The 57671-nt window shown below is 71.3% G+C and carries 53 protein-coding genes and 1 pseudogene (2 of these 54 only partly in view); 16 read left to right on the top strand and 38 right to left on the bottom strand.

Annotated elements, in window-relative coordinates; all coding sequences use genetic code 11:
* The 18 genes from lspA to B0B15_RS08270 all read right to left on the bottom strand — a co-directional run.
* Window positions 1-325, bottom strand: partial view of a signal peptidase II gene (gene lspA, locus B0B15_RS08355; protein WP_076674909.1) — the 5' portion only. 260 nt of this gene lie to the left of the window's left edge; the window shows 325 of its 585 coding nt (coding positions 1-325); its start codon is at window positions 323-325; its stop codon lies off the left edge, out of view.
* A 13-nt stretch (window positions 326-338) separates the two neighbouring features.
* On the bottom strand, window positions 339-959 hold the full coding sequence (locus B0B15_RS08350) for a DivIVA domain-containing protein (protein ID WP_076674908.1): 621 nt from the start codon (window positions 957-959) through the stop codon (window positions 339-341).
* A gap of 132 nt (window positions 960-1091) precedes the next feature.
* Window positions 1092-1394 carry a YggT family protein gene (locus tag B0B15_RS08345; protein WP_076674906.1) on the bottom strand — a complete coding sequence of 101 codons (303 nt, stop codon included), beginning with the start codon at window positions 1392-1394 and terminating at the stop codon, window positions 1092-1094.
* A 6-nt stretch (window positions 1395-1400) separates the two neighbouring features.
* A complete protein-coding gene (locus B0B15_RS08340; protein WP_076674905.1) occupies window positions 1401-1874 on the bottom strand; it encodes a cell division protein SepF in 474 nt (157 codons plus the stop codon).
* A gap of 31 nt (window positions 1875-1905) precedes the next feature.
* A complete protein-coding gene (locus B0B15_RS08335) occupies window positions 1906-2589 on the bottom strand; it encodes a YggS family pyridoxal phosphate-dependent enzyme (protein WP_076674903.1) in 684 nt (227 codons plus the stop codon).
* Window positions 2590-2671: 82 nt separating this feature from the next.
* Window positions 2672-3859, bottom strand: a complete 1188-nt coding sequence (gene ftsZ, locus B0B15_RS08330; protein WP_076674902.1) for a cell division protein FtsZ — start codon at window positions 3857-3859, stop codon at window positions 2672-2674.
* A 151-nt stretch (window positions 3860-4010) separates the two neighbouring features.
* Window positions 4011-5042, bottom strand: coding sequence for an FtsQ-type POTRA domain-containing protein (locus tag B0B15_RS08325; RefSeq protein WP_256714470.1), 1032 nt, complete (start codon window positions 5040-5042; stop codon window positions 4011-4013).
* The gene (gene murC, locus B0B15_RS08320; protein ID WP_076674900.1) at window positions 5039-6451 is read right to left on the bottom strand and encodes a UDP-N-acetylmuramate--L-alanine ligase; all 1413 of its coding nucleotides are present in this window, start codon (window positions 6449-6451) and stop codon (window positions 5039-5041) included. The genes B0B15_RS08325 and murC overlap by 4 nt, the downstream gene beginning before the upstream one ends.
* 86 nt (window positions 6452-6537) lie before the next feature.
* Window positions 6538-7611 (bottom strand): UDP-N-acetylglucosamine--N-acetylmuramyl-(pentapeptide) pyrophosphoryl-undecaprenol N-acetylglucosamine transferase, encoded by a 1074-nt coding sequence (locus tag B0B15_RS08315; protein WP_076674899.1) that lies wholly within the window; start codon window positions 7609-7611, stop codon window positions 6538-6540.
* Between the two features lie 30 nt (window positions 7612-7641).
* Window positions 7642-8910: a putative lipid II flippase FtsW gene (gene ftsW / locus B0B15_RS08310; protein WP_076674897.1), complete on the bottom strand. Its 1269-nt coding sequence runs from the start codon at window positions 8908-8910 to the stop codon at window positions 7642-7644.
* Between the two features lie 11 nt (window positions 8911-8921).
* Window positions 8922-10442, bottom strand: coding sequence for a UDP-N-acetylmuramoyl-L-alanine--D-glutamate ligase (gene murD, locus B0B15_RS08305; protein ID WP_076674895.1), 1521 nt, complete (start codon window positions 10440-10442; stop codon window positions 8922-8924).
* The gene (gene mraY, locus B0B15_RS08300; RefSeq protein WP_076674894.1) at window positions 10439-11545 is read right to left on the bottom strand and encodes a phospho-N-acetylmuramoyl-pentapeptide-transferase; all 1107 of its coding nucleotides are present in this window, start codon (window positions 11543-11545) and stop codon (window positions 10439-10441) included. The genes murD and mraY overlap by 4 nt, the downstream gene beginning before the upstream one ends.
* Window positions 11542-12954 (bottom strand): UDP-N-acetylmuramoyl-tripeptide--D-alanyl-D-alanine ligase, encoded by a 1413-nt coding sequence (murF, locus tag B0B15_RS08295; RefSeq protein WP_076674892.1) that lies wholly within the window; start codon window positions 12952-12954, stop codon window positions 11542-11544. Before murF ends, mraY begins: the two co-directional genes overlap by 4 nt.
* A 64-nt stretch (window positions 12955-13018) precedes the next feature.
* The gene (locus tag B0B15_RS08290) at window positions 13019-14821 is read right to left on the bottom strand and encodes a peptidoglycan D,D-transpeptidase FtsI family protein (protein ID WP_076674891.1); all 1803 of its coding nucleotides are present in this window, start codon (window positions 14819-14821) and stop codon (window positions 13019-13021) included.
* Between the two features lie 5 nt (window positions 14822-14826).
* Window positions 14827-15444 carry a cell division protein FtsL gene (locus B0B15_RS08285; protein WP_076674889.1) on the bottom strand — a complete coding sequence of 206 codons (618 nt, stop codon included), beginning with the start codon at window positions 15442-15444 and terminating at the stop codon, window positions 14827-14829.
* The gene (gene rsmH / locus B0B15_RS08280) at window positions 15441-16394 is read right to left on the bottom strand and encodes a 16S rRNA (cytosine(1402)-N(4))-methyltransferase RsmH (protein WP_176776590.1); all 954 of its coding nucleotides are present in this window, start codon (window positions 16392-16394) and stop codon (window positions 15441-15443) included. Before rsmH ends, B0B15_RS08285 begins: the two co-directional genes overlap by 4 nt.
* 99 nt (window positions 16395-16493) lie before the next feature.
* Window positions 16494-16925 (bottom strand): division/cell wall cluster transcriptional repressor MraZ, encoded by a 432-nt coding sequence (gene mraZ / locus B0B15_RS08275; RefSeq protein ID WP_076674886.1) that lies wholly within the window; start codon window positions 16923-16925, stop codon window positions 16494-16496.
* A gap of 508 nt (window positions 16926-17433) precedes the next feature.
* Window positions 17434-17814, bottom strand: a complete 381-nt coding sequence (locus tag B0B15_RS08270) for a DUF3040 domain-containing protein (protein ID WP_076674884.1) — start codon at window positions 17812-17814, stop codon at window positions 17434-17436.
* Between the two features lie 64 nt (window positions 17815-17878).
* Between B0B15_RS08270 and B0B15_RS08265 the strand changes: the two genes are divergently transcribed.
* Entirely contained in the window at window positions 17879-18958 is a 1080-nt protein-coding gene (locus tag B0B15_RS08265) for a polyprenyl synthetase family protein (RefSeq protein WP_076674883.1), read from the top strand.
* Between the two features lie 120 nt (window positions 18959-19078).
* On the opposite strand, the gene B0B15_RS08260 is transcribed toward B0B15_RS08265, so the two are convergent.
* Window positions 19079-19423, bottom strand: coding sequence for an Rv2175c family DNA-binding protein (locus tag B0B15_RS08260; protein WP_076674881.1), 345 nt, complete (start codon window positions 19421-19423; stop codon window positions 19079-19081).
* A gap of 148 nt (window positions 19424-19571) precedes the next feature.
* Between B0B15_RS08260 and B0B15_RS16805 the strand changes: the two are divergent.
* From B0B15_RS16805 to pknB, 3 genes and pseudogenes are all read left to right on the top strand, one after another.
* Window positions 19572-20051 (top strand): annotated as a pseudogene (locus tag B0B15_RS16805) (LysM peptidoglycan-binding domain-containing protein); the annotation flags it as partial.
* Window positions 20052-20275: 224 nt separating this feature from the next.
* Window positions 20276-20569 (top strand): hypothetical protein, encoded by a 294-nt coding sequence (locus B0B15_RS16800; RefSeq protein WP_256334261.1) that lies wholly within the window; start codon window positions 20276-20278, stop codon window positions 20567-20569.
* A gap of 61 nt (window positions 20570-20630) precedes the next feature.
* Window positions 20631-22583, top strand: a complete 1953-nt coding sequence (gene pknB / locus B0B15_RS08250; RefSeq protein ID WP_076674878.1) for a Stk1 family PASTA domain-containing Ser/Thr kinase — start codon at window positions 20631-20633, stop codon at window positions 22581-22583.
* Window positions 22584-22854: 271 nt separating this feature from the next.
* On the opposite strand, the gene B0B15_RS08245 is transcribed toward pknB, so the two are convergent.
* From B0B15_RS08245 to B0B15_RS08235, 3 genes are read right to left on the bottom strand one after another with little or no spacing between them, the layout of a single operon-like run.
* Window positions 22855-24192, bottom strand: coding sequence for a class II 3-deoxy-7-phosphoheptulonate synthase (locus B0B15_RS08245; protein WP_076674876.1), 1338 nt, complete (start codon window positions 24190-24192; stop codon window positions 22855-22857).
* Between the two features lie 9 nt (window positions 24193-24201).
* Window positions 24202-24915, bottom strand: a complete 714-nt coding sequence (locus tag B0B15_RS08240; RefSeq protein ID WP_076674869.1) for a lysophospholipid acyltransferase family protein — start codon at window positions 24913-24915, stop codon at window positions 24202-24204.
* 2 nt (window positions 24916-24917) lie between these two features.
* Window positions 24918-25853 (bottom strand): ROK family glucokinase, encoded by a 936-nt coding sequence (locus B0B15_RS08235; RefSeq protein ID WP_076674868.1) that lies wholly within the window; start codon window positions 25851-25853, stop codon window positions 24918-24920.
* A gap of 151 nt (window positions 25854-26004) precedes the next feature.
* Here B0B15_RS08235 and B0B15_RS08230 point away from each other — a divergent pair, with 151 nt between their 5' ends.
* Window positions 26005-27831 (top strand): AMP-dependent synthetase/ligase, encoded by a 1827-nt coding sequence (locus tag B0B15_RS08230; RefSeq protein WP_076674866.1) that lies wholly within the window; start codon window positions 26005-26007, stop codon window positions 27829-27831.
* An 87-nt stretch (window positions 27832-27918) separates the two neighbouring features.
* Here B0B15_RS08230 and B0B15_RS08225 read toward each other — a convergent pair whose 3' ends face one another.
* From B0B15_RS08225 to B0B15_RS08215, 3 genes are read right to left on the bottom strand one after another with little or no spacing between them, the layout of a single operon-like run.
* Window positions 27919-28410: a peptide deformylase gene (locus B0B15_RS08225; RefSeq protein WP_076674865.1), complete on the bottom strand. Its 492-nt coding sequence runs from the start codon at window positions 28408-28410 to the stop codon at window positions 27919-27921.
* The gene (locus B0B15_RS15995) at window positions 28407-31124 is read right to left on the bottom strand and encodes a MinD/ParA family ATP-binding protein (protein WP_256334238.1); all 2718 of its coding nucleotides are present in this window, start codon (window positions 31122-31124) and stop codon (window positions 28407-28409) included. Before B0B15_RS15995 ends, B0B15_RS08225 begins: the two co-directional genes overlap by 4 nt.
* Before the next feature lie 46 nt (window positions 31125-31170).
* On the bottom strand, window positions 31171-34578 hold the full coding sequence (locus B0B15_RS08215; protein ID WP_076674863.1) for a pyruvate carboxylase: 3408 nt from the start codon (window positions 34576-34578) through the stop codon (window positions 31171-31173).
* Window positions 34579-34646: 68 nt separating this feature from the next.
* Between B0B15_RS08215 and B0B15_RS08210 the strand changes: the two genes are divergently transcribed.
* Entirely contained in the window at window positions 34647-35459 is an 813-nt protein-coding gene (locus B0B15_RS08210) for a ParA family protein (RefSeq protein ID WP_076674862.1), read from the top strand.
* A 188-nt stretch (window positions 35460-35647) separates the two neighbouring features.
* Here the strand turns inward: B0B15_RS08210 and B0B15_RS08205 are convergent, their stop codons facing one another.
* From B0B15_RS08205 to B0B15_RS08195, 3 genes are all read right to left on the bottom strand, one after another.
* On the bottom strand, window positions 35648-36193 hold the full coding sequence (locus tag B0B15_RS08205; protein ID WP_076674860.1) for a MerR family transcriptional regulator: 546 nt from the start codon (window positions 36191-36193) through the stop codon (window positions 35648-35650).
* Window positions 36194-36289: 96 nt separating this feature from the next.
* On the bottom strand, window positions 36290-36976 hold the full coding sequence (locus tag B0B15_RS08200; RefSeq protein ID WP_076674859.1) for a transcriptional regulator FtsR: 687 nt from the start codon (window positions 36974-36976) through the stop codon (window positions 36290-36292).
* Window positions 36976-37464, bottom strand: a complete 489-nt coding sequence (locus tag B0B15_RS08195) for an FHA domain-containing protein (RefSeq protein ID WP_076674857.1) — start codon at window positions 37462-37464, stop codon at window positions 36976-36978. Before B0B15_RS08195 ends, B0B15_RS08200 begins: the two co-directional genes overlap by 1 nt.
* 481 nt (window positions 37465-37945) lie before the next feature.
* On the opposite strand from B0B15_RS08195, the gene B0B15_RS08190 reads away from it, so the two are divergent.
* Window positions 37946-38587, top strand: a complete 642-nt coding sequence (locus tag B0B15_RS08190; protein ID WP_076674855.1) for a copper resistance CopC family protein — start codon at window positions 37946-37948, stop codon at window positions 38585-38587.
* A gap of 9 nt (window positions 38588-38596) precedes the next feature.
* Entirely contained in the window at window positions 38597-39994 is a 1398-nt protein-coding gene (gene lpdA / locus B0B15_RS08185) for a dihydrolipoyl dehydrogenase (protein WP_076674853.1), read from the top strand.
* Window positions 39995-40256: 262 nt separating this feature from the next.
* Here the strand turns inward: lpdA and B0B15_RS08180 are convergent, their stop codons facing one another.
* Together B0B15_RS08180 and B0B15_RS08175 are read right to left on the bottom strand one after the other, a co-directional pair.
* Window positions 40257-40901 carry a CYTH domain-containing protein gene (locus tag B0B15_RS08180; protein WP_076674851.1) on the bottom strand — a complete coding sequence of 215 codons (645 nt, stop codon included), beginning with the start codon at window positions 40899-40901 and terminating at the stop codon, window positions 40257-40259.
* Window positions 40898-41125 carry a response regulator gene (locus tag B0B15_RS08175; RefSeq protein WP_076674849.1) on the bottom strand — a complete coding sequence of 76 codons (228 nt, stop codon included), beginning with the start codon at window positions 41123-41125 and terminating at the stop codon, window positions 40898-40900. The genes B0B15_RS08180 and B0B15_RS08175 overlap by 4 nt, the downstream gene beginning before the upstream one ends.
* Before the next feature lie 122 nt (window positions 41126-41247).
* Here B0B15_RS08175 and B0B15_RS08170 point away from each other — a divergent pair, with 122 nt between their 5' ends.
* Window positions 41248-42003 (top strand): glutamine amidotransferase, encoded by a 756-nt coding sequence (locus tag B0B15_RS08170; protein ID WP_083708913.1) that lies wholly within the window; start codon window positions 41248-41250, stop codon window positions 42001-42003.
* On the opposite strand, the gene B0B15_RS08165 is transcribed toward B0B15_RS08170, so the two are convergent.
* From B0B15_RS08165 to B0B15_RS08140, 6 genes are all read right to left on the bottom strand, one after another.
* A complete protein-coding gene (locus B0B15_RS08165; protein ID WP_076674847.1) occupies window positions 41991-42770 on the bottom strand; it encodes an NAD(P)H-hydrate epimerase in 780 nt (259 codons plus the stop codon). The genes B0B15_RS08170 and B0B15_RS08165 overlap by 13 nt on opposite strands.
* Window positions 42763-43824 (bottom strand): YihY/virulence factor BrkB family protein, encoded by a 1062-nt coding sequence (locus B0B15_RS08160; RefSeq protein WP_076674845.1) that lies wholly within the window; start codon window positions 43822-43824, stop codon window positions 42763-42765. The genes B0B15_RS08165 and B0B15_RS08160 overlap by 8 nt, the downstream gene beginning before the upstream one ends.
* A gap of 77 nt (window positions 43825-43901) precedes the next feature.
* On the bottom strand, window positions 43902-44393 hold the full coding sequence (locus B0B15_RS08155) for a prepilin peptidase (protein ID WP_143016346.1): 492 nt from the start codon (window positions 44391-44393) through the stop codon (window positions 43902-43904).
* Between the two features lie 19 nt (window positions 44394-44412).
* Window positions 44413-44724 (bottom strand): DUF1905 domain-containing protein, encoded by a 312-nt coding sequence (locus tag B0B15_RS08150; RefSeq protein WP_306169547.1) that lies wholly within the window; start codon window positions 44722-44724, stop codon window positions 44413-44415.
* Window positions 44725-44903: 179 nt separating this feature from the next.
* The gene (locus B0B15_RS08145; RefSeq protein WP_076674841.1) at window positions 44904-45296 is read right to left on the bottom strand and encodes a DUF2809 domain-containing protein; all 393 of its coding nucleotides are present in this window, start codon (window positions 45294-45296) and stop codon (window positions 44904-44906) included.
* Window positions 45293-45859, bottom strand: coding sequence for a mismatch-specific DNA-glycosylase (locus B0B15_RS08140; protein ID WP_076674839.1), 567 nt, complete (start codon window positions 45857-45859; stop codon window positions 45293-45295). Before B0B15_RS08140 ends, B0B15_RS08145 begins: the two co-directional genes overlap by 4 nt.
* 57 nt (window positions 45860-45916) lie before the next feature.
* On the opposite strand from B0B15_RS08140, the gene B0B15_RS08135 reads away from it, so the two are divergent.
* Window positions 45917-46711 (top strand): alpha/beta fold hydrolase, encoded by a 795-nt coding sequence (locus B0B15_RS08135; RefSeq protein ID WP_076674838.1) that lies wholly within the window; start codon window positions 45917-45919, stop codon window positions 46709-46711.
* Between the two features lie 215 nt (window positions 46712-46926).
* Here the strand turns inward: B0B15_RS08135 and B0B15_RS16880 are convergent, their stop codons facing one another.
* Window positions 46927-48993 (bottom strand): glycosyltransferase family 39 protein, encoded by a 2067-nt coding sequence (locus tag B0B15_RS16880; protein WP_076674836.1) that lies wholly within the window; start codon window positions 48991-48993, stop codon window positions 46927-46929.
* A 162-nt stretch (window positions 48994-49155) separates the two neighbouring features.
* The gene (locus tag B0B15_RS08125; RefSeq protein WP_076674835.1) at window positions 49156-50865 is read right to left on the bottom strand and encodes a cellulase family glycosylhydrolase; all 1710 of its coding nucleotides are present in this window, start codon (window positions 50863-50865) and stop codon (window positions 49156-49158) included.
* Between the two features lie 179 nt (window positions 50866-51044).
* Between B0B15_RS08125 and B0B15_RS08120 the strand changes: the two genes are divergently transcribed.
* The 6 genes from B0B15_RS08120 to B0B15_RS08095 form a co-directional block, all read left to right on the top strand.
* On the top strand, window positions 51045-51515 hold the full coding sequence (locus B0B15_RS08120) for an Lrp/AsnC family transcriptional regulator (protein ID WP_076674833.1): 471 nt from the start codon (window positions 51045-51047) through the stop codon (window positions 51513-51515).
* Window positions 51512-52906 carry an aspartate aminotransferase family protein gene (locus B0B15_RS08115; protein ID WP_076674832.1) on the top strand — a complete coding sequence of 465 codons (1395 nt, stop codon included), beginning with the start codon at window positions 51512-51514 and terminating at the stop codon, window positions 52904-52906. The genes B0B15_RS08120 and B0B15_RS08115 overlap by 4 nt, the downstream gene beginning before the upstream one ends.
* 259 nt (window positions 52907-53165) lie before the next feature.
* Entirely contained in the window at window positions 53166-54527 is a 1362-nt protein-coding gene (locus B0B15_RS08110; protein WP_076674830.1) for an APC family permease, read from the top strand.
* Between the two features lie 216 nt (window positions 54528-54743).
* A complete protein-coding gene (locus B0B15_RS08105) occupies window positions 54744-56231 on the top strand; it encodes a DUF3375 domain-containing protein (protein WP_076674829.1) in 1488 nt (495 codons plus the stop codon).
* The gene (locus tag B0B15_RS08100) at window positions 56224-56961 is read left to right on the top strand and encodes a DUF4194 domain-containing protein (RefSeq protein ID WP_083708911.1); all 738 of its coding nucleotides are present in this window, start codon (window positions 56224-56226) and stop codon (window positions 56959-56961) included. Before B0B15_RS08105 ends, B0B15_RS08100 begins: the two co-directional genes overlap by 8 nt.
* Window positions 56958-57671: the 5' end (the start) of an ATP-binding protein gene (locus B0B15_RS08095; RefSeq protein WP_076674827.1), read on the top strand. Its footprint extends 2637 nt past the window's final position; 714 of the gene's 3351 nt are visible here — the first part of the coding sequence; the start codon lies at window positions 56958-56960; its stop codon lies off the right edge, out of view. The genes B0B15_RS08100 and B0B15_RS08095 overlap by 4 nt, the downstream gene beginning before the upstream one ends.

Genomic DNA, 57671 nt, shown 5'->3' with positions numbered 1-57671 from the left:
GCACACCGCCGAGCAGGAGGCCGAGCACGACGGCCCACAGGCGCGAGCGTACGCGGCGCACGGCCAGGTAGACGATCACGGCCGCGACGACCGCGAGGGCGATCGTGAACAGCCAGGTGACCCCTTCGCCGAGCGAGAACGCGGCGCCGGGGTTTCGGACGAGATAGAACTGCAGGGCGTCACCCAGCACGGGGACGACGCGCTCCGGGGGGAGGTTGTCGATCGCGACGGTCTTCGCCAACTGGTCGGCGGCCAGCACCACCATCGCGAGGATCGCGATGACGATGCCGGCCGCCGCCGGTCGCAGAGGAGTTCGACTGCGCAAAGAGTCTGTCGACTTACAGGCCGATCGCCGAGACGGGCGTGGAGCCCGACGACGACGCGGTGGTGTCGAGGTCGCGGAGCTGACCCTCGATGTAGGAACGCAGCTGCGAGCGGTAGTCGCGCTCGAAGTTGCGGAGCTCGGTGATCCGGCTCTCGAGCGTCACGCGCTCCTTCTCGAGACGCGCGCGCTCCTCGCGGCCCTTCTGCTCGGCCTCGGCGACGATGGACGCCGCCTGCGCCTGCGCCTCGCCGATGAGCTGGTCGCGCTGGGCCTTGCCCTCGGCGACGTGCTCGTCGTGCAGACGCTGCGCGAGCTCGATGATGCCGGCGCTCTGCGCGGCGGGCTCGACGTCGCTGGATGGCGCCGCGACGGGGGCCGGGGCGGGAGTCTCGACCGGAGCCGGCTCCTCGGCCTGGGGCTCCTCGGCGACGGGGGCCGCCACCGTGGCCGGAGCGGACTCACCGGACTCGAACGCGGCGAGCTTGGCCTTCAGCTCCTCGTTCTCGGCGATGGTCTTGCGCCACTCGACGACGATCTCGTCGAGGAAGTCGTCGACCTCGTCGGGGTCGAAGCCCTCCTTGAAGCGCACGTGCTGGAACTGCTTGGTGACGACGTCATCGGGGGTCAGTGCCATGGTGTTTCCTCTTTCGAGAGCTCTGATTCGGAACTGTTGGGGGTGTCGCACCGGGGCGTACCGCTTCGGAACAGCATAGCCGCCGCCCTCCGTCAGTGTCGAAGGGCACTGTCGAAGGACGGCGGCGGGAGGTCACGCGGCCGCGAGGGACCGCGTCACGCTCAGCAGCAGGAAGCAGACGAACATGACGATCGCGAATCCGAAATCGATCGCGATCCCCCCGATGCGCAGGGGTGGGATGATGCGGCGGACCAGCTTGATGGGCGGATCCGTCACGGTGTAGACGATCTCAGCCAACACGAGCGTGGCGCCACGCGGACGCCACTCCCGGTTGAACATCGGGATGTACTCGAGCACGAGGCGCGCGAGCAGGAACACGATGTAGATGAACAGCAGCGCGCTGAGGATGGAGCCGACCAGGCTCAGGACGGCCACGATCGCTTACTGGGGCGCGAACGGCGCAGCCTCGGGGTCGGCCTGCGCGATCGCACCGTCGCCGGACACGGCGATGTTCTCGGGCGAGAGCAGGAAGACCTTGCTCGTCACCCGCTCGATGCGGCCGTACAGCCCGAGCGAGAGTCCGCTCGCGAAGTCGATCAGGCGACGCGCGTCGGCGTCGCTCATCTGCGACAGGTTGATGATGACCGGGATGCCCTCGCGGAAGTTCTCCGCGATCGTCTGGGCGTCGCGGTACTGCTTGGGGTGCACCGTGAGGATCTCGCTCACCGGGCCGGCCGAGGGCTGGCGCACCACGGCGGGGCGGTGCAGGGGGGTCACCGGCGCGGCCTTCTCCACGGGAGCAGCGGCGGGCGCCGCCTGCTTGCGCGCGATGGGCTGCGGCGCCGTCTCCTCGTAGGCCTCTTCCTCGTCGGCGAGGCCCAGGTACACCATCGTCTTCTTCAGGGGGTTCGACATCGCATCCTCCGTTCGCTCGTCTGCTCTGAGGCTAGTCGCGCACGGGCCTCGGGCCCGTGATTGCGGAACCGATCCGCAGGTGTGTCGCGCCCATCGCGATCGCCTCAGGGAAATCCCCCGTCATGCCCGCGGAGATCCACCGCGCATCCGGCACCACGGAGCGCACCGTGTCCGCAGATCGGCGGAGCCGTTCGAAGGCTCGCGCGGGCTCCTCGTCGAGAGGTGCGACCGCCATGACCCCGCGCAGACGCAGGCTCGACAGTTCGGCGACGCGGGTCGCGAGAGCCTCCACGCCATCAGGGGCGACGCCTCCGCGACCGACGTCGTCGGTCAGGTTGACCTGCAGCAGCACGTCGAGCGGCGCGTCGCCGCCGGCCGCGTCGAGCGCGTCGGCGATGCGGTCCCGATCGACCGAGTGCACGGCATCCGCCGCCGCCCTCACCGCGCGCGCCTTGTTGGTCTGCGCCTGTCCGATGAAGTGCCAGGTCAGATCGGGGATGCCGACGAGCTCCGCGCGCTTGGCGGTGAGCTCCTGCTGCCGGTTCTCCCCCACGTCGCGCACGCCGAGGGCGTGCAGATCGGAGACGAGGGATGCCGGGTGGAACTTCGTCACCACGATGCGGGTGATGTCGGCGAGGTCGCGGCCCGCGGAGCGGGCGGCATCCTGGATGCGCGCGTCGACGGCGGCGAGCCGATCGGCGAGAGCGGTGTCCATGCTGCTCCTTCGACGACGAGAGCGGGCCCGGTGGAGACCGGACCCGCTTTCGTCGGAGAGTTCGTGCGTACTCGGCTGGTGCTTACTTCAAGAAGTCGGGCACGTCGAGGTCGTCGTCGGCGTAGCCGTTGTCGTACGAGGTCTCGGGCACGCGCGCGGTGACCGGCGCGGGCTCGGGACGACGCTCGGGGGCGCGCTCCGTGGCGGCCTTCTGCTCCTCGGCGGCGTCGAGGTCGCGCGCGACGTCGTCGGCGGGGATGACCGGGACGACGGGCGCCGAGGCCGGACGCTGGGCGCCCACCGCGTCGATGCGCAGCGAGGGCTCTCCCCCGTCGAATCCGGCCGCGATCACCGTCACGCGCACCTCGTCGCCGAGGGTGTCGTCGATGACCGTACCGAAGATGATGTTGGCCTCCGGGTGCGCGGCCTCCTTCACCAGCTGGGCGGCGTCGTTGATCTCGAAGATGCCGAGGTTCGAGCCACCCTGGATCGACAGCAGCACGCCGTGCGCACCCTCGATGGAGGCCTCGAGCAGCGGCGACTCGACCGCGAGCTCGGCCGCCTTGATGGCGCGATCGGCGCCGCGGGAGGAGCCGATGCCCATGAGGGCGGATCCGGCGCCCTGCATGACCGATTTGACGTCGGCGAAGTCGAGGTTGATCAGACCCGGGGTCGTGATGAGGTCGGTGATGCCCTGGACACCGGCGAGCAGCACCTGGTCGGCCGTGGCGAAGGCCTCGATCATCGAGATGCCGCGGTCGCTGATCTCCAGCAGACGGTCGTTGGGGACGACGATGAGGGTGTCGACCTCTTCCTTCAGACGTCCGACGCCGGCCTCGGCCTGGCTCTGTCGACGACGTCCCTCGAAGGAGAACGGCTTCGTGACGACACCGATGGTCAGGGCGCCGATCGACTTCGCGATCTTGGCGACGACCGGAGCACCACCCGTGCCGGTCCCGCCGCCCTCGCCCGCGGTGACGAAGACCATGTCGGCGCCGCGCAGCGCCTCCTCGATCTCCTCCGCGTGGTCTTCGGCAGCACGCCGCCCGACCTCGGGGTCGGCACCCGCGCCGAGTCCCCGCGTGAGCTCGCGGCCCACGTCGAGCTTGACGTCGGCGTCGCTCATGAGCAGCGCCTGCGCGTCGGTGTTGATCGCGATGAACTCCACGCCGCGCAGGCCGAGCTCGATCATGCGGTTGACGGCGTTGACGCCGCCCCCGCCCACACCGACGACCTTGATCACGGCGAGGTAGTTCTGGTTGTGGCTCATGCCGGCCTCCGTTTGTCCCCGAACCCGAAACTCTAAACCTCATGTTGAGGGTTAAAGAATTGCCCGGTATGCAATTCCTTAGCTCGAAGGTAGGTCGAGCCGGGGGCGCCGACGGGCCGACACGCGGCGTGTTCCGTTATCGCGTCGGATATCAGCGGACGACGCCCGCCTCAGGCGAGGTGACGTCGTACTCCTTGGCGCGGTCGGGCGGGCTCTGCGTCATCAGACGGTCCAGCACGATGGCCTTCTCGGCCGACCGGTCGGCGCTGCCCCACACCACGCGCGACCCCGTCGCACCGAGCGTCAGCGTGACGTCGTCGGGGGTGGATGCCGTGACGCCGGTCACCTGCGACCGCACGGCGTCGGGCAGCGCGCGCACGACGCGACCGGCAGCGTGGAAGGCCGCCGATCCCGTGCCGCCGGTGATCTCGAGGAGCGGCTGACCCGCCGGGGCCTCGGGGGTGGTCGCCAGCGCCACGCCCGCGGCATCCACCACCGTGAAGCCGGCCGGCGTCTGCAACGCGCCGATCGGGGTGCGCTCGACGACGTTGACGACCAGGTCGTGCGGAGGTCGGGCTTCGAGCGTGTACGACTCCACGAGCGGGAACCGCACGAGCGCGGCCTTGACCGCGCTGTCGTCGACCATCGCCAGCGGCGTGCCGACCTGGGAGCTCAGGGCGTCGGCGACAGCGGCGGCATCGAGCTGCGCCGTACCGACGACGTCGATCCGCTCCACCGCGAACAGCGGGCTGTAGGCCGCCCCGGCAGTGCCGAGCACCATGACGAGGAAGGCCGCGCCGACGCCGATCCACACGCGACGACGGCGCCGCTGGCGCGCGGTGAAGCGCTTGACCTCGGCCGACAGCGCCCGGCGCCGCGCGCGCGAGGCGCGCCACACGTCGCGCAGGCCCACCCCCTCGGCATCCGTCGTCGATCCCTCGCGAGCGGGCGTGTCTTTCGCGACCGGGGGGTCGACGGGGCGCACGAGAGGCAGGAGGGGAGCGGTCTCGGAATCGGGATGCCGCATCTCGGCGTCGCGCGCGTCACCGGCGGCCGCGGGCACGCGAAGGTCGCCGCGGGCCCCCTCGCGCGACTCCGTCACGGCCGCGCGGTCGACGCGGGCCTTCGCCGCGGCGCGGGACTCCGGGGGCGGAGGCAGGGGCGAGGGCCGACGCACGCTCACACCGCCGGCGCCGTCGTGGCCCCGCGCGACAGGGCGTCGAGCACCTGCGGGATGATCTGATACACGTTGCCGCAGCCGAGCGTGATGACGTAGTCGCCGGGCCGGGCGATCTCGGCGGTGTAGTCGGCGGCCGCCTGCCAGTCGGGCACGTAGTGCACGTGCGCAGGGTCGGCGAACGCGCCGCTGACGAGCTCCCCCGTCACCCCGGGCACCGGATCCTCTCGCGCTCCGTAGACGTCGAGCATGACCGTGTGATCGGCGTGCGACTCCAGCACCTCGGCGAACTCGCGGAACATCTCCTGCGTGCGCGAGTACGTGTGCGGCTGCTGGATGGCGATGAGGCGGCCCTCCCCCACGACCGTGCGCGCCGCCGACAGGGCGGCCGCCACCTCGGTCGGGTGGTGGGCGTAATCGTCATAGACGCTGACACCGCGTTCGACGCCGTGCAGCTCGAACCGGCGGACAGTCCCCCCGAAGCCCTCGACCGCACGCGCCGCGTCGGCGAGGGAGTGACCCAGCACGCGGAGCACGGCGACGGCGCCGGCCGCGTTCACGGCGTTGTGCGCACCGGGGACGCGCAGGCGCACGTCGACGCTCTCCCCGACGGCGGTGAGCGTGAAGGCGACCGGCCCGTCGGTGCGGATATCGCTGAGTCGCACATCCGCGCCGTCGTCCACGCCGAAGGTCACGACGTTCGCGTGCGTGATGCGCTCCCGGACGGCACGCGCCCCGGGGTCGTCGGCCGAGATGACCACGGCCTCGCTCGCGGCATCCGCGAACCGGGCGAACGCGGCGTCGAATGCATCGCGCGAGCCGTAGTGGTCGAGGTGGTCGGGGTCGACGTTGGTGATGAGGGCGACCGAGGTGTCGTAGAGCTCGAACGTGCCGTCGGACTCGTCGGCCTCGATCACGACGAGGTCGTCGGAGCCGGTGCCGCTGGAGGTGCCGAGGTCGGCGATCACGCCGCCGTTGACGAACGTCGGGTCGAGCTCCAGCGCGCGCAGGGCGGTGACGATCATGCCCGTCGAGGTGGTCTTGCCGTGGGCTCCGGCCACGGAGACCAGGCGACGGCCGCCGATGAGCCAGTGCAGGGCCTGCGACCGGTGGATCACGTGCAGACCGCGCTGCTTGGCGGTGACGAACTCGGGGTTCTCGGGCCAGATCGCCCCGGTGTGCACGACCGTGTCGGCGTCGCCCAGGTGCGCGTCGTCGTGTCCCACGTGGACGGTCGCACCGCGGGCGGCGAGGTCGCGCAGCGCGGCGCTGTCGGCACGGTCGGAGCCGGAGACCCGGATGCCGCGGTCGAGGAACATGCGGGCGAGGCCGGACATGCCCGATCCCCCCACGCCGATGAAGTGCGCGGAGGTGATGGTCTCGGGGATGGGGAGGCTCAGGTCGGGTCTGATCATGGCATCTGCGAGTTTACGTCGCCGACCCTGCGCGGACGCCCCGGCGCGCGGCATCCGGTGCGTCGGACCGCCCGCCCCGCCGGCCCTCAGCGGGCCAGGGCCTGGTCGATCATCGCGATGACGTTCTCCGTGCCGGTGCGGATGCCGGTGCGCGCGGCGGCGTCGCGCATGGCGGTGCGACGCTCGTCGTCGGCGAGCAGGGGGACGACGTCGGCGCGCACCCGGTCGGGGGTGAAGTCCGCGTCGGGGATGAGCAGCGCCGCCCCGGCACGCACGGACGCGGCGGCGTTCAACCTCTGCTCGCCGTTGCCGACGGCGTAGGGCACGTAGACGGCCGGGATGCCGAGCGCGTTGATCTCGCTCACCGTGGCCGCGCCGGAGCGGGAGACGACGAGGTCGGCGAGGGCGAAGGCGAGGTCCATCCGGTCGACGTACCGGACCACGACGTACCCCTCGACGCCCGGATCAGGGGTCTCGGAGTTCTGCCCCGTCACGTGGAGCAGCTGCCAGCCGGTGGCCAACACGTCGCGCCACGCGCCCTCGAAGGCGGTGTTCAGACGCAGCGCACCGAGGGAGCCGCCGAAGACGAGGAGCGTCGGACGGTCGGCGTCGAGGCCGAAGTGGGCCGCCGCCTCCCCGCGACGCGCTGCGGCGTCGAGCTCGACGACCTCGCGACGCAGCGGCATCCCGACCTCACGCGCCCCGCGCAACGGCGTGCCGGCGAACGCGACGCCCACCCCCGCCGCCGTCCGCGCACCCAGGACGTTGGCGAGCCCGGGCTTGGCGTTGGCCTCGTGCACGATAAACGGCACGCGCTCGCGGCGTGCGGCGATGTAGGCCGGCGCGGCCGCGTAGCCGCCGAACCCGACCACCGCATCGACGCCGCGCGCCCGGATGATGCGGCGGACGTCGGCGACCGCGCGGAGGAAGCGGGCGGGGAACACCGCGGCGGCGCGGTCGGGTCGACGCGGGAACGGGACCTTGGCGATCGTGAGCAGCTCGTACCCGCGCAACGGGACCAAGCGCGACTCGAGGCCCTCGCGGGTACCGAGCACCAGGACGTCGGCCGCGGCGTCGCGCGCGCGAAGGCCGTCCGCGACGGCGAGGAGGGGGTTCACGTGCCCGGCGGTGCCGCCGCCGGCGAGGAGGTAAGTCGTCACCGTACGACCCTAGTCAGGTCGCGGCGGCGATCAGACCCGACGGCCCTGGCGTCGCGCCGCTCCCGCGCCCGCCCGCCGCTGCGGCCGCGGCGCGACGGGGTCGTCGTCGCGACGGTCGGGCAGCGTACGCGCGCACGACAGCAGCACACCGCACGCGATGAGCACCGACAACAGCGACGTCCCTCCCTGCGACATGAACGGCAGCGGCACGCCCAGCACCGGGAAGATGCGCAGCACGACGCCGATGTTCACCAGCGCCTGCCCGACGATCCACAGGGTGATGGCGCCGGCGACGATGCGGACGAAGCTGTCGTCGGTCCGGCGGATGATCCGGAATGCGCCGACGGCGAAGACGGCGAACAGCACGAGCACGACCACGCAGCCGACCAGGCCCAGCTCCTCGCCGATGATGGCGAAGATGTAGTCGTTGGCCGCGGCCGGGAGCCAGTCGTACTTCTCCTTGGAGTTGCCGAGGCCCAGTCCGAGCAGCCCGCCGCTCGCGAGCCCCCAGATGCCGTGCAGCGACTGATAGCACGAGGTGTAGTAGCAGGAGGCGTCGTCGGGGTCGAACAGGCTCGCGATGCGGGCCATGCGATTCTCGCTGCCCACCGCCGACAGCAGCACGACCACCAGCGACAGGGCCGCGGGAACGATGAACATGCGCAGCTTGATGCCGGCGAAGAAGAGGGCGCCCAGCACGACGAGCACGAGGATCATCACCGTGCCGAGGTCCTTGCCGCCGAGCACGGTGCCGATCACGAGGACCGCGACGGGCACGACCGGGATGAAGACGTGCTTCCACGACGTGAGCAGACGACGCTTGCGGAACAGCACCGCGCCCATCCACAGCGCGAGCGCGAGCTTGAGGAACTCCGCGGGCTGGAACTGGAAGCCCGCGATCTGCACCCAGTTGCGGTTGCCGTACGAGGCGATGCCGAGGCCCGGGACGTAGACCAGCAACTGGAACAGCGTGGCGAAGATCAGGGCGGGCCAGGCGATCTTCTTCCAGAAGCTCATGCGCGCGCGACTGAGCACGAACATCAGGGGGATGCCGATGACCGCGAACACGCCCTGCTTGATGACGTGGTCAAAGGGGCTCTGCCCGCCGTCGAGGGCGGAGGTCGCCGACAGCACCATGACGAGACCGAAGCCCGTGAGCAGCAGCGCAGCGGACGCGATGAGCAGGAATTCGCTCGCGACCGGTCGGAAGGCACGACCGAGCGAGACGCGCGCGATGAGACCGCCGCGCTCGGGCTGCTCGTCGGGCGTCTGCCGCGGAGGGGGTGCCGTCGTGGTCACGCGTGGTCCCCTCAGTCGGTGGGTCGAGATACTCCGTCGTCCTGGCCGGCGATCCACGCCCTCACCGCGTCGGCGAAACGATCGCCGCGGTCGGAGTAGGACGCGAACTGGTCGAAGGACGCCGCCGCGGGAGCCAGGAGAACCGTGTCTCCGTCCCGGGCCACACCCGCCGCCAGTTCGACGACCTGCGCCATGACGTCTTCAGTCTCGGCGTGGTCGACCTCGAACAGCGGCACCGCGGGGGCGTGTCGCGCGAACGCCGCGACGATGTCGCCGCGCTCCGTCCCGATCACGATGACGGCGCGCACCGCCGCTCCGCGTGCGCGGACGAGGTCGGACAGGTCGACGCCCTTGAGCAGGCCGCCCACGACCCAGACGGCGCTGGGGTAGGCCGCCAGCGACGACGCCGCCGCGTGCGGATTGGTCGCCTTCGAGTCGTCGACCCAGGTCACTCCGGCGTGCGCGCCGACGACCTGGATGCGGTGCGGGTCGAGACGGAAGCGTTCGAGCGTGTCGAAGATGTGCGCCGGGGTGGCGCCGAGCGAGCGGGCGAGGGCGGATGCCGCGAGGATGTTGGCGACCATGTGCGGCGCCGCCAGTCCCCGGGCCGCGAGGTCGGCCACCGTCGTGAGCTCCAGGGCGGAGGTCGCGCGCTCCTCGAGGAACGCCCGATCGACGAGGATGCCGTCGACGACACCGAGGTCGCTGGGCCCGGGCACGCCGAGATCGAAGCCGATCGCGCGGGCACCCTCGACGACCTCCGCGTCCTCGACCATCTCGCGGGTGGCGATGTCGGCCTTGTTGTAGACGCAGGCCACGCGGGTGCGCGCATACACGCCCGCCTTGGCGTCGCGGTACGCGTCGGCACCGCCGTGCCACTCGAGGTGGTCGTCGGCGAGGTTCAGGCACACGGCCGCGTGCGGCGAGAGCGCATCGGGACCGGTCTGCAGGTTGAGGTACCAGAGCTGGTGGCTCGACAGCTCGACCACCAGCGCGTCGAAGCCGCCGGGGTCGCGCACCGCGTCGAGGACCGGGGTGCCGATGTTGCCCACGGGCGCCGCGCGAAGTCCCGCGGTCACCAGCATCTCGGCGGTGAGCCGCGTGGTGGTGGTCTTGCCGTTGGTGCCGGTGATGAGCACCCAGTCCGCGGGTCGGCCGTCGGCACGCACGACTTTGTCGCGCACGCGCCACGCCAGCTCGACGTCGCCCCACAGGGCGATGCCCTGCTCCTGCGTCCACCGGATCAGCGGGTGATGCGGCGGGAAGCCCGGGGAGGCGACGACCACCTCGGGCGCGAAGTCGCTCAACGCGGCCGGGACCGCATCCAGCGGCCCCTCGTGCAGGCGCACGCCCAGGACCGGGAGGAGGCGCCCGTATTCGGCATCCGCCCGTTCGGTCACCACGAGCACCTCGGCGCCGAGCTCGGAGAGGGTGTCGGCGACCGAGAAGCCCGTCACCGAGAGGCCGAGGACGGCGACGCGCAGGCCCTTCCAGTCGGCGTGCCAGCTGCTGAGGGAAGACAGGTCGGTCATACGCGTGCGAGCCATTCGACGTAGAAGAATCCGATGCCCGAGACGGCGAGGAGCCCGGCGATGATCCACATGCGCACGACGATGGTGACCTCGGGCCACCCCCGCATCTCGAGGTGGTGGTGCAGGGGGCTCATGAGGAAGAGCCGCTTGCCCTTGGTGACCTTGAAATAGGCCCGCTGGAGGATCACGGAGCCGGAGGCGATCACGTAGACGCCCGCGATGAGCACCAGCAGCAGCTCGGTGCGGGTGAAGATCGCCAGCGCCGCGATGACGCCGCCGATGGCCATCGAGCCGCAGTCGCCCATGAAGACCTTCGCCTTGGGGGCGTTCCACCACAGGAACCCGACCAGGCCGCCCACGAACGACGCCGACACGATGGCGAGGTCGAACGGATCGCGTACGGCGTAGCATCCGGCCTGCACCGCCGGGTCGAGCACGTCGGCGCACATCTGCTTGTTCTGCCAGAACGCCATCAGGCTGTAGGCGCCGACGACGAAGATGCCCGAGCCGGCGGCGAGACCGTCGAGTCCGTCGGCGACGTTGACCGAGTTGGATGCCGCGGTGCCGATGAGCGAGATCCACGCGAGGTACAGCAGCCACCCGAGGATCGGGCCCAGCGCGAACAGTGAGAGCACCTGGATGTCGCGGAAGACGGAAATGTACTCCGAGGCGGCGGTCTGACCGAACGTGTTCGGGAAGTTCAGCGCGACGATCGCGAACGGCACGACGACCAGCACCTGGCCGAGGATCTTGCGCCATCCCGACAGCCCCAGGCTGTTCTGGTGGCGCACCTTCATGTAGTCGTCGATGAAGCCCACCACGCCGAAGCCGAGCATGAGCCACAGCACGAGAAGGCCGGAGACGGTCGGCGGGTTGTTGCCGGCGTAGGAGCCGATGAAGTAGCCCACGATCGTGCCGGAGATGAAGATGGTGCCGCCCATCGTGGGCGTGCCGCGCTTGGCCCCGTGCGAGGGGTTGTGCACATTCTCGGGGGTGCGGATGACCTGGCCCCAGCCCCACTTGCGGAACCACCGGAGGAACACCGGGGTGAGGAAGAGGGTGAAGGCGAGCGAGATCGCCGCCGACGTCAGAAGCGATCTCACGCGAACAGCTCCCCGAGTCGATCGCCGAGGTGCCGCAGCCCCGCCGAGTTGGAGGACTTCACCAGCACGCGGTCGCCGTCGCGCAGCTCGGTCGAGAGGTAGTCGTACGCGGCGTCGGCGTCGGCGAAGAACACGGCCTCGCCGTCCCACGACCCCTGCGCGATCGCCTCGAGATACATGCGGCGCGCTTCGGGGCCGATGACGACGATGCGCTGGATGCGCAGCCGCACGGCCAGCAGCCCGACGCGGTCGTGCTCCTCGTCGGCGTACTCCCCCAGCTCGCTCATCGCGCCGAGGACGGCGACGGTGCGCTCGTCGGGGCCGGTGATCTGGGCGAGGGTGCGCAGGGCCGCGGCCATCGAATCGGGGCTGGCGTTGTAGGCGTCGTTGATGATGCGCACTCGGTCGGAGCCGAGCGGCTGCATGCGCCAGCGCTCCGCGATCTCGAGCGTCTCGACGCGCGCGATCGCATCCGCGGCGGAGACGCCCAGGGCGGTCGCCGCGGCGATCGCGGCGAGGGCGTTCATGACGTGGTGCTCGCCGAGCACCCGCAGGGTCAGGGTGTGCGCCTCGCCGTCGACCAGCAGGTCGGCGCGTGTTCCGGATGCCGAGACCTCGACGTCGAGGGCGCGGACCACAGCCCGCTCGCCACGGCCGAACCACCGCACGTCCTGCCCGCGCTCGCGCGCGATCGGCTCCATCGCCGCGACCCGCGGGTCGTCGGCGTTGAGGACGGCGAGGCCCCCTTCGCGGGTGGCCTTCACCAGCTCGCTCTTGGCGTGGAACGTCGATTCGATGCCGCCGAACCCGCCGGCGTGGGCCATGCCGACCATGAGGACGACGCCGACGTCGGGGGTCACGAGTCCCGCGAGCCGTGCGATCGCGCCGGGGGCGCTCGCGCCGAACTCGCTGACGAGGAACCGGGTGTCGTGCTCGACGCGCAGCATCGTCAGCGGGGCGCCGACCTCGTTGTTGAAGGACGCGCGCGGCGAGACCGTGGGGCCTTCGTCCTCGAGGATGCGCGCCAGCATGTTCTTGGTGGTCGTCTTGCCGTTCGAGCCGGTGATGCCGACGACCTGCAGCCCGCCGGCCGCGCGGACCCGCGCCACATTGTCGCGCGCGAGGGCGGCGAGGGCGGCGACGACGTCAGCGACGACGACCTGACTGACGTCGTCGTCGAGTTCGCGCTCCACGATTGCCAGGGCAGCGCCCCGCTCGACGGCGGTGCCGACGAAGAGGTGCCCGTCGGTCGTCTCGCCGGGCTTGGCGACGAAGATGCCGCCGGGCTCGATGAGACGCGAGTCGGTGTCGACCAGACCCGCGACGGTGGTGTCGGGAGCGTCCTCGCGTCGGAGCACGAGGCGCCCGCCGAGCACGTCGGCGATCTGGGAGAGGCTGGTAGAGATCATTGCTGTGCGGACGCCCTTTCCGTGTCGCATTCGTTACCGAGACGAGACCGGCGTCGGCGGTGTCTCAGCCGAACTTGGGCAGTTCGGGGGTCGTGGTCCCGGACGGGATCACGCGGTAGGTCTTGAGAACCTGCGTGAGCGCCTTCTGGAACGCGGGGGCGGTGGCCGCGGACGATTTTACCGTCCGCGGTTCGTCGAGGTTGACCGCGACGACGTACTGGGGGTCGTCGGCGGGGGCGAAACCGATCATCGTGGTGAAGTACGCGTCGGGCTTGTAGGCGCCGGTGTTCTCGTCGACCTTCTCGCCGGTGCCGGTCTTGATCGCGATGCGGTAGCCCGGGATGGCGATCTTGTCGGCGAGCTCGCCCTGGGTGGCGACGTTCTCGAGCATGAGCCCGACCTCTTTCGCCGTCGCGGTGGAGATGACCTGCGTCCCCTCGGTCGAGGGCGTGTCGGTGACGGTGCCGTCAGCCGCGGTGCAGCTCTCCACGAGGGAGAGCGGGATCTTCACTCCCCCGTTCGCGATGGTCTGGTACGCCCCGACCAGCTGCGGGACCGTGACCGACAATCCCTGCCCGAAGGCGGTGTTGTAGAAGGTCTGGGTGTCCCAGTCGCCCACGGGGTGCAGGATGCCGGCGGACTCGCCGGGGAAATCGATGGCGCTGACCGCGCCCATGCCGAACTTCTGCAGGTAGTCGAAGCGCGTCTCCTTTGGGATCATCTCGGCGAACTTCGAGATGCCGACGTTGGAGGAGTCGATGAGCACGCCGGTCGGCGTGTAGGTGTTCGCGCCGTGCGAGAACGCGTCGGACACGCGCGCGTCGCCGCCGAGCACCTCGCGCGAGGAGGCGGTGACGGTGGTCTCGGGGGTGTACGACCCGCTGTCGAGGCCGATGGCCGTCGTGAGCGCCTTGAACGTCGACCCCGGTTCGAACGGGCTCGAGAAGGCGCGGCTGCCCCGGTCGTCGGCGGGCGTGGCCGTGGGGTCGTTGGGGTCGACCGAGGGGTACTCGGCGAGGGCGCGGATCTTGCCGGTCTTCGCTTCGACGACGGTGATGGTGCCGCGCAGCGACCCGGTGTTCTGCACCTGCTCGGCGATCAGCTGACCGAGGTACCACTGCAGGTCGCGGTCGATCGTGAGCTTCAGGGTGCCGCCGTCGACGGCGGGCTGGGTCACGACCTCGGTCCCGGGCAGCACGACGCCGTCGCGGCTCTGCTGGAAGACGACCTTGCCGTTGGTGGAGGAGAGGCAGTCGTTGTCGGCGTTCTCGAGACCGGCGAGCGGCTGGCCGTCGCCGCCGACGAAACCGAGGAGGTTCCCGCCCACGGCGCCGTCCGGGTACACCCGGCCCGACTGGGGCGGGAAGCTCAGGAACGGCAGCCGGAGAGCGGCCAGGGCGCGGTACTGCTCGGTGGACACGCTCTTCGCGATCATCGCGTAGCGCGAGTCGGGGTTGTCGGCCACGGCATCCGTCACGATCTTCTCGACGTCCGCGGCGTCCTGCCCGGTGATGCCCGCGATCTGCGCCGCGAGCTCCGGCCACCCGGTGGTCGTGCCGGGCTCGTCGTCGCTGCCGTCGTCGACGGTGGTGATGCCCTTCGCGGCGAGCATCGGGTCGACCTGCACGTCGTAGCGGTTCACCGCCGAGGCGAGCACCACGCCGTTCTCGTCGACGATCGAGCCACGTGCGGCGTACTCGACGCGCGAGTTCTCCAGCCCCATCGCGAGGGAGTCGTCCACGTGCTCGCGCGCGTTGACGACCTGGATGTCGACGAGACGCACGACGAAGGCGACGAGCACGATCAGCACGACCGAGAGGGCGACGACGGTGCGACGCCGCGGGGACCGGGAGGTGGTGGCCGTCATGTGACTCATCGTGTCGCGGGAGTCGGCAGACCGTCGCCGATCGACGGGGGTGTCGTCGAATCGGCGGTCGCGGTCGCCGTGTCCGGCGCGGGCGCGGCGGGTGCCTGTACCGCCGCGGAGCCCGTCTCCGTGGTCGCGGCTGACGGGTCGGTCACCAGCGGCACACCCGCGATGAGGGCGTTGCGCACGGACCCGCGACCCATGGCATCCACCGAGGAGGCCGTGTCGGCCGGCTTGCCCGAGCCGATGACGGCGCCGTCGCTCAGGCGGAGGTACGTCGGCGACTCGTCGATGACCATGCCGAGCGCCGCCGCGTTGGCCGCGAGGTACTGCGGCGAGCTGAGCCCGGCGCTCTCGTCGTTCAGGATCTGCTTCTGGTACGTCAGGTCGCGCTGCTGCTGCGTGAGCGCGGCGATCTCGAACGAACTCTGGGTGGTCAAGATGCCGAGCCCCATCTGCACCAGCACGATCACCACCGCGCCGCCGACGGCGATCACGCCGAACAGCCGGCGGGGCGCGCGTCGACGGGCCGCCGCGGGGACGACGGCGAGTCGCCTCTCGCGGACCGGCGTCGGGAACTCCGGGTAAGCGGCCCGGGGGTCGATGGCCGTGGATGCGCTCATGCGTCCTCCTGGATCCTCTCGGCCGCGCGCAGGCGCACGGGGGTGGCACGGGGGTTGGCGGCACGCTCGTCGTCGCCGGCGAGCTCGGCGCCGCGGACGAGGAGTCGGAACGTCGGGGCGTGCTCGGGCAGCTCGACGGGGAGGCCGCGGGGAGCGGTCGACGTCGAGGCGTCGGCGAAGACGCGCTTGACGAGCCGGTCTTCGAGCGACTGGTACGACAGCACGACGATGCGTCCGCCCACACCGAGCACGCTCAACGCGGCCGGGATCGTGCGTTCGAGCACGGACAGCTCGGCGTTGACCTCGATGCGCAGCGCCTGGAAGACGCGCTTCGCGGGGTGGCGCTCGCGCAGCACGGCCGCGGGCGTCGCCGCCTGCAGCACGTCGACGAGCTGACCGGAGCGTTCGAGCGGCGACTGCTGCCGCGCTGCGATGATGGCCCGCGCGTAGCGACCGGCGAGCTTCTCTTCGCCGTAGCGCTCGAAGATGCGGCGGAGGTCGCCCTCGCCGTAGGTGGCGAGCACCTCCGCGGCGGTGATGCCCGTGGTCTGGTCCATGCGCATGTCGAGAGGGGCGTCCTGCGCGTACGCGAACCCGCGGTCGGCCACGTCGAGCTGCAGCGACGACACCCCGAGGTCGAACAGGATGCCGTCGACCTTGTCGACACCCGCGGATGCCACGGCGTCCGCGATCCCGTCGTAGACGGTGTGCACGAGGGTGACGCGGTCGCCGAAGCGCGCGAGACGCTCCCCCGCGATGCGCAGGGCGTCGGTGTCGCGGTCGAGACCGATCAGGCGGGCGTGGGGGAAGCGCTCGAGGAACGCCTCGGAGTGCCCGCCCATGCCGAGGGTTCCGTCGACGAAGACGGAACCGGGCTTCTGCAGGGCGGGACCGAGCAGCTCGGCGCAGCGCTCGAGGAGGACGGGGGTGTGGATGTTGCGGATGTCCATGATGATCGGGGCCGATCCTTCGGCTCTGATCCCCACCCGCATCGACCTGGCGCCGGGGAAGTGCGTCAGGGCGTGCGGCTGGGCATCACAGCCGGAGGGTCAGAACAGTCCCGGGATCACCTCCTGCTCCATCTCGGCGTACGTCTCTTCGTTGCTTTCGGCGTAGGCGTTCCACGCTTCGGCATCCCAGATCTCCGCGTGCGCCCCGACACCCGTGACGACGAGCTCGCGCCCGAGGCCGGCGTAGGTGCGCAGCGCCGGGGGAACGGTGATGCGGTTCTGGCTGTCGGGCTTCTCGGCGCTGGCCCCCGAGAGGAACATGCGCAGGAAGTCGCGGGCCTGCTTGTTGCTGAGCGGGGCCTCGCGGATCCGCTCGTGCACGCGCTCGAACTCCTCGGTGCTGAACACGTAGAGGCAGCGGTCCTGCCCCCGGGTGATCACCACTCCGGCGCCGAGATCGTCACGGAACTTCGCGGGCAGGATGACGCGCCCTTTGTCGTCGAGCTTGGGAGTGTGCGTGCCGAGCAGCATTCGGGCGTCCACCCCCTTCGTCCGGCCTGCGAAGTTTCCCCCACTTTACTCCACCGCCCTCCACTTCGCTATCGAAATGAGGGGTCTTCTGGGTGAGCACTCCCCCGTGTACTGTGTGCGCCGCATCGCGGACCTCACGCCGGAGCCGCGTGTTTCCGCGTCCGCCGCCCGCCTCAGCTTCCGGGGTGGAGGGAAAGGGAGGGATGCCGCGCCTCGGTCGGCCGGATGGGGTCGCCGTCAGCGGGACGGGCCAGGAAGCCTTGATGCGCGCGGGCCGGGTTGCGCTGAGCACACGAGGGCGGACCGGGAAGCCGGGAGCACGCGAGGGGCGGGCCGGGCGGCGCCGGACACCGGGCGCACGCGAGGGCGGGCCGGGCGGTATCGGGCGTCGGGGCGGACGGGAGGGGGCCGGCGAGGCCGGGCGGGCGCCGGGCGCCGGGCGCCGGGCGCCGGGCGCACGAAAAAGCACCGACTCCGCGGAGCCGGTGCTTATTCGTGAGTATGGGGCTTACGGGCCTTCGCGGCGGCGGTCCCAACGGTCGTTCATACGATCCATGAACGACGAGCCGGAGGTGCGGGGCGCGCGGGCCTTCGCAGCGGACGGAGCGACGGGCGCCGCCCCCCGCGTCGGGGTGACGGCGAAGACGACGCCGCCGGCCATCAGGAGGAAGCCGAGGACGCCGACCGCGATGCCGAGGAAACCGGTGTTGAAGCCGATCGACACGCCCACGACGAGGGCGCCGAGGCCGGCGAGCACGAGGATCGATCCGAGGACGATGTTGCGGTAGCTGAGGGCGCGACTGGGAGCGGAGACGACATCGGTGTCGTTACTCATGAGATGGCGCTCCATCTCATCAAGCAGGCGCTGCTCCTGTTCGGAGAGTGGCATGCATCCCCCTCTATGGTGTGTTGCGGACGATTCTACGTGCGGCGTGGATCACTAGGCTAGGCCCGTGACGACCTCCCTGGAACCGATCGAGGCTGTTTCTCAGCGACTCGACAAGTTCCTCTCCGAACAGCTATCGTACGCCTCCACTCTCGGGCCCGAGGCGGAGACCCTCACCCGATCCGGAGCCTCGGCACTACGCGGCGGTAAGCGGCTGCGCGCCCGGTTCTGCCTCACCGGATGGCATGCCGTCGCGGGCGGCGAGCGACGGTTCGACGACGCGGCTCTCGCGGTGGCGACGGCCCTGGAGATCTTCCACGCCGCCGCTCTCGTGCACGACGACCTGGTCGACAACTCCGACACCCGCCGCGGACAGCCGGCCGCCCATCGCGCACTGCAGAACAGCCACCGCGAGGCCGGGTGGACCGGCGACTCCGATGCGTTCGGACGCTCCGGAGCGATCCTGCTGGGCGACCTCCTCGTCGCGTGGAGCGACGACCTGCTCGAGGAGGGCCTCGCCGACTCCCCGACCGCCGCGGCGACCCGCCGTGCCTATGCGCAGATGCGTCGCGACGTCACGATCGGCCAGTTCCTGGACGTCGCCGAGGAGTCCGCCTATACCGTCTATCCCGACGACGCCCACGCCGACCGGGCCCTCCGCGTGGCGTCGTACAAGTCGGCGCGGTACAGCATCCAGCAGCCGCTGCAGATCGGTGCAGCCCTCGCGGGCGCGGACGACGCGCAGATCACCGCCCTCGGCAGGTTCGGCCACGACGTCGGCATGGCGTTCCAGTTGCGCGACGACGTGCTGGGCGTGTTCGGCGACACCGCCGAGACGGGCAAGCCCGTGGGTGACGATCTCCGCGAGGGCAAGCGCACGGTGCTCGTCGCCTATGCGCGCGAGCGCCTCCCCCTCGAGGACCGCCGTCGAATGGACGGGCTGCTCGGCGATCCCGCCCTGGATGCCGAGCAGATCGGCATCCTGCAGCGAACCATCGTCGACACGGATGCCCTCGCGCGCACGGAGGAACTCATCGCCGACTTCGCCCGCCGAGCGGACGACGCGCTCACCGACGCCCCGCTCGGCGTCGAGGCGGTCGCGGAGTTGCGCGCGCTCGCGCGCGCGGCCACGCAACGCACCGCCTGAGCGGCGACGCACCCCGCGCTTCGGGCGACGCACCCCCACGCTTCGCGGGGCGTGCCGACGGCGGCAGCGCCGGGCGCGTCGGCGCCGCGACAGCCCGAGGAGGCCGAACGCGGCGGGCGCTCAGGCGAGGGTCGCGGCGACCCGGCGCACCTCGCTCTTGCGTCCGGCGAGGAGGGCTTCGATGGGCGCGACGCCGATCGTCTCCTCGGGGGTCAGGAGCCAGTCGATGGTCTCGTCGGGGTCGAAGCCCGCGTCGTGGAGGACGATGATCGTGCCGCGCAGGGCCGGCAGCGGACGACCCTCGGCGATGAACACGGCGGGGACCTTGAACACGCCGTCGCGGCGCGAACCGACGAGGTAGTTCTCGTCGATGAGTCGACGCACCTTCCCGAGGGACTCGTCGAGGAGCTCCACGAGGTCGGGGATGGTCAGCCAGTCGGTCGCGTAACGGGAGGTGTCGGTCACGATGCCATGATCTCATCCCCCCGCGGAGATCACCGCGAAGGCGGGACGCGTGACCTTCTTTCACATCCGTCACAGCAGCCTCACACGTTGACATCCGCCACTCCCCGTGTCACGGTGGCGGGCAGTCGGAAGAACGGAATCCCCCACCATGCGACGACTCACGCTGTCCCCCCTGCCCACTCGCCGCCCGAGCGCCTGGCCCTCCGCCGCGGTCTGGCCCGCCGCCGTGGCCGGAACGATCGCCCTGACCCTGGCGGGAGAGAACGCGGCGCACGCCGCGCCCCCCGCGCAGCCGCTCACTGTCACCCCGCCCGCGCCGCGCGCCATCGGGCCGGTCGTCGCCGTCGCCTCCGCGATCACGGCGTCGACCTACACCGTGCAACCGGGTGACACGGTGTGGGCGATCTCCCGCGCGCACGGCCTCGACCCCGCCGCGGTGACCGCGGCGAACGGCCTCGGCGCCGACGCCGTGATCCGCCCCGGCCAGGTCCTTGCGCTCACGTCGGCCGCCGCTCCGGCGTCCCCGGCACCCGCCGCCGCCCCGGCCGCGACGACGCACGAGGTCCGTCCCGGCGACACCGTGTCGGCGATCGCCCGCGCAGGAGGCGTCTCGGTCGACGCGGTGCTCGCCGCTAACGGTCTGACACGCGCGTCGATCATCTACCCGGGCGACGTCCTGCAGGTCCCCTCTCCCGCAGCCGCGCCCGCCCCGGCATCCGTCGCGCCCTCCACCGCACCGGGACTCGACGCCGAGCAGAGCGAGAACGCGCGACTCATCATCCGCGTCGGACGCGAACTCGGCGTCTCCGACCGCGGCATCCTGATCGCCCTCGGCACCGCGATGCAGGAGTCGTGGCTGCGCAATCTCGACTGGGCGACCGCGACTCCCTCGGACTCTTCCAGCAGCGTCCCAGCACCGGCTGGGGCAGCGCCGAGCAGATCCTCGACCGGGAACGATCGACGCGAGTGTTCTTCGGCGGCTCGAGCGACCCCAACGGCACGGCGACCCGGGGACTGCTCGACATCCCGGGGTGGGAGGCGCTCCCTTACGCCGACGCCGCTCAGGCGGTGCAGATCTCGGCATTCCCCGATCGCTACGCGCAGTGGGAGCAGCCTGCGACGACGTGGCTGGCGATTCTCGGCTGAGACCTCCGTCCACGGTGAGCCGTTGCCCGGGCTCACAGGGGCCCGTCCGTAGACTCGAGACGTGAGCACGAGTCAGCAGGCAGACCCGCTGATCGGCCGTCTCGTCGACGGCCGGTACCGGGTGCGCGCACGCATCGCGCGTGGCGGCATGGCGACCGTGTACGTCGCGACCGACCTGCGTCTCGAGCGTCGCGTCGCCCTGAAGGTCATGCACGGGCACCTGAGCGACGACACCGTGTTCCAGAGCCGGTTCATCCAGGAGGCCCGCTCGGCCGCCCGCCTGGCCGACCCCCATGTGGTCAACGTCTTCGACCAGGGCCAGGACGGCGAGATGGCCTATCTCGTCATGGAGTACCTGCCCGGCATCACGCTGCGCGAACTCCTGCGCGAGCACCGACGCCTCACCGTCGATCAGACCCTGACGATCATGGATGCCATCCTGTCGGGGCTGGCGGCTGCTCACCGCGCGGGCATCGTGCACCGCGACGTCAAGCCGGAGAACGTCCTGCTGGCCGAGGACGGCCGCATCAAGATCGGCGACTTCGGTCTCGCCCGCGCGACGACCGCGAACACCGCGAGCGGCGCCCAGCTGATGGGCACGATCGCCTACCTCGCTCCCGAACTCGTCACCCGCGGCACAGCGGACGCCCGCAGCGACATCTACTCGCTCGGCATCATGCTGTACGAGATGCTCGCCGGAGAGCAGCCCTACAAGGGTGAGCAGCCGATGCAAATCGCCTACCAGCACGCCACCGACTCGGTGCCGCGCCCGAGTGCGAAGAACCCCGCGGTGCCCGAGCAGCTCGACGAGCTCGTGCTCTGGGCGACCGAGCGCGAGCCCGACGACCGTCCGCTCGATGCCGGCGCGATGCTCGAGCGCCTGCGCGCGATCGAGAAGGACCTCGGCCTCGCCCCCCAGGTCGCCCGTGCCGTCTCGGTCGGCACGGCGGGCGCCGCCTCCCCCGCCGAGTCGCGCGAGCTCACGAAAGTACTGCCGCAGACCGCGGCCGTCCCCTCGGCGACGGTCGACGAGCCGGACAACGCCGCACGTCTGCGCGCGCGCACCCGTCGCCGCACCGCGCGCGGCGTCTGGATCCTCCTCCTCGTGCTGCTCCTCGCCGGCGGCGCCGGACTCACGGGCTGGTACTTCGGCTCGGGCCCGGGGTCGCTCGTCGCCGTCCCCGACGTCTCGGGTCGCAGCTTCGACGAGGCGCAGGCCCTCCTCCTCCAGGAGCAGCTGCAGGCGCAGCGGCAAGACGTCAACGACCGGGAGATCCCGGCCGGAACCACCGTGGGCTCCGATCCCGCCCCCGGCGAACGACTCGACAAGGACACCGTGGTGACGGTCCTCGTCTCGAGCGGGCCCGCCACGCACCAGATCCCCGCCCTCGGCGGGCGGACCGTCGACGAGGTCCGCGCGGTGTTCGAAGCTGCGTTCGTCGGCGTCGGCGACGACCCTGCCCGGGAGTTCACCGATTCCGCCGACGGGACCGTCCTGGGCGCCTCCGTGATCCCCCGCTCCGGCGGCGACGCCATCGCCTGCACCGACGGCTGCACCGTCTACGAGGGCGACGCGGCGACGCTCGTCGTCTCGCTCGGCCCGATCCCCGATGTCACGGGTGAATCGCGGTCGGCGGCCGAGCGCGAGCTCGACGGCGTGGGGCTGTCGACCTCGGTGTCGGAGGAGTACAGCAACAGCGTGGCATCCGGGGTCGTCATCGGCATCGGCGAGCGGGACGGCGGCGGCAACTGGCGCCCCGGCGACACCGTTCCGCTGCGCGTCTCGATCGGACCGCGCCCCGTCGAGATCCCGGGAAACATCGTCGGCATGTCGATCCGCGACGCCGTGGCCGCGCTCGACGCGCTCGGCTTCGACGTCAACCCCGGCATCGACGACGGCACCCTCCCCCTCGGCTTCAAGTACTGGGACATCTACAAGGTGCGCGCGACCAACCCCAAGGCCGGGACCACGGCTCCCCAGGGCTCGACCATCACGCTGACGCCGACGCTGTAGGACGCCCTCCGGCGGAAGAGGGAGCCCGTCGACGGAATCGAGATGTCACGTCGGCGGTCACGCACCGCCAGCGCCGGCCCGGCCGTGCACGCGGAATACGGCGTCCGGTCGCGCGACTGGATACCGAGCAGCCGGCACCCACGCCAGCCAACATCCCGACATCCCGCAGCCGGCACCCGGCACCCAGCATCCGGCATCCGGCATCCGGCATCCGAGACGACGATGCCCCCGGCCGCAGCGGGCCGGGGGCATCGTTCGACGGAACGCCGGATCAGCGCTTCTCGAGCTCCTCGGCCACGAGGAACGCCAGCTCCAGGCTCTGGCGGTGGTTCAGGCGCGGGTCGCAGAGGCTCTCGTAGCGCGTGGCGAGAGTGGCCTCGTCGATCTGCTCCGAACCGCCCAGGCACTCGGTGACGTCGTCGCCGGTGAGTTCGACGTGGATGCCACCGGGGTGCGTGCCGACCGAGCGGTGCGCCTCGAAGAATCCGCGCACCTCGTCGACGACGTCGTCGAAGCGACGCGTCTTGTAGCCGGTCGGCGTGGTGATGCCGTTGCCGTGCATGGGGTCGGTGACCCACAGCGGGGTGGCGCCGGAGTCGCGCACGGCCTCCAGCAGCGGGGGCAGGGCGTCGCGGATCTTACCCGCGCCCATGCGCGTGATGAAGGTCAGACGCCCGGGCTCGCGCTCGGGGTCGAGCTTGTCGATCAGCGCGAGCGCCGTCTCGGTCGTGGTCGTCGGGCCGAGCTTGACGCCGATGGGGTTGCGGATCTTCGAGAAGTAGTCGACGTGCGCGCCGTCGAGTTCGCGCGTGCGCTCACCGATCCACTGGAAGTGCGACGAGGTGTTGTACGGCAGGCCGGTACGCGAATCGATCCGCGTCATCGGGCGCTCGTAGTCCATGAGCAGGCCCTCGTGGCCGGTGTAGAACTCCACGCGCGTCAGTTCGTCGAAGTCGGCGCCGGCCGCCTCCATGAACTTGATCGCGCGGTCGATCTCGGTCGCCATGCTCTCGTACGCCTGGTTCGCGGGCGTCGACGCGAAGCCCTTGTTCCAGCTGTGCACCTCGCGGAGGTCGGCGAACCCGCCCTGCGTGAACGCGCGGATGAGGTTCAGCGTCGAGGCGGCCGTGTGGTAGCCCTTGAGCAGACGAGCGGGGTCGGCCTTGCGCGACTCCTCGGTGAAGTCGTAGCCGTTGACGATGTCGCCGCGGTAGGCCGGCAGCGTGACGTCGCCGCGCGTCTCGGTGTCGCTCGAGCGGGGCTTGGCGAACTGTCCCGCCATGCGGCCCATCTTCACCACGGGCATCGAGGCTCCGTAGGTGAGCACGACGGCCATTTGGAGGACGGTCTTGATGCGGTTGCGGATCTGCTCGGCGGTCGCACCGGCGAAGGTCTCGGCGCAGTCACCGCCCTGGAGCAGGAACGCCTGACCGGCGGCGGCACGGGCGAGACGATCGCGCAGGATGTCGACCTCGCCGGCGAACACCAGCGGCGGGAGGGTCGCCAGCTCTGCGGATGCCGCGGCCACCGCGCCCTCGTCATACCACTGGGGCTGCTGCTTGATGGGCAGGGATCGCCAGTGGTCGAGGTCGTGGAGCTGCTGATTCACCCCTGAAGTCTAGTGGCGGGACGACGGCGCCTTCGCCGCCTGTGCACTCGCCAGGCGGTCCTTCACGGTGGACGCGTACACGTCCTCGTAGCGCTGTTCGCCGAGGCGTTGCAGGGCCACCATGATCTCGTCGGTGACCGAGCGCAGGACGTACCGGTCGCCCTCCATGCCCTCGAAGCGGGAGAAGTCCAGCGGCTCGCCGATGACGATGCCGACACGCCCCACGCGCGGCAGACGCTGACCGATCGGCATCACGGCACCGGTGTCGACCATGACCACGGGCACGACGGGGACGCGGGCCTCGAGCGCCATGCGCGCGATCCCGGTACGACCGCGGTAGAGGGTGCCGTCGGGGCTGCGGGTCCCCTCCGGGTAGATGCCGAGCAGCTCGCCGCGCCCGAGCACGCCGAGGCCCGTGTTCAGCGACGCCTCGGAGGCCTTGCCTCCGGAGCGGTCGATGGGCAGCTGACCGGTCGCCTGGAAGAACATCCGGGTGGCCCAGCCCTTCAGGCCCTTGCCGGTGAAGTAGTCGCTCTTGGCCAGGAACGCCATCCGGCGATCGATCATGAGAGGGAGGAAGATCGAGTCGGAGAACGACAGGTGGTTGCTGGCGAGGATCGCCGCCCCCTCCGCCGGGATGTTGCGCCGGCCCACCATCCACGGGCGGAACACGGCCTTGATGACCGGTCCGATGACCACGTATTTCATGAGCCAGTAAAACATCGTCAGCGCTCCTTCCCGGCGAGGTCGGCGACCCCGATGAGACCGGCGTCGTTGCCCAGGCGCGCGATCGCGAATTCGGCGACCGGACGTTCACCGTACCCCGGCAGCGACGTCTCGTACGCGATCTTGACGGGGGTCAACAGGTCCTCGCCGAGCTGGGCGACACCGCCGCCGATCACGAAGAGCTCGGGGTCGAGCACGGCCTGGAAGCCGCCGCACGCCTCGCCGAGCGCGGTGGCGACGCGCCGCAGCGCCTCGAGGGCACCGGGGTCGCCGGCCAGCACGAGGCGGGAGACGGCGGGACCGGGGATGGCCCCCTTCTCCGCCCGGACGGCCGCCAGGGCGGCGCCGATCCCGCCCTCGTCGGCGATGGTGTTGGCCTCGCGCTGCAGCGCGCGTCCCGAAGCGTACTGCTCGAGGCATCCGTTCTGCCCGCACCCGCACGGGTGGCCGCCCCGCACGAAGCGCAGGTGCCCCAGCTCGGCGCCGATGCCGTGGCCGCCGCGGAACAGTTCGCCGTCGGTCACGACGGCCCCACCGACGCCGGTGCCCATCGTCAGCATCACCATGTCGCGCACGCCCTGGCCCGCACCGAAGCGGTACTCGCCCCAGCCGGCGGCGTTCGCGTCGTTCTCGATCGTGACGGGGGCATCGAGGCGCTGCTCGAGGCGGGCGCGCAGCGGTTCGTCGCGCCAGTCGATGTTGGGGGCGTAGATGACGGTGCTTCGGTCGCGGCTGATGAAGCCGGCCGCGGCGACGCCGATCGCGTGGATCTCGTGCGCGCGGCGCAGGTGATCGGCCATGTCGACCACGGCATCCACCAGGGCCGAGGGGTCGATGGGAGTGTCGACCCGGAGCTTCTCGATGATGGTGCCGTCGTCGTCGACGACCCCGCCCGCGATCTTCGTTCCCCCGATGTCGATGCCGACGTTGCGCACCGCTCTCCCTTCCGGGCCGACCGAGAGGGTGGCCCGGAGAAGTCTAGCCATGCCGGGGCGCGCGCGAACGACGTCCGGGCCGGGCCGCAGCGAGCCGTACGGATAGACTGATGGACCGCTCGACGTTCTTTCCGGTGCCAAAGGAGTTACCGTGATCCAGTTCGACCTCCCCCCTGTCGTCCCCGCCGATCCCGACGCCAACGCGTCGGATCTGCTCGCCGACCGCGTCCGCGCGACCCCCGACCGACCCCTGTTCGCCGTGCCCGATGACGGAGGCTGGCGCGACGTGACGGCCGCCGAGTTCGAGCGCCAGGTCATCGCCCTCGCCAAGGGCTTCGTGGCCGCCGGCATCCAACCGGGAGAGAAGGTCGGGTTCATCGCCCGCACCACCTACGACTGGACGCTGGTCGACTTCGCGCTGTTCTACGCCGGGGCCGTCATGGTGCCCGTGTACGAGACCAGCTCTCCGTCGCAGATCTCCTGGATCCTGTCGGACTCCGGCGCGATCGCCGTCGTGATCGAATCCGCCGAGCACGCCCAGCGTCTCGACGAGGTGCGCAGCGACCTCCCGCTCGTCCGCGACGTGTGGGCGATGCACTCCGGCGCCCTCGACGCGCTCGTCTCGGGCGGTACGCACATCACCGACGAGGAGATCGAGCGCCGGCGGCACCTGGCGAAGGCCTCGGACATCGCCACCCTCATCTACACCTCGGGATCGACCGGTCGTCCCAAAGGCTGCGTGCTCGTTCACAGCAACTTCGTCGAGCTCGCGCGCAACTCCGCTAAAGCCCTGCACGAGGTCGTCGAGACCCCCGGGGCATCGACGCTGCTGTTCATCACCACCGCCCACGTGTTCGCGCGCTTCATCTCGCTGCTCAACGTGCATGCGGGCGTGAAGACGGGACACCAGCCCGACACGAAGCAGCTGCTGCCCGCCCTGGGCACGTTCCGGCCGACCTTCCTGCTCGCGGTTCCCCGCGTGTTCGAGAAGGTCTACAACTCCGCCGAGCAGAAGGCCGAGGCCGGCGGCAAGGGCAAGATCTTCCGCGCCGCCGCCGACGTCGCCATCGAGCACTCGCAGCGCCTTCAGGAGGGCAAGAAGATCCCGCTCCCGCTGAAGTTGAAGTTCGCCCTGTTCGACAAGCTCGTCTACTCCAAGCTCCGGGATGCCATGGGCGGCCGCGTCGTGTACGCGGTGTCGGGGTCGGCCCCGCTCGGCCCGCGACTGGGCCACTTCTTCCGCAGCCTCGGCGTCGTGATCCTCGAGGGCTACGGGCTCACGGAGACGACGGCTCCGGCCACGGTCAACCTCGCCACGAAGGCGAAGATCGGCACCGTGGGCCCCGTGCTCCCGGGCGTGGGCGTCCGCCTCGCCGACGACGGCGAGATCCAGGTGCGCGGCATCAACGTCTTCCGCGAGTACTGGCAGAACCCCGAGGCCACGGCCGAGGCGTTCGACGGCGAGTGGTTCAAGACCGGCGACATCGGCGCCTTCGACGCCGACGGCTTCCTCGCGATCACGGGCCGCAAGAAGGAGATCATCGTCACGGCCGGCGGCAAGAACGTCGCACCCGCCGCCCTCGAAGACCCCATCCGGGCGAACCCCATCGTGGGCCAGGTCGTCGTCGTCGGCGACCACAAGCCCTTCATCGCCGCCCTGGTCACCCTCGACCCCGAGATGCTGCCGACGTGGCTCGCCAACAACGGGCTGCCCGGCGACATGTCGTTGCAGGAGGCGAGCACGAACGAGAAGGTGCGGGCCGAGGTGCAGGGCGCGATCGACCGCGCCAACACGCGCGTGTCGCGCGCGGAGTCGATCCGCAAGTTCACGATCCTGCCCACGGAGTGGACCGAGGCGAGCGGTCACCTCACGCCGAAGATGAGCATCAAGCGCAACGTCATCGTCACCGACTTCGCCGATGCGATCGAGGACATCTACGCCGTGCCCGTCAACACGACGAACGTCTCGCTCCCCTGACGCGCGGATCGCGGAAGTACCAACGCGAGCGCGGAACGTGCGAAAGGGCCCGGATGACGGCATCCGGGCCCTTTCGCACGAACCAGGTCAGAACCAGTCGCTCTCGCGCACCTGTCGCATCGCCTCGCGGCGGGTCTCGGCGGGCAGCCGCGAGAGGTAGAGCTTTCCGTCGAGATGGTCGGTCTCGTGCTGCAGCGCCTGCGCGAGCAGTCCCTCTCCCTCGAGCACGACCTCGTTTCCGTCGAGGTCGATCCCGACGACCTTCGCCCACGGGTAGCGGATCGCGTCGTGCCACAGGCCGGGCACCGAGAGGCAGCCCTCCCCCACCGGCCCGGGCTCTCCGCGCGTCTCGACGAGGACGGGGTTGAGCACGTAGCCGATGTCGCCGTCGATGTTGTAGCTGAAGGCACGCAGCCCCACGCCGATCTGCGGGGCGGCGACGCCCGCGCGCCCGGGCAGCTCGACCGTGTCGAGCAGATCCTGCACGAGAGCGCGCACGCCGTCGTCGATCGCGTCGATGGGGGCACTGGGGGCGCGCAGCACCGGGTCGCCGAACAAGCGGATCGGACGAACGCTCATGCGACGGCCACCGGGGCACGCAGCCCCTCGACGACGGCGGCAGCGAGTTCGCGCGCAGCCTGTCGCGTGCTGGGCTGCAGGTCGCGGAACGTGATCGCGCTGCCGGCGGCGATGCGCGCGTCGTAGGGCATGCGGATGACGGTGCGCACGCGGGAGCGGAAGTGCGCCTCCAGCTCGCTCTCGCGCACCAGGGGCGCGCCGGGACGGGAGTTGTTGAGCACGACGACCGCGTCGCGCACGCGCGCCGCGTAGCCGTTGGTCTCGAGCCACGTGAGCGTCTCCGATGCGAGCCGGGCTTCGTCGACGGAGAGTCCCGCCACGATCACGAGGGTGTCGGCGAGCTCCAACGTCGCCCCCATGACCGAGTGGACGATCCCGGTCCCGGTGTCGGTGAGCACGATCGAGTAGTAGTGCGCGGCGACGTCGGCGACCTGGCGGTAGTCGTCGTCGCTGAAGGCTTCCGACACGCGCGGATCGGCATCGGATGCCAGCACGTCGAGGCGGGTGGCATCCCGGGCGACGATCGAGGACACGTCGTTGTAGCCGGCCATCTCGTCGTGGGCGCGCACGAGGTCGCGCACGGTCCGTCCGTTGGGACGACCGACGCGGTCGGCCAGGGTGCCGCGGTCGGGGTTCGCGTCGACGGCGATGATGCGGTCGTCGCGCGCGTCGGCGAGGGCCATGCCCAGCAGCGAGGTGACGGTGGTCTTGCCGACGCCGCCCTTGCGCGAGAGCACGGGCACGAAGCGCGCCCCGCCCGAGAGCGGCGCGGAGATCCGGCGGTCGAGGTCCTTGCGCTGACGCGCGCGGCGCCCGTCGCCCAGGTTGATGCGGTGGCCCGACACGGAGTAGACCAGTTGCTGCCACAGGCCCTCGGGCTCGGGTCGGCTGATCTGCTTCGGGTCGAGCAGGCGGTCGGCCGTGAGCAGGTCGGCGCTCTCGCGCGCGTCGTCGATCTGGCCGATGCGCTTGGAGGTCAGAGCGACCTCGGGCGCGGGGGTACGGACGCGCTCGAGGGCGTGAGCGCGATCGACGCGCGCGGCCTCGTCGGCGGCGCGGGCGGCCTCGTCGGCCTGCTGGGCCCGCCGGCGGGTCAGCGGCACGGTGCCGATGACGCCGGTCGCGGCGCGCTCGGCGCGCGTGGTCGGAACGCTTCCCGTGACGGGTTCGGTGGCGCCCGTCGATGCGGCCGCGGCCGCAGCGGATGCCGGCGTCGTCGGCGTGGCCGGCTTCGCGGCATCGGCGGCAGCGGATGCCGGCATCGTCGGCGTGGCCGGCTTCGCCGCATCGGCGGCCGCGGATGCCGGCTCCTCGGCGACGCGCGCAGTGAGCAGGACGGCTTCCTCGGTCGCCCCGTCGTCGCGGTGCGCGGGGGCGGTGGTCGAACCCGACGCCTTCCCGTCGCCGGGGGCGTCGTCCTGGTCTTGGTCGTCGTGAGTCTCATCGTCGATCGCGGCCTCGACGACGTCGTCGTCGCCCGCCTCGATCGGGGCGGGCTCCGCGGCGTCGGAGGGGACCCAGGGCGCGTGCGTCAGCGGCTCGGCGTCGGCGGCCGCCGCATCGTCGGCCGCGGCGTCCTCGTCGAGGGGCTCGGCGGCATCCGCCTCCCAGAGCTCGACGTCGTCGACGACCTCGAGGTCGTGCGCGTCGTCGGTGACGGCGTCGGCCGCCGTCTCCGTCCGGCGGGTGTCATCCCACGCGGCACGATGCGCCTCGTCGGGCGCCGGAGCGACCTGCGCGTCGGCGCCGTGCGCCTGATCGTCGACAGCGTGCTCGGCGTCGGAACGGTCGTCCGACGGTGCGCGGCCGGTCTGAGAATCGTCGTCCGGCGCGGAGACCTCGTCGGGGGACGACGCGGGCATCGCCTCGGGGGCATCTTCGCGCCGTTCCGCGGGCTGTGCGTCGTCGAGCCCGTCGTCTCCGCCGAAATCGCCCTCGGAGCGCTCGTCCTCGACGTGCGCGCGTTCGGCGTGTGCGTCGGCCGACGGTTCCTGATCGCCGGCCTGGAGCACGGTCTCGCCATGGTCGCCCGCATCGGTCGCCGTGAGCGCATCCGCGGCCGCGTCGCGCTCGGACGCGTCGTCGCCGAACGTCTCGGCGTCCCCGGTCTCGTCCAGCGGGATCTCGTCGCCCTGAGGCGCGTCCCCCGCGTCCCCGTCGGCATCGACGATCTGGCCCTCCGCCGTTTCGTCGGAGAACGCGGGCTCGTCGACGAAAGCCTCACCGTCGCTCTCCGTATCCACGGACCCCGCGTGCTCGGCATCCGGGTTCTCGACGACGTCGGGGGCGACCGCACCGAGGTCGTCCTCGGAGGTCGGCCCGCCGTGCGTCTCCTCGCCCACGACGTCCGCGTCGTGCACGTCGTCGTCGGCCGACGCCGCGTCGTCGTATACGCCGTCGTGATGCTCGTCGTGAGGTTCGAGGATGATCTCGTCGGTGGCCAGCTCGTCGACCTCGACCGCGTCGTCGGCGGGCTCGTGTCGGGCGGCGGGGACGTCGAGGGCGGCGAGATCGGCGTCGTCGAAGGGGATCTCGTCTTCGATCACGTCGTCGTCGAGATCGTCGTCGTCGCCGGCCACGGGCAGGTCGACATTGACCTGCGCGATGTGTCCGCCGAGGATCGTGATGCTGGCCGTGTCGAGGTTCCCGCTCTCGTCGAGCACGCCGTGCTCGGCGTTCTCGTCGGGGTTCGCGTCGGTGCGGTCGGGGGTCACTGCAGTCTCCAAACGGGAAGAGGGCGCGAAAGCGCCCCCTCCCAGGCTACTGCGCGGGGCGGATCACCAGCAAAAGATCTCCCGCCTCGACCTGCTGGGTGCTACCGATCGCGACGCGCTCGACGACGCCCTCGACCGGTGTCGTGATGGCCGCCTCCATCTTCATCGCCTCGATCGACGCGACCGCCTGCCCCGCCTGCACGCGGTCGCCGGGGGCGGCCTTCATGGTGATCACGCCCGAGAAGGGAGCGGCGACCTGCCCCGGCTTGGACGTGTCGGCCTTCTCGGCCTGACGGGCTTCGACGTCGATCGACCGGTCGCGCACGAACACCGGACGCAGCTGGCCGTTGAGCGTCGTCATGACGGTGCGCATGCCCTTGTCGTCGGCGTCTCCGACCGCCTCGAGCCCCACGAACAGCTGCACGCCGCGCTCGATCTCCACCGTGTGCTCCCCTCCCGGACGCAGACCGTAGAGGTAGTCGGCGGTGTCGAGGACGCTCAGGTCGCCGAAGCGCTCGCGCATCTCGAGGAACGTACGCGTCGGGGCCGGGAACAGCAGGTGGTTCAGGCGCGCGCGCCGCTCGGCGGACTCCCCCGCCAGCGCCGCGACGTCACCGTCGGTGAGCGGGGTGACCCCCGTCTTGGCATCCCGCCCGGCCAGCACCTTCGACCGGAAGGGCTCGGGCCACCCGCCCGGCAGGTCGCCGAGCTCGCCGGCCATGAACGACACGACGGAGTCGGGGACGTCGTACTTCTCCGGGTTGCGCTCAAAGTCGGCGGGGTCGGCCTTGACCGCGGCGAGGTGCAGGGCCAGGTCGCCGACGACCTTCGACGACGGCGTCACCTTGGGTACGCGTCCGAGGATGCGGTCGGCCGCGGCGTACATGTCTTCGATGAGCTCGAAGTCGTCGGCGAGACCCAGCGCGATCGCCTGCTGACGGAGGTTCGACAGCTGACCGCCCGGGATCTCGTGGCGGTAGACGCGCCCGGTGGGTCCGGCCAGCCCCGACTCGAACGGGCGGTACAGATGACGCACCGCCTCCCAGTACGGCTCGAGGTCGCTCACGGCGGCGAGGTCGAGTCCCGTGTCGCGCTCGGTGTGGGCGAGGGCGGCGACCAGGGCCGAGAGGGAGGGCTGGCTCGTCGTTCCGGCCATCGGCGCGGCGGCCGCGTCCACGGCATCCGCCCCCGCCGCCGACGCGGCGAGCAGGGTGGCGAGCTGGCCGCCCGCGGTGTCGTGGGTGTGCACGTGCACCGGGAGGTCGAAACGGTCGCGGAGAGCGGTGACGAGCTTCGCGGCGGCGGCCGGCCGGAGCAGCCCCGCCATGTCCTTGACCGCGAGGATGTGCGCCCCCGCGTCGACGATCTGCTCCGCGAGGCGCAGGTAGTAGTCGAGCGTGTACAGGTGTTCCGCCGGGTCGAGCAGATCGCCGGTGTAGCAGAGCGCGACCTCAGCGACGGCGGTGCCGGTCGACAGCACCGCGTCGATCGCCGGCCGCATCTGCGAGACGTCGTTGAGCGCGTCGAAGATCCGGAAGATGTCGACCCCGGATGCCGCGGCCTCGGCCACGAAGGCATCGGTGACCTCCGTCGGGTACGGGGTGTAGCCGACGGTGTTGCGCCCGCGCAGCAGCATCTGGATCGCGACGTTCGGCAGGGCCTGACGCAGCGCGTCGAGGCGCTCCCACGGGTCTTCGCCGAGGAAGCGCAGCGCGACGTCGTAGGTCGCGCCTCCCCAGGCCTCCACCGACAGCAGTCCCGGTGTCATTCGCGCCACATACGGCGCGACCCGCGCGAGATCGCGGGTGCGCACGCGCGTCGCGAGGAGCGACTGATGCGCGTCGCGGAAAGTCGTCTCCGTCACGGCGAGGGCGGTCTGTTCGCGCAGCGCGCGGGCGAAGCCGACCGGGCCCAGCTCCTGCAGACGCTGGCGCGACCCCGCGGGAGCGGCATCAGCCAGGTCGATGCGCGGGAGCTTGGCGCCCGGGTCGATCGAGAGCGGGTTGTCGCCGTTCGGGCGGTTCACGGTGGTGTCGACGAGCCACGACAGGATCTTCGTGCCGCGGTCCTTCGACTCGCGCCCCTTCAGCAGCTCGGGGCGCTCATCGATGAACGACGTGCTGAGGTCGCCCGCCACGAACGCCGGGTCATCGAGCACGGCCTGCAGGAACGGGATGTTGGTCGAGACGCCGCGGATGCGGAACTCGGCGAGGGCGCGCCGGGCACGGGCGACGGCCGCCGGGAAGTCGCGGCCGCGGCACGACAGCTTCGACAGCATCGAGTCGAAATGCGGGCTCACCTGCGACCCCGCGGCGGTCGTGCCGCCGTCGAGACGGATGCCGGCTCCACCCGGCGAGCGGTAGGTGGTGATCTTGCCGGTGTCGGGGCGGAAGCCCTGCGTGGGGTCCTCCGTCGTGATGCGGCACTGCAGCGCCGCTCCCCGCAGGTGGATGTCGTCCTGCCGGAGGTGGAGGTCGGCGAGGGTCTGCCCCGCGGCGATGCGCATCTGCGACTGCACGAGGTCGACGTCGGTGACCTCCTCGGTCACGGTGTGCTCGACCTGGATGCGGGGGTTCATCTCGATGAAGACGACCTCGCCCGTGCGCGGACCGGCGGTCTCGAGCAGGAACTCGACGGTGCCGGCGTTCTGATAGCCGATCGAGCGGGCGAAGGCGACGGCGTAGCGGTGAAGGTCCTGACGCACGGCGTCGTCGAGGTTGGGCGCCGGGGCGATCTCGATGACCTTCTGGTGGCGGCGCTGCACCGAACAGTCGCGCTCGAACAGGTGGACGGTCTCGCCCGTGGCATCCGCGAGGATCTGCACCTCGACGTGACGCGGGCGCTGCACGGCCTGCTCGAGGAACATGCGCGGATCGCCGAAGGCGCTCTGCGCCTCGCGCATCGCCTCGGCGAGGGCGGGCGCGAGCTCGCCCAGCGCCTCGACGCGTCGCATGCCGCGACCGCCGCCACCCGCGACGGCCTTGGCGAAGAGGGGGAAGCCGATCTCCTCCGCCTGCGCCAGCAGGGCGTCGATGTCGTCGGACGCCGGGGTGGAGCGCAGCACCGGGACGCCCGCGGCGATCGCGTGCTCCTTGGCGGTGACCTTGTTGCCCGCCATCGACAGCACCTCGGCGGGCGGGCCGATGAAGGTGATGCCGTGGGCGGCCGCCTTCTCGGCGAGCTCCGGGTTCTCCGAGAGGAACCCGTAGCCGGGGTAGACGGCATCCGCTCCGCACTCCCGCGCGACGCGGATGATCTCGTCGACGTCGAGGTAGGCGCGCACGGGGTGGCCCCGCTCTCCGATCTGGTAGGCCTCGTCGGCCTTCAGACGGTGCAGCGACGCCCGGTCCTCGTAGGGATAGACCGCGACGGTGCGCGCTCCGACCTCGTAGGCGGCGCGGAAAGCGCGGATGGCGATCTCTCCGCGATTGGCGACCAGGATTTTCGAGAACATGCGCACCTCACGTCAAGCTGGCGGGGCTGAATGTGCTCACAGCCTAGGGGACGGTAACGTGGACTCTCGTGCACGTACTCTCCGTCAGCTCTCTCAAAGGCGGGGTCGGCAAGACGACCGTGACACTGGGGCTGGCTTCGGCCGCCTTCGCGCGTGGCGTTCGCACTCTCGTCGTCGACCTCGACCCTCAGTCCGACGTGTCGACCGGGATGGACATCCAGGTCGCCGGCCGGCTCAACATCGCCGATGTCCTGGCGAACCCGAAAGAGAAGGTCGTGCGTCAGGCGATCACCTCGAGCGGGTGGGCGAAGGTGCATCCGGGCACCATCGACGTGCTCATCGGCAGCCCGTCGGCGATCAACTTCGACGGTCCGCACCCGAGCGTGCGCGACGTGTGGAAGCTCGAGGAGGCCCTCGCCACGATCGAGGCCGACTACGACCTCGTGCTGATCGACTGCGCCCCCTCGCTCAACGCCCTGACGCGCACCGCGTGGGCCGCGAGCGACCGCGTCGTGGTCGTCACCGAGCCCGGGCTCTTCTCCGTCGCCGCCGCCGACCGCGCACTGCGGGCGATCGAGGAGATCCGCCGCGGCCTGTCCCCGCGTCTGCAGCCCCTCGGCGTCGTGGTCAACCGCGTCCGGCCGCAGTCGATCGAGCACCAGTTCCGCATCAAGGAACTGCGCGACATGTTCGGCCCGCTCGTGCTCAACCCGCAGCTGCCCGAGCGCACGTCGCTTCAACAGGCCCAGGGCGCCGCGAAGCCGCTGCACGTGTGGCCCGGCGACTCGGCGCAGGAGCTCGCGGCCGATTTCGACGCCCTGCTCGACCGCATCGTGCGGACGGGGCGCATCCCGGTGGAGAACGAGTCCCCTCAGGCCTGAGCTCCTTCCGAGACGCCGTCCCGCTGCCATGCAGTCGGGGCGGCGTTTCCGTTCACAGCTGTCCCCGCGTGAGTCGCCGGAATCGGTCGCTTCGGGAGGTTCCAAAGCGACGGGTTCTGGCGACTCGCGCGAGCAGATACGCAGATCCCGGATGCCGCGGCATCCGGGATCAGGAGAGGTGGAGCGCCTCAGGCGGTGCGGGCGGCGCGACGGGCGGCGAGCTCGTCGACGGCCTCAGGGGCGGCCGCCTCGAAGTCGACGAGGGTCGACTCGACCTCGCGGAGCACCTTGCCCACCGCGATGCCGAACACGCCCTGGCCGCGGCTGACGAGGTCGATGACCTCGTCGTTCGAGGTGCACAGGTACACCGACGCGCCGTCGCTCATGAGGGTCGTGCCGGCCAGATCGCGGATGCCGGCGGCGCGCAGCTGATCGACGGCCGTGCGGATCTGCTGCAGCGAGATACCCGTGTCGAGAAGGCGCTTGACGAGCTTCAGCACGAGGATGTCGCGGAAGCCGTAGAGGCGCTGCGAGCCGGAACCGCTCGCTCCGCGGACGGTCGGGACGACCAGCTCGGTGCGGGCCCAGTAGTCGAGCTGGCGGTACGTGATACCGGCCGCACGCGCGGCGACGGCGCCCCGATAGCCGATGTCGTCGTCCATCTCGGGCAGACCGTCGGTGAAGAGGAGGTCGGCGGCGAACCGGGGTTCACCGAGTGCGTCGCCAGCGTTCATGCTCGCGTCCCTCCTCATCGGCTCGTTGGTTCCACGCTAGATCAGCGAGGGTCCCCCGGCAATGACATCCGCTCCGAGGGCCGCGGCGTGTCGCGATCAGGACAGCATCCGCTCGATCGCGTCGCGGACGAACAGCGTGCGCACCTCGTCGAGACGGCCCGCGAGCTCGGGGGCGAGCTCGCTCGCACGGGCCCGCGAGGCGGCATCCGGGCGACGCAGCAGCGCCGACAGGGCGGATTCGACGAGCGAGACCTCGCGCTCCGCGCTCTGGCGCAGCGCGCGCACGTGACGCGGCTCGATGCCATGGCGGTCGAGGGCGACGAGGGCGCGCAGCAGCGTGACCGTCTGCTCGGAATACGTCTCGGCCCCGGTTATGACGCCGGTGCTCACCGCGTCGTTGAGCAGCTGCGGGCCTGCACCGGCGGCCGCGAGCAGCTCGTCTCGTCGGTAGCGACGCGGCGCGGTGGTCATCGACGGGATCGCCGTGGGCGGGGCGGGGTTGCGACCGGCGTCGAGGTCTTCGAGGTAGTCGCGGATGACGACGAGCGGGAGGTAGTGGTCGCGCTGGAGCGTCAACGCCAGGCGCAGCCGCTCGAGATCGGCCGGCGAGAACTTGCGGTATCCCGACTCGGTGCGGGTGGGCGAGACGATGCCCTGCACCTCGAGGAAGCGCAGCTTGCTCGAGGTCAGCGCCGGGAAGTCGGGGGTCAGGCGCGCGAGCACCTGACCGATGCTGAGCAGCCCCGCAGCCGCCTGACGACCACGGGAGGGGGCTGCCGCCATCAGTGCTCTGCCGCGGGCAGGTCGACCGGCGAACCGAAGAAGTTCAGGCGGAACTTGCCGATGCGCACCTCGGAGCCGTTGACGAGAGCGGAGCGGTCGACGCGCTCGCCGTTGACGTAGCTGCCGTTGAGCGAGCGCTGGTCGACGATCTCAAAGGCGGTGCCGGAGCGGATGATCTCGGCGTGGCGACGCGACACGGTCACGTCGTCGAAGAAGAGGTCGGCCTCGGGATGACGACCGACGGTGGTGACGTCGGTGTCGAGGAGATAGCGGGCCCCGGTCGTGGGACCCGAACGCACGATCAGCAGAGCCGCACCCGAAGGCAGCGCGTCGATGGCCTCGAGCTCGGCCTCGGTGAGGTCGGCTCCGAAGGGGACGAACGACAGATCGGCGTCATGGGTCTGGGTCGTGTCGTGCGAGCGATCGCGGGCGACGGCGTCGGCCGCGCGTCGGATCTCGTCTCGATCGAATCGGCTGGTCTCGTCCACGGCTTCTCCTTCATATTCACCATAACCGATCGGTCCAGAACGAACGGGGAGCCGACCTCGCGCAGGCCATGGTGATGCGTGATGTGTCTGTTTTCGTCGACACCGGACACCGCGGTTCGGGGCGCGGAGGCGGCCGACGAGACACTCGAACCTATCGACCCGGGGTCCGTCGTGTCGAGTCCGGCGACACGACGGGTGTGGCGGGTGAGGAGTGCACGGTGGTGCGGACAGGAGGCGGAGGGTGCGGTCGTCGTCGCCGGAGGACCGTGCGACGGGCTCACGACCCCCTCGGGCGAGAGGTGGCTGAGCCCGTCGAAGCCACCGGAACCGGAGGGGGGTCCCGGACCCTTCGACAGGCCCAGGGGGCCTTCGGCCGACAGGTTCACGGGCCTCGGACCGACAGTCTCAAGGGCGGCGAACGGACACCGCAAGCGCCCTCCTCCCGGCCCGTCGGGGTCGACGCCCTCGTTAGGGTCGAGGGATGACGTCCTCCCTGGCGCCGCGCCGGCGCACCCTCCCCGCCGTCCTGGCATCCGCCCTGCTGGCCGCCGCAGCGCTCCTCGCCCCGGCGTCGCCCGCCGCCGCGCACGACGAACTCGTCTCGACCGACCCCTCGGCCGATGCCGTCCTCGACGCCCTGCCGCCGCAGATCACCCTCACCTTCAGCGCCGACGTCCTCACCGACGCGGGGGCGACGGTCGTGGAGGTCACCGACGCGAGCGGGGCATCGTTGACGGCGGGCGACCCCGAGCCGGCGGGCCCGGAGGTGACCCAGGAGCTGACGGGCGCGGCATCCGGGGCCGTGACCGTGAAGTGGCGCGTCGTGTCCAGCGACGGCCACCCCATCGACGGCTCGTTCGCTTTCACGGTGCCCGAGGCCTCGCCCACCCCGACCGCGACGCCGACGACCTCTTCTTCCCCCTCGCCCACCGCGGCCGCCTCCCCCGCGCCGACGGAGACCGCCGAGACCACCCCGGCACCGGTCCAGGAGTCGTCGGAGGCCTCCCCCCTGCCGTGGATCCTGCTGGCCGTGGCGCTGGTGATCGTGGCCGGCGTGCTCGTCTACGTCTTCGCCTCACGCGGGCGCCGGAACACCGCCGGTGGCGGCACCACCGGGCGATAGGCTGGAGGCATGCCTCATTACGATCTGGTCATTCTTGGTGCGGGTCCCGGCGGGTACGTCGCCGCCGTCCGCGGCGCACAGCTCGGACTGTCGGTCGCGATCGTCGAAGAGAAGTACTGGGGCGGTGTGTGCCTCAACGTCGGCTGCATCCCCTCCAAGGCCCTCCTGCGCAACGCCGACCTCGCGCACACGTTCCACGCGAAGGCCGATCTGTTCGGCATCTCGGGTGACGTCACCTTCGACTTCGGCAAGGCGTTCGACCGCTCGCGCAGCGTCGCCGCCGGCCACGTCAAGGGCATCCACTACCTGATGAAGAAGAACAAGGTCACCGAGTACGAGGGCCGCGGATACTTCGCCGACGACCACACCATCGACGTGACCAAGACCGACGGCTCGAAGGAGCAGATCACCTTCGACAACGTCATCATCGCCACCGGCTCGACCGTTCGCCTCCTGCCCGGCGTCACCCTGTCGGAGAACGTCGTCACCTACGAGGAGCAGATCCTCACCCGCGAGCTCCCCGCCTCGATCGTCATCGTCGGCGCCGGCGCCATCGGCATGGAGTTCGCCTACGTCATGACGAACTACGGCGTGAAGGTCACGATCATCGAGTTCCTCGACCGTGCGCTCCCCAACGAAGACGCCGAGGTGTCGAAGGAGATCCAGAAGCAGTACAAGGGCTACGGCGTCGACATCCTCACCTCGACGAAGGTCGACTCCGTCACCGACCACGGCGACAAGGTCACCGTCGCGTACACCGCGAAGGACGGCTCGACCGGGTCGATCGACGCCGACCGCGTGCTCATGTCGATCGGATTCGCCCCCAAGGTCGACGGCTTCGGTCTCGAGAACACCGGCGTGAAGCTGACCGAGCGCGGCGCCATCGACATCGACGACCACATGCGCACCAACGTGCCGCACATCTACGCCATCGGCGACGTCACCGCGAAGCTGCAGCTCGCCCACGTGGCCGAGGCGCAGGGCGTGGTCGCGGCCGAGACCATCGGCAACGCCGAGACGCAGACCCTCGGCGACTACCGCAACATGCCGCGCGCCACCTTCTGCAACCCGCAGGTCGCTTCGTTCGGCCTCACCGAGCAGCAGGCGCGCGACGCCGGTCACGACATCAAGGTCGCGAAGTTCCCCTTCTCCGCCAACGGCAAGGCCAACGGCCTGGGCGAGCCCGTCGGCTTCGTCAAGCTCGTCGCCGACGCCGAGACCCTCGAGCTCATCGGCGGCCACCTCATCGGCCCCGACGTCTCCGAGCTACTGCCCGAGCTCACGCTCGCGCAGAAGTGGGACCTGACCGCGCTCGAGGCGGCCCGCAACGTGCACACCCACCCGACGCTGTCGGAGGGCCTGCAGGAGGCCTTCCACGGTCTCGCGGGGCACATGATCAACCTCTGATCCCCCGATCAGCACGAAGGCCCGCCCGGTTCATCCGGGCGGGCCTTCGTCGTGGACGGGCACCGGCTCGCGCTTCGAGTGGGCCTCCCACCGCGGCGGCATCCCCGCGGGCGTCGTGAGGGCACGGGGGTTGGACGCCCCCTCCCCGAGAGCACGCGCCGGGTGCGAACCGGATGCCGCGGGGGCACGAGGACGGACCTTCCGTCCCCGAGAGCGCGCGCTCTCTTCCAACCGCATGCCGCGGGCTCGTGAAGGCGGACTTTCAGTGTCCGAGGGCGCGGGCGAGCTTCGAACCGGACGCCGCGGGGCGGCCCCCCGCGGCGGAGACGGCGGCGTCGACCGCCGCGAAGAACACCGCGCGACCCTCGTCGTCGGCCGGCCCGGCGGGGCCGAGCTCGACCTCCCATTCACGCCAGGAGGATTCCACGCCCCGACGCTCGTCGCGCGCACGGACGCGGTCGTCGACGAACTCGGCGACCTCGTCACCCGCCGCGTCGCGCAGCGAGTACGCCGTGCGGTGGTTGCGCAAGCGCGCGAGGGCGGTGAAGGGCGGCTGAGCGATCGAGGAGACGGCATCCTGGACCGCCGGAGGCATCACCGGATCGGCGTCGGGGTCGACGTCGTCCTCGAGCGGCCACTGCGTTTCGGTGCGGCCGGCGCCCTGGGCTGGGCCCTTCACGTGCCAGCCGGCGTCGGGACCGCCCGAACGGCGGCGCACCGCGACGCCGGCGCGGGCCAGATCGCCCGCGGGGGTGTCGAGGTAGCGCGCGTCGAGGTCGCGCGGCTCGGGACCGGCGACCGTCACCACCCCCGGCAGGGCCGACCAGTCGGGCAGGGGGGTGTCATCGTCGACGTCGTACTTCGACTCCACCTCGACGTTGGACGACCCGCTCGGGCCTGCGCTCAATCGTCGCGTCCGTCGGCGTCGGGGTTGATGTCCTCGGTCTCTTCCGAGAAGGCGAAGACCGCCTGGGTCGGGCCGTCGGACTCGCCCGTGTTCGTGGGTTCTCCCTCGCGGCGGTAGACCAGCTGACCCTCGCTGTAGGGCATGATCAGCGTGTCGTCGGTCTCGTTCTCGAGCGGGATCACCTGCCCGTCGAGCGGGCCTCCGGTCAGTCGTGCAATAGCCATGCCGCCAGCGTAGACCGCGCCCCCGACGTCGTCCCGCGCCTTGACACCGCACCGCGGGGATCGCCCGCGAGCCCCGGCCGACACCGGCCGGAGCGGGCGACCGCTCGCCTAGACTCGCTCGGGTGAGCTCGACGGACCTGCCCGGTGACCGCCCGTTCGTGCTGCTCGCGACGCGCGCCGAGGACGGGCCGGCCGACGAGGAGTACGCGCTCTTCCTGCGCTATACCGGACTGCCGCCGGAGCGTCTGCGTCGCGTGCGGTTGGAGCGCGAGGCGATGCCGGCGTTCGACCTCGACGAGGTCTCGGGCGTGCTCGTCGGCGGGAGTCCGTTCAACGCCTCCGACCCTCTCGATCGCAAGTCCGCGGTGCAGCGCCGCGTGGAGGCCGAGATGGCGGAGCTCGTCGCCGAGGTGGTCGCCCGCGATGCGCCCTTCCTGGGCGCCTGCTACGGCGTCGGCACCCTCGGCACGCACCTGGGCGCACCCATCGACGGCACCTACGCGGAGCCCATCAGCGTGGTCGAGGTGACCATGACCCCCGAGGGGCGCGACGATGCGCTCGCGCAGGGCCTGCCCGAGGTGTTCTCCGCTTTCGTGGGTCACAAGGAGGCCATCAGCGCTCTGCCCCCGTCGGCCGTGCTGCTCGCGTCGTCGGCCGCGTGTCCCGTCCAGATGTTCCGCGTCGGTCGCAACGTCTACGCCACGCAGTTCCACCCCGAGCTCGACCTCGACGGGATCGTGACCCGCATCCACGCCTACGCCGGTTACGGCTATTTCGCCCCGGACGAGCTCGACCTCACCCTCGCGGCGGTGCGTCGGGCGCCCGTGACGGCGCCGTCGCGCATGCTGCGGACCTTCGTCGAGCGCTACGCCCGCTGACGCGTCACGCCGGCCGGGCCGCCCTGCTCCGCGCCGGTGGGAGCCCCCGGCGAGCCGACGCGCAGGAGTTCGACGGGTGCCGTGATCGCCGGGTGGGCGAGCCGGAGATACGGATCCAGCCCCAGATCGACCAGGTGCACCCGACCGGCGAGCTCGGGGCCCCGCCCGCGCACCAGTCCGGCCTTGAGCGCGCCGAACGTCACGGTGGTGTCGGCGGGGAGCACGGCGGCATCCGCGGATCCGTCGTCGGGGTCGAGCCCGCTCGGGACGTCGACGGCCACGATGCGCGGACGCCGCTCCCGGGCCATCAGGCACTCGACGATCGCGCGGGCGCTGCCGCGCAGACGGCGATCGGCGAGACGACCGATGCCCAGGATGCCGTCGAGAACGACGGTGTAGTCCTCGATCGCGGTGCAGACCTCCGACGCCTGCCGCACGACCGCCCCGGCGGCGACGGCGGTGTCGAGAGCCGCGCGGTGCACCCGATCGCGCACCAGCACGACGTCGACGCGGGCCGCATCCGTGGCCGACGCGAGCTCGGACGCGGCGTACAGCGCGTCGGCGCCGTTGTCCCCCGCGCCGACGAGGACGAGCAGCGGCCCGGGCGCCGCGCGGCGCTCCGCCGCCGCGACGTCGGCGAGGGCGTGCGCCGCCCACCGCATCAGCGGGCGCCCCTCGGCGAGAGCAGGCGCCTCGGCCGCGCGGACGGCATCCGCGGTGTAGGCGGCCTCGCGTGCGGTGTCGGTGGAGGCCGGGCCGTCAGACACGGGAGTCCGCCTCGGCTTCATCCGCGCGCGCGGCGGCGGCGGGATCGTTCTCGGCGAGACTCTCGCGCTCCTTCTTCTCCGCCTGCCGCGCGGAATCGAGCTCGCCCGTGGCCGCGCGGACGGCCTTTTCGGCACGACGCACGCGGAACTGCACCATCGTCGACGCACCGTACTTCGCGCGGACCCGGTCGTGGTCCTCCTCGGTGGCGACGGTGATGTACGCCCCCGAGATCAGGATGACCTGGCTCGAGAGGTTCAACCACAGCAGGAGGGCGATGAGTGAGGCGAACGTCGCCAGGAGGGGGTTGTTCCCCGCCCCGCCGACGAACAGACCCGACAGCTGCTGCAGGACGACGAGGCCGATGCCGCCGAGCAGCGCACCGCGCCACAGCGTGCGGCGGCGGGCCTTGACGCCCGACAGCGCGGCGAACGCCACCGCCACTGCCGCGGTGTCGAGCGCCAGGACGACGGCCGTCGAGACCATCCAGGTGAGGACGGCCGTGATCCACGAGTCCGCGGAGATGCCGAGCAGGCCGCGGACGAAGGTGAGACCGGCCGTCGCGAGGAACGTCACGAGGGCGGCGCCCACGAGCGCCACGCCGATCCCGACGGCCACGGCGAGGTTGCGCACGATGACGAGGACGGGCAGCGTGTCGTCGGTGGTCACGCCCGCGATCTGGCGGAGCGCCGAGCGCAGGGAACCGACCGCGCCGATGGCGGCGCCGAGCAGACCGATTGTTCCGATCACGCCCGCGATGGTGAATTCGGTCGGGGCCTTGATCGCGCTGACGTCTAGCAGCCCATCGGGGCCGACCAGGCCGGGCACGACGTCGTTGACCGAGCGTTCGAGTGCCGCAAGACCCTCCGGATTGCCCGACAGCCAGATCGCGGCGGCCGAGAAGCCGAGCAGCACCGCGGCGAACAGGCTGAACAGCGTGCGATAGGTCACGCTGTCGGCGAGTACGGGGCCGCGTGCCCCCGAGTAGACGAGGAAGGCGCGCACGAGGCGGAGCGACAAGGCCCACGCCGTGACGCGACGGATGAGGTCGGCCATGGGGTCAGGCTATCCGTGCCGCCTTTCCCGGCCTCGCGGGCTTGACCCACCGCTCCTCCCGCGTCAGGGTCCGCCTCTCACCTCCCCTCCGCAAGCACCTGCACCCACGCGCCGAGCAGCAGGAACGGCGCGAACGGGAGGTCGCTGCCGCGTCCGCCCGCCGCGAGCACGCCGACGCCCGCGACCCCGGCGGCGACGAAGCCGAGCGCGACCCCGGATGCCACGGCCTCGGCGCCGAACCAGCCGAGGTGGGCGCCCACGAGCGCCGCGAGCTTGACGTCGCCACCGCCGAACGCCTCGGGCCGTGCGAGGCGCACCAGCAGGCAGACCCCGAACGCCGCGGCGGCACCGAGCGCGACCCCCGCCGCGCGCGACGGGCGGCCCGTGCCCGCCGCCGCGACCGCGAGGAGGATGATCCCCACGATGGCGGCGGGGAGCACGATGCGGTCGGGAATTCGTCGCCGGCGCACATCGCCCACCGCGAGGACGGCGCTCACGACGGCGAACAGGGCGAACGCGACGACGACGGGGATCGACGGCGGCGCGAGGGATGCCGGCACATCGAGCATCTGCCGCACCGCCCGCGCCTCAGGCGTCCAGGACGGCGAGCTCCACGACGACCGTGCCGCCCGGCTGGATCGCCTCGGCGTCACGCACCGCGCGTTTGAGCGGGAGCACGTACACGCCGCCCGCCTGCGGGAAGATCGAGGTGCGGAACGTCGTGCCGCCGATGGTGGCATCGACCCTCACCCCGCCGAAGCCGCGGCGGAAGGTCTGCGTCTCGCGGATGTCGTCACTGAGCTCGGGCGGGAGGGCGACGAAGTACCAGTCGCTATCGCTGCGCGCCGCCCACCGGAACACGACACCGTCGAACTGCACGAGCACGGGCAGCCTCCTCATCTCACGGGATCGTCACGCTACCCCGGTGCGCCCGTGCACCGCGGCATCCATCCCCGGGGAGGAGCCGTCCGGGGGCGGATGCCGCACATCGTCGGCGGAGCGTGAGCAGCGCCGCAGCCCGTCGCCGCAGATCGTCGCATCCGGGCGACGGGAGCCGCGCACCGGAGCGCCCGGAGGCCTCAGCCCGACCTCGGCCGACGGCGAATCCTCTGCCACACGCCCCCGTCGACACCGAGCGCACTCGCCACCGCGAGCACGTACACGACGAGGTCGCGCGCACCGAATCCCGAGCCGAGCACGAGGGCGGCGACCGGCATCCGCTCTGCCAGCGCGATCGGCAGGCCGGTGAGCTGCAGCAGTTCGACGGCGACGCACCACACCGCTGCTGCCGCCGCAAGGACCGGCCGCGGTGCGCGCGGCAGCAGCAGGACGAGCCCCGTGTAGGCCGCGACGGCGTACAGCGCGTCACCGGCGACGTCGGACGCGACCGAGTCGGGCAGCAGCCGGTGTACCGCGAGTCCGGCGGCGATCACCGCCGCCAGCGCGATGAACGCCGCGAGGCGCCGGCTCACGCGAGGAGTCCTGCCGCCCGCGCGGGAGCCGCATACGCCGCGGCGAGCGAATCCACCGTGTCGTGGGCGTTCAGGCCGCTCGGGTTGGGCAGGACCCAGGTCTCGCACCCGGCGATCTCCTCGCTCTGTCGTCCCGCGACGGCCTTCGGCCGGTCGAACCCCTGGCGGTAGGCCGTCAGGCCCACCACCGCCACCACGCGGGGGCGCCACGCGGCGACCCGCTCCGCGAGCGACACCGCTCCCGCGCGCAATTCCTCGCGCGTGAGCTCGTCGGCACGGGCCGTCGCGCGAGCGACGAGGTTGCTCACCCCGAGGCCCGCGTCGAACACGAGACGCCGATCGGACTCCCCCAGTGTCGCCGAGTACGCGGGAGGGCGCGGCAGGATCCCCGCCTTCACCAGAGCCGGCCAGAAGCGGTTGCCGGGACGGGCGAACGGGGTGCCCGTGGCGGCCGTCCACAGCCCCGGGTTGATGCCGACGAAGAGCAGACGCACCCCGGGTTCCACGAGGTCGGGCACCGTGGCATCCCGGAAGGACTCGAGCTCGGCACGTGTGAAACCCATGAGACCACTATGACCAGTACCGCAGGCTCCACCCGGCATTCTGCCAGGATCGGAGGAATGGATGCCGTGCCCGCCCTCACCGAGATCCCTCCCGCGCAGTTCGTCATCGTCGGTGACAACGTGCGTCTCGCCACCTACTCGTGGGGGGACCCCGAGGCCGAGCCCGTGCTCTGCGTGCACGGCTTCGGCTCGAGCACGCGCGACAACTGGGTGAACACCGGGTGGGTGCGCGACCTGCTGCGCGCGGGCTTCCGCGTGATCGCCGTCGACCAGCGCGGACACGGACTGAGCGAGAAACCCCACGACGCCGCGTCGTACACGATGCCCACCCTCGTGTCCGACCTCGTCGCCGTGCTCGACACCTACCTCGTCGACCAGGTGCGTTACCTCGGCTACTCGCTCGGCGGACGCGTGGGCTGGCAGCTCGCCGTCGACGCGCCCGAGCACGTCGAGCGCGCCGTGCTCGGCGGCATCCCCGACGGCCGGCCTCTCGCACGCCTCCAGGTCGAGCAGGCGCGCGCGTTCCTCGACCACGGCGAGCCGGTTCAGGATGCCACGACCCAGCGCTACGTCTCCCTCGCCGAGCGGGTGCCCGGCAACGACCTCCGCGCGCTCGTCGCGATCGCCGAGGGCATGCGCTTGGGAGAGACCGACCCCGACCCCGCATCGCCCCCTCAGCAGCCGGTGCTGATCGCGACGGGGACCGAGGACCCGATCCACGACCAGTCCGCTCATCTGGCAAGCCTCCTCCCCCGCGGCGAATTCGCCGACATCCCGGGCCGTCACCACGTCAACGCCCCCGGCGCGCGCACGTTCCGCGAGGTCGGCCTGGAGTTCCTCGGCCGCGGCTGACGCTCCGAGCCGGCCGCGCGCGCCGATAGGCCTCACGCGCCGAAGGGCCTCGCGCGGATAGGCCGCGCGCGCCGACCGGGCCGCGCGCGCCGGTTGCGTCGCTCGCCGAAGCTCGCCCACCGAGTGTCCACAACACCCGGACGGTTTTCGAGATCGTCCGGGTGTCGTGGACACTCGATCGCGAAGACTCGCCGCGACAATGCGCGCCGGCGGGCTCAGCCGCAGGCGTAGACAGTCGAGGGGGCGCTGCTGTCGACCGCGCAGTTCTGCCCGACCCAGTCGCGGATCTGCGCCGAAGTGGTCGAGATCGATTTCGACGAACCCGCGGCCCCGAACCCACCGCTGCGCTCCTGTCCCTCGATGACATAGCGCACCTGGCCCGACTCGACGAGGGCGACGAACTCATCGAGGGTGGGCACGGCATCCGTCCCGTTGAATCCGCCGATGGGCAGGAACGACCCGCCGTCGCTGGCGATGATGAGGGATGCCGCGGACTGGGCGCCGAAGGTCGCGGCCAGGTACGTCGATCCGGCGGCGTTCTGCTCCAGCCAGGGAATGAGGGCGGTGTCGGCCGCGCCCGTGCCCACGCCTGCTCCCGCGCCGAAGCCGCCGCCGCGGTCGGAGCCGCCGCCACCGCCGCCGCCGGGCGCCTGCGCCCCTCCGCCGCGCGCCCAGGTGCCACCCGCAGCCGAGCCCGGCGCACTCCCTCCCGGGGCTGCACCGCCGGGAGCCGCACCACCCGGGGCTGCACCGCCGGGAGCCGCACCACCCGGGGCCGCACCGCCGGGCGCCGAACCGCCCCCGGGGAAGCCGCCCGAGCCGCCCGTTCCGCGGCCGGCACCCGGCATCCCGCCGCCGAAGCCGCCGTCCGACGTCTCCGACACGCCCCCGGCGACCGGGTTGATCGAGTTGGGGTGGGCGATCGTCACCGCCGACCAGACCGCGGGGGTCAACAGCAGGCCGACCATCATCACCGCTGTGGTCAGCGGGAGCGCTCCGCGGCGGCCGAGCAGCAGCGCGATCGCGCCGACGGCCGCCACGGCCTGTGCGATCGCGACCGGGATGCTGTAGCCGCCCGAGGCAAATCCGATGCCCAGCGCGGTCAACCCGGCGGCGCCCACGATCGCCGCCTGCGGCCACGTGCGCCCGACGCGATGCGCGACCGCGAGCGCCGTCGCCACGACGAGACCGAGAGGAACCGCCAGCGCCGCCGTGTAGAACTGGTGCATCCCGGCCACCGCCGAGAACATCGCGACGAAGGTGGCCGTCCACACCGTCAGCAGCACCGTCAACGGGCGGGGGAACCGCAGGATCCACAGCACCGCGATCGCCACGACCGCGGCGGGGATGAGCCACGCCACCTGCCCGGCGAGCTGCGCGTTGAACACCCGCAGCACGCCGGGATCACCCGAGAACGGCGGGGTGAACGACTCGTAGGCGCTGCTGTCGCTGGTGGCGGTGAAACGACCCAGGCCGTTGTACCCGAAGACCATCTCCCAGGGGTCGTTCGACAGCGTGCTGCCGATGTAGGGGCGGCTGCCGGCGGGGATCAGCGCGACGATCGCCACCCACCACAGCGAGGCGGCGAGGCTCACCGCTCCCGCGACGACGAGGTGTCCCACGCGCCGCCGCCACGACTGCCGCGTGCAGAGGTACGCAGCCCCCAGGGCCGGCCAGACCGCCCACGCCTCGAGCATGTAGAACTGGAACGACAGCCCGATCAGGGCCCCCGCCGCGATCAGCCAGCCGAGGCTGCGCTGCTGCACGGCCCGCACCGCGGCGTACGCGGTGAGCGAGAGGCCGAGCACGAAGAACGCCTCGGGCTGGTTCGACCGGGCCACCGCGACGAGGATCGGCGTGACCGCCACGATCGCGCCCGCGATGAGGCCGGCGCGCACGCCCGCGAGCCGCCGCGCAGTCACGGCCGTGAGGAGGGCGGCCCCGACGGCGGCGAGGGAGTTCGGCAGGATCACCGCCCATGCCGAGTACCCGAAGACGCGCACGAACAGCGCCGGAACCCAGAACGATCCGGGGATCTTGTCGAGCGTCACGGTGCCGGCCGGGTCGACGGCACCGAAGAAGAAGTTCGACCACGACCTGCTCATCGACAGCGCGATCGACGCGTAGTACTCGCTCGGCGCTCCGGCCCACACCTGCCACCCCGTCAGGACGAGGGCGAGCAGACCGATCGCGAGCAGCCCGAGCGTCCACGCGCCGGGTCGGCGCAGCGCGCTCCGGGCGGCGACGGCGGGGGTCGAGGCGGGGGTCAGGACAGCGGTCACCCGCGCAGCGTAGACAGCGATGCCCTCGACGAACCCTCACGCTTGTTATGCGTGAGCGATGGATGCCGGCATCCCTCGCCCTTCGTCGATGTCCGTCGCGTCGCGGCCCGTGGCCCGCGCCACCTCACCGCGGGCGCGCGATGCCGGTGCCCGCGCCGGCCGTCAGGATGTGGAGACGCGCAGCGTCGGCGCCGTCGGAGCCTTCGTCGCCGTGGCCTGCAGCCCCACCCGCACGCTCTGCCCGGCGGCGAGGGAGGCCGCCCAGTCGCTACCCGTGCAGGTGACGGTAGTGCCGGAGAGGGCGCACGACATGCCCCAGGCGCTGGTCACGGCCGTCGTGCCCGGGGCGGCGAACGACACCGACCAGCCCTTCACGGCCGTACGCGCCGTGAGGGCGAGTTCGGCGACATACCCCTCCCCCCAGGCGCTCTGCGGCACCCACGTCACCGAGAGGCTCGCGGGCGTCGCGGCCGACGGCTTCGGCGACGCGGAGGGGCTCGGCTTCGGCGACGACGGAGCGCTCGGCTTCGGCGACGCGGAGGGGCTCGCGGTGGGCTTGGGCGACGACGTGGGCTTCGGCGAGGTGGTGGGCTTCGGCGAGGCGGAGGGGCTCGCGGTGGGCTTCGGCGACGTCGTCGGCTTCGGCGAGGTGGTGGGCTTCGGCGACGTCGACGGGCTCGCGGTGGGCTTCGGCGTCGGCACCGTCACCGGTGTGAGGACGGGCCGCAGCGCCGCGAGCTTCGCCTTCTGCAGGGTGCGCCAGTCGTCGGTGACGAGGCCGCCGGTGTCGCCGCTGTTCGGGTTGAACGACCAGTACGCGAAGCTGATCTTCGTCTTGGCGAGGTAGGCGACGAGCGTGCTCATCCACTTCTTGTCGCTGTCGGTCTCGAGCTTCGTCCCGAACTCGCCCAGGAGCACCGGCGCGATGTTCCTGCGCACGAGGTAGCCCCAGTTGGCATCCCACACCGCTTCGAGGTTCGCGGGGTAGTTCGCCGCCGAGAACCAGGGCTGCTGGTGAACGGTCGCCGGGTAGTCGTGCGGGGAGTACACGACGCGGTTCTTCACCGACAGGGTCACGGGGGCCGCGCCGACGTCGCGCAGGCCGCCGCCCCACCAGGTGGTCGAGCCGTCGTTCTGGCGCTCGACGCCCTCGACGACGATCAGCAGCTTCGGGTTGACCGACAGCACGGCGTTGCCGGCGCGGGTGGCCGCGGCCCGCCAGTCGCGCTTCGGATCGCCGCAGTTCCAGCAGGCCGGCCCGTGCGGTTCGTTGTGCAGGTCGACGCCGATGACGGCGGGCTCGTTCTTGTAGCGCTGGGCGAGCATCTTCCAGTCGTCGATCCACCGCTTCTCGCTGTACGCGCCGGTGTACCAGAGCTCGCTCTGCGCCGCGGAGTCGGGGCGGTGGCGGTCGAGGATCACCGACAAGCCGTAGCTCTTCGCCCGCGCGATGACGGTGTCCATCAGCTTGAGGGGGCTCAGGGCCACGAGATCCGCGTTGACGGACGTGTTGATCGAATTCGACGACGAGGCGGCGAGGCACTCGTTCGAGAAGGGCAGGCGGATGGTGTTGAAGCCCATGCCCGCGATGGCGCGCAGGCCCTCGTCGAGCGAGATCGACCAGAGCCCGTGCGGCGCGCAGTTCGAGGTCTCCATCCCGAACCAGGCGACGGCCTTGATCGTGTACGGCGTGCCCGCGGAGGTGACGATGCTCGCCCCGCGGGTCGACAGCCAGCCGGGCAGAGCCGTGGCGGCGGTGGCACTCGGCGCCGTGACGGCCCCGGTCACGGCGAGCGCGGCGACGGCGACCGCGGCCGCCGCACGCAGGACGGTGCGGCGCGCAGACGACCACCGTTCGAGCCACCCCGACATCCGCACCTCCGCGGTCATCGTAGCGGTGGCGCGACCCGCGCCGTGGCCCGCCTGTGCGGCGGAGAACCGCCGCGGGCGTCCGTGCCGGCCGGGCACGACGGTTTCCGCGCTGTTACGCCCGCGTAAATGTCCAGATCGTCATTGATTCAGCCGATAGTCCGCTGATACCGTCGCCGATCATGAGTCCTACGGCCGAACGCAGTCCCGCCCTCGATCGCGTGTCGAAGGCGATCGTCGAACAGCTGCAGGAGGACGGCCGCCGCTCCTACGCCGAGATCGGCAAAGCCGTCGGTCTCAGCGAGACCGCGACGCGCCAGCGGGTGCAGAAGCTGCAGGATGCCGGCATCCTGCAGATCGTCGCGGTCACCGACCCGCTGCAACTGGGCTTCGCCCGGCAGGCGATGATCGGCGTGCGCGTCTCGGGCGACACCCGCGTCGTCGCCGCGCAGATGACGGAACTGCCGGGCGTCATCTACGTGGTCTCGACGGCGGGCTCGTTCGACCTCCTCGTGGAGGTTGTCTGCGAGAGCGACGACGACCTCATCGACCTGTTGAACGACCGCATCCGGTCACTGCCCGACGTCGTCTCGACCGAGACCTTCGTCTATCTCAAGCTCCACCGTCAGCTCTACAACTGGGGAACGCGATGACCCTCATCGAAACCGACCAGCACGCCGACCTGCAGGCCAAGGCCCGTGACCACCTCTGGATGCACTTCTCGCGCCAGTCGACGATGACCGAGGGGCCGGGCGTCCCCATCATCGTCAAGGGCGAGGGGCACCACATCTTCGACGCGGCCGGGAAGCGCTACATCGACGGCCTCGCGGGGCTCTTCGTGGTCAACGCCGGTCACGGCCGCCGTCGCATCGCCCAAGCGGCGGCGAAGCAGGCCGAGGAGCTCGCGTTCTTCCCCCTGTGGTCGTACGCCCACCCGGCGGCGATCGAGCTCGCGGAGCGCCTCGCGAACCTCGCCCCGGGCGACCTGAACCACGTCTTCTTCTCCACCGGCGGCGGGGAAGCCGTCGAGACGGCCTTCAAGCTCGCCAAGCAGTACTGGAAGACGCAGGGAAAGCCCACCAAGCACAAGGTCATCTCGCGCGCGATCGCGTACCACGGCACCACCCAGGGCGCCCTCGCGATCACGGGCCTGCCCGTGATGAAGCACATGTTCGAGCCGGTCACCCCGGGCGGCTTCCGCGTGCCGAACACCAACTACTACCGCGCCGAGGAGAGCGGCTTCGGGGGCGGCACACCGGAGGAGTTCGGGCTGTGGGCCGCCGACCGCATCGAGCAGATGATCCAGTTCGAGGGACCCGAGACGGTCGCCGCGGTGTTCCTCGAGCCCGTGCAGAACGCCGGCGGCTGCTTCCCCGCCCCGGCCGGGTACTTCCAGCGCGTACGTGAGATCTGCGACAAGTACGACGTGCTGCTCGTCTCCGACGAGGTCATCTGCGCCTTCGGTCGCCTCGGCCACTACTTCGGCGCCTCGGCGTACGACTACCAGCCCGACATGATCACCTTCGCGAAGGCGGTGACCAGCGGATACTCCCCTCTCGGCGGCACGATCGTCAGCGACCGCGTGTACGAACCCTTCGCGCACGGCGACGCGACCTTCCCGCACGGGTACACCTTCGGCGGACACCCCGTGTCGGCCGCCGTCGCCCTGGAGAACCTCGACGTGTTCGAGGAGGAGGGTCTGCTCGAGAATGTGCGGACCAACTCCCCCGTCTTCCGCTCCACCCTCGAGCGGCTGCTCGACCTGCCGATCGTCGGCGACGTGCGCGGCGACGGGTACTTCTTCGGCATCGAGCTCGTCAAAGACAAGGCGACCAAAGAGACCTTCGACGACGACGAATCGGAGCGGCTGCTGCGCGGCTTCCTCTCGAAGGCGCTGTTCGACGCGGGCCTGTACTGCCGCGCAGACGACCGGGGCGACCCCGTCATCCAGCTCGCCCCGCCCCTGACCATCGGTCCGTCCGAGTTCACCGAGATCGAGCAGATCCTGCGCTCGACCCTCACCGAGGCCTGGACGCGCCTCTGATCCCGAGGGATGCCGGCCCACACCCGTCGGCATCCCTCCCCTGCTCGACGGTCCAACCCCGACCGCACGATCCCCGTCCGGCGCCACCCCGCCGACGACCCGCTCCCACCCCGAGCGGTGCTCCGACCGCTGTACCCCCGACATCAGCCCACGGACGCGACACACGATCGCGCACCGCACCCCTCTAGGAGGAGCCACGAACGAGAACCTCGCCGCCGACGCGGCCACGTCACGCTCGGGAGCCACACTCGCCCGCACCCTGGGTCTCTGGTCGATCGTCGGCCTGGGACTGGGGTACATGACCCCCACCGTCGTGTTCGACACCTTCGGGCTCGTCGCCGACAAGACGAACAACGTCGTGCCCGCGGCCTACGCCGTGGCCCTGGTCGTCCTCGTGTTCACCGCCATCAGCTACGGCAAGATGGTGCGCGTCATCCCCAGCGCCGGCTCCGCCTACACCTACGCGCGCGAGTCGATCCACCCCGGCGTCGGTTTCGTCGTCGGCTGGACGGCGCTCATCGACTACATGCTGTTGCCGATGGTGAACGCCCTCATCCTGCGCAGCTACATGGAGGCCCTCTTCCCCGACGTGCCCGGCTGGCTCTGGGTCGTCGTCTTCACCGCCGGCGTGACCGGGGTGATCTACCTCACGATGCGCGGCACCTCGAACGTCAACATGGTGCTGCTGGTGTTCTCGATCCTCGTGATGACCGTGTTCGTCGTCATGGTCGTCGTGCAGCTGGTCGGCGGGGCGGGAGCCGGCACCGCCGTGTCGCTCGCTCCCTTCGCCCACAGCGACGTGCAGTTCGGCGCCGTGCTGGCGGGTGCCACGGTCGTGTGCTTCTCGTTCATCGGGTTCGACGCGGTGTCGATGTACTCCGAGGAGGCCAAGACCCCGAAGATCATGCCGCGCGCGATCGTGCTCACCCTCATCGTGGGCGGCCTCATCTTCCTCATCGCCTCGTACGTCACGCAGCTGCGCTTCCCCGAGGCCACCGCGTTCCCGCAGGAGGCCATCGAAGACAGCACGCTGCCCGAGATCGGCGTGCAGGTCGGCGGTCCCGTGCTGCAGGCCGTGCTGACCGCCGCAGGCTTCGCGGCGACTCTGGCGTCGTGGCTCGCCTCGCACGCCTCGGTGTCGCGCATGCTCATGGTGATGGGCCGCAACAACGTGCTGCCGCGGCGCATCTTCGGGTTCATCAATCCCCGGACGCACACCCCCACGTTCTCGATCGTGATCGTGGGACTCGTGAGCCTGTTCGCGATCTCGTTCACCCTCGAGCAGATCGCGGCGTACATCAACTACGGCGCCCTGGTCGCGTTCACCTTCGTCAACATCTCGGTGATCGCGTGGTTCGCGGTGCGCAAGGGTCTACGCAAGACCCCGGGCGACATCGCGCGCTACATCGTCATGCCCGCGATCGGCATGCTGCTGACAGGGCTGCTGTGGGTCAACCTCGACATGCACGCCCTTGTCGGCGGTCTCATTTGGACCGGTCTCGGCGTCGTGTATCTCGTGATCCTCACCCGCGGGTTCCGTCGACCGATCGCCTCGTTCGACGAGAATCAGCCCGTCACCGGGGTCAACAAGGTGGCGCCGGGCCCGCGCTCGGAGGTCTGACGCGCGTCGACCCGAGCGCGCGGTGAGGGCCGTGGCATCCCCAACCGGATGCCGCGGCCTGCCCTTCTCCGCGCCGCACGAGGGCGGCGACGTGAACAAGGTGTCGGGCGTCACGCTCTACGCCTGCGCGGGCGCCTGAGCGGCATCCGACCCGGCGGGCCGGCGGACGTCGTCACCCGGAAGGCGGCGCACCGGCGCCCCGGTAGACTTCAGCCAGTGACCCGCACCCGAGCCGAAGCCGCCTATGTGCGCTCGGCGACGGCGTTCAAGAACCCCACGCTCGACCTGCTGCACGGCCGTTTCGCGCCCTTCGTCGTCGCGGTGCTGTCGGTGGTGTTCACGCCCGATCGCCCCGCCGTCGCGGTCGCGGACGCCCATGTGGAGGTCGCGGAGGCGATCGACGAGCTGCGCGCCGCCGGTCTCGACTCCGACGACGACCGCCGCATCCCCGCGGGGTCCGCGCGCGAGATCTGCCGCGGCTGGGTGCGCGTGGGCTGGCTCGGGCTGCAGATCGAGGACGACGTCGAGGTGTACAGACTGTCGGCGCACGCGGTCGGAGCGCTCGAGATCGCCGGTCGCGCCGGCGGCGGCCGCGCCCGGGTCTCGCGCTCGCGCGTGCGCACACTGCTCGACGCCGTCGAACGCCTCGCCCGCGACGCGGAGAGCGACCCCGCACGTCGCCGTGAAGCGCTGCTCGAGGAGCGGGCGGCCCTGGATGCCGAGATCGCGGCGCTCGAGGACGGTGTCGTCGAGCCCCTCGACGACGACCACCTGCTCGAAGAAGCCGAGAACGTCATCCACCTCGCCCGGGAACTGCCCGCCGACTTCTCCCGGGTCGCGGAGTCGATCACCGCGATGCAGCGCGACGTCGTGGCGGAGCTCCGCCGCGACGTGCGTCCCACCGGCGACGTGCTGCGCGAATATCTCGAGCGCGGGCGCCAGGTGATGCAGGCCACACCCGAGGGCCGGGCGTTCCAGGGGGCGCTGCGCCTCATCGGCGACCCCGAGCACATCGACGACCTCACCGAGCAGCTGCACGCGGTGCTGACCCAGCCGTTCTCTCGCCTCATGACGCCCGAGCAGCGCAGCGAGCTCGACGCGATCGCCCGCCGCGTCGAGGCCGGCGTGCAGGAGGTGCTGACCGCCCAGCGCCGCGCGTCGCACGTCATCACCGCCCAGGTGCGCACGCACGACCCGATCCGCGATCGCCAGGTCGACGACCTCCTGCGCGGGGTGATGGCGGGCCTTCACCACTGGAGCCAGACGCGCGCGCCCGGCCGCGTCGACCCCGTGCGCACCCTTCCCCTCGCCGACATCGGCCATCTCCGCCGCTCGCTCAGCGACGTGCGACCGGCCGGAGCGCCCGAGCCCTTGGCATCCGCATCCGCATCAGGAACCGAGGACGTCGAGTTCGCCACCGTCGACACGCGCGCCTGGGGCGGTCCGCACTACCCCGAGCTCGAGGCGTACGTGGCCGGCCTCGGGGACTCCTTCGATCTCGCGGCGGCCTTCGCGGGCGCCGACACCGAGACGCGGCGCCCGGTCGACCTCGTCGGCTTGCTCGAGATCGTGCACCGGAACGGTCTCGTCGAGACCGACGAGGTCTCGATCGTGGAGGCCGTGCGCCCCGACGGCACGACCCGGCGCTTCGCGTTCGGCGCGGTCCGCGCCCAGAGCCCCACAGAAACGGATGCCGATGACTGACGTCGACCCGTCCGCCCCCGCCCCCATCGCAGTCGGCGACGACACCCCCGCCTTCATCGCCCCCGTGGCGATGGAGAACGACCCCGACGGGCTCTTCGCCGGCGACAGCGGCGTGCTCGACGCCGAGGTGCGTCGCGTGCTCGTGCGGATCCTCCAGCGCCGGTTCCTGCTCGCCGAATCCTCCCCCGCGGAATGGAAGCTGCTGCTCGCGCACCAGCAGATGATCGAGTCGCGCCTGAACGACCTGTTCGTGCGGCTCGTCGTCGATCACTCGCGCGGCGTGGCCTACAAGGAGCAAGTGCGCAGCGACGAGCTCGACGTGCCGATCCTGCTGAAGGACGAGGCCTACTCGCGCGCCGAGACGCTCGTGCTCGTCTACCTGCGCACGGTGTTCCAGCGCGAGACCACGGCCGGCACGGGCTCCGCCCGCGTCGACGTCGAAGAGGTCGAGCAGACGGTGCTGACCTACTTCTCCGAAAGCGACGGCACGCGCGCGAGCCAGCAGCGCGCCGTGCGCACCGCGATCGCCCGCCTCGACCGCGAGGGCATCATCGAGGAGGAGTCCGAGGGCCGCTACCGCATCGGTCCGCTCATCGAGATCGTCCTCAGCGCCGAAACGCTGCGCGACCTGAAGCGCTGGCTGGACGAGCAGACGACGGATGCCGCGACGCCGGCGGTGCGCGAGGCCGAGGGCGTGGCATCCGGAACGACCGAGGGAGAGCTCTCATGACCATGCTCGAGACCCTCTTCGGGCTCATCCCGGCCGCCTCCCGCGGGCAGCAGTGGGTGGCCGAGGACCTGCAGCTGATCAACTGGGGCGGGTACGACGGCGCGCACCGCGTGCGTTTCGCGCCGACCGCGACACTGCTCTGCGGCGGATCGGGCTCGGGCAAGTCGACGCTCATGGACGCCTACGTCGCGCTGATGATGCCGCACACCACCCCCTTCAACGGCGCCTCGAACGGCGCGGTCGTGGGGCGCCCGCGCGGCCAGGAGCAGCGCAACATCCTGTCGTACGGACGCGGCAAGCTCGACGAGTCGCGCACCGACGAGGGCACCAAGGTGCGGGTGCTGCGCGGAGACGGCGTCGACACGTGGACGGCGATCGCCATGACCTGGGCCGACCACGACGGCGCCCGGTTCACCGCGGTGCGGGCCTGGTACATCCCGGCCGCGGCGCGCACCCTCGACGACGCGGTCAAGGTGCGCGCGACCGTGCACGGGGCGTTCGACCTGCGCGACCTCGAGAAGGCGGCCCAGAGCCACCTGTCCGACAGCGCCGTCCGGGCCACCGGGCTCGACACCCTCGCGACCGACCGCGAGTTCTCCGCGCGTCTGCACGCGGTGCTCGGCATCGGCGCGGCCGGCTCCGGAGCGAAGGCGATGAGCCTCCTCGCGCGCATCCAGGCCGGGCAGCAGATCACCACCGTCGACGACCTG

Source organism: Microbacterium sp. RU1D, assembly GCF_900156435.1.
Classification (GTDB): Bacteria; Actinomycetota; Actinomycetes; order Actinomycetales; family Microbacteriaceae; genus Microbacterium.
This window is presented reverse-complemented; position numbering and strand designations above follow the sequence as displayed.

Excerpts from the sequence above, each read along its gene's own strand:
- B0B15_RS08350 (WP_076674908.1), bottom strand. The coding sequence starts at position 959 with ATGGCACTGACCCCCGATGACGTCGTCACCAAGCAGTTCCAGCACGTG.
- B0B15_RS08340 (WP_076674905.1), bottom strand. The coding sequence starts at position 1,874 with ATGTCGAACCCCCTGAAGAAGACGATGGTGTACCTGGGCCTCGCCGAC.
- B0B15_RS08335 (WP_076674903.1), bottom strand. The coding sequence starts at position 2,589 with ATGGACACCGCTCTCGCCGATCGGCTCGCCGCCGTCGACGCGCGCATC.
- ftsZ (WP_076674902.1), bottom strand. The coding sequence starts at position 3,859 with ATGAGCCACAACCAGAACTACCTCGCCGTGATCAAGGTCGTCGGTGTG.
- murC (WP_076674900.1), bottom strand. The coding sequence starts at position 6,451 with ATGATCAGACCCGACCTGAGCCTCCCCATCCCCGAGACCATCACCTCC.
- murD (WP_076674895.1), bottom strand. The coding sequence starts at position 10,442 with ATGACCGACCTGTCTTCCCTCAGCAGCTGGCACGCCGACTGGAAGGGC.
- murF (WP_076674892.1), bottom strand. The coding sequence starts at position 12,954 with ATGATCTCTACCAGCCTCTCCCAGATCGCCGACGTGCTCGGCGGGCGC.
- B0B15_RS08290 (WP_076674891.1), bottom strand. The coding sequence starts at position 14,821 with ATGACGGCCACCACCTCCCGGTCCCCGCGGCGTCGCACCGTCGTCGCC.
- B0B15_RS08285 (WP_076674889.1), bottom strand. The coding sequence starts at position 15,444 with ATGAGCGCATCCACGGCCATCGACCCCCGGGCCGCTTACCCGGAGTTC.
- rsmH (WP_176776590.1), bottom strand. The coding sequence starts at position 16,394 with ATGGACATCCGCAACATCCACACCCCCGTCCTCCTCGAGCGCTGCGCC.
- mraZ (WP_076674886.1), bottom strand. The coding sequence starts at position 16,925 with ATGCTGCTCGGCACGCACACTCCCAAGCTCGACGACAAAGGGCGCGTC.
- B0B15_RS08270 (WP_076674884.1), bottom strand. The coding sequence starts at position 17,814 with ATGCCACTCTCCGAACAGGAGCAGCGCCTGCTTGATGAGATGGAGCGC.
- B0B15_RS08240 (WP_076674869.1), bottom strand. The coding sequence starts at position 24,915 with ATGTTTTACTGGCTCATGAAATACGTGGTCATCGGACCGGTCATCAAG.
- B0B15_RS08225 (WP_076674865.1), bottom strand. The coding sequence starts at position 28,410 with ATGAGCGTTCGTCCGATCCGCTTGTTCGGCGACCCGGTGCTGCGCGCC.
- B0B15_RS08215 (WP_076674863.1), bottom strand. The coding sequence starts at position 34,578 with ATGTTCTCGAAAATCCTGGTCGCCAATCGCGGAGAGATCGCCATCCGC.
- B0B15_RS08205 (WP_076674860.1), bottom strand. The coding sequence starts at position 36,193 with ATGAACGCTGGCGACGCACTCGGTGAACCCCGGTTCGCCGCCGACCTC.
- B0B15_RS08200 (WP_076674859.1), bottom strand. The coding sequence starts at position 36,976 with ATGGCGGCAGCCCCCTCCCGTGGTCGTCAGGCGGCTGCGGGGCTGCTC.
- B0B15_RS08190 (WP_076674855.1), top strand. The coding sequence starts at position 37,946 with ATGACGTCCTCCCTGGCGCCGCGCCGGCGCACCCTCCCCGCCGTCCTG.
- lpdA (WP_076674853.1), top strand. The coding sequence starts at position 38,597 with ATGCCTCATTACGATCTGGTCATTCTTGGTGCGGGTCCCGGCGGGTAC.
- B0B15_RS08175 (WP_076674849.1), bottom strand. The coding sequence starts at position 41,125 with ATGGCTATTGCACGACTGACCGGAGGCCCGCTCGACGGGCAGGTGATC.
- B0B15_RS08160 (WP_076674845.1), bottom strand. The coding sequence starts at position 43,824 with ATGGCCGACCTCATCCGTCGCGTCACGGCGTGGGCCTTGTCGCTCCGC.
- B0B15_RS08155 (WP_143016346.1), bottom strand. The coding sequence starts at position 44,393 with ATGCTCGATGTGCCGGCATCCCTCGCGCCGCCGTCGATCCCCGTCGTC.
- B0B15_RS08150 (WP_306169547.1), bottom strand. The coding sequence starts at position 44,724 with ATGAGGAGGCTGCCCGTGCTCGTGCAGTTCGACGGTGTCGTGTTCCGG.
- B0B15_RS08140 (WP_076674839.1), bottom strand. The coding sequence starts at position 45,859 with ATGGGTTTCACACGTGCCGAGCTCGAGTCCTTCCGGGATGCCACGGTG.
- B0B15_RS08135 (WP_076674838.1), top strand. The coding sequence starts at position 45,917 with ATGGATGCCGTGCCCGCCCTCACCGAGATCCCTCCCGCGCAGTTCGTC.
- B0B15_RS08125 (WP_076674835.1), bottom strand. The coding sequence starts at position 50,865 with ATGTCGGGGTGGCTCGAACGGTGGTCGTCTGCGCGCCGCACCGTCCTG.
- B0B15_RS08120 (WP_076674833.1), top strand. The coding sequence starts at position 51,045 with ATGAGTCCTACGGCCGAACGCAGTCCCGCCCTCGATCGCGTGTCGAAG.
- B0B15_RS08115 (WP_076674832.1), top strand. The coding sequence starts at position 51,512 with ATGACCCTCATCGAAACCGACCAGCACGCCGACCTGCAGGCCAAGGCC.
- B0B15_RS08100 (WP_083708911.1), top strand. The coding sequence starts at position 56,224 with ATGACTGACGTCGACCCGTCCGCCCCCGCCCCCATCGCAGTCGGCGAC.